This is a genomic window from Streptomyces sp. NPDC087906, from assembly GCF_055584925.1.
On the sequence record NZ_JBVJLC010000001.1, the window covers coordinates 797,256 to 853,981 of the forward strand.

General features: G+C 71.4%; 48 protein-coding genes (2 of these 48 cut by a window edge). 24 read left to right on the forward strand and 24 right to left on the reverse strand.

Going from position 1 to position 56,726, the window contains the following annotated elements; genetic code table 11:
• Together ACZ63I_RS03530 and ACZ63I_RS03535 are read left to right on the forward strand one after the other, a co-directional pair.
• Positions 1-155, forward strand: the final stretch of a protein-coding gene (locus tag ACZ63I_RS03530; protein WP_469334895.1) for an MFS transporter. It extends 1,117 nt beyond the left edge of the window; the window shows 155 of its 1,272 coding nt (coding positions 1,118-1,272); its start codon lies off the left edge, out of view; the stop codon is at positions 153-155.
• Positions 156-253: 98 nt separating this feature from the next.
• Positions 254-1,600, forward strand: coding sequence for an MFS transporter (locus tag ACZ63I_RS03535; RefSeq protein WP_469334897.1), 1,347 nt, complete (start codon positions 254-256; stop codon positions 1,598-1,600).
• 25 nt (positions 1,601-1,625) lie between these two features.
• On the opposite strand, the gene ACZ63I_RS03540 is transcribed toward ACZ63I_RS03535, so the two are convergent.
• The 3 genes from ACZ63I_RS03540 to ACZ63I_RS03550 all read right to left on the reverse strand — a co-directional run bounded on the left by ACZ63I_RS03540 (position 1,626) and on the right by ACZ63I_RS03550 (position 3,961).
• On the reverse strand, positions 1,626-1,901 hold the full coding sequence (locus ACZ63I_RS03540) for a hypothetical protein (protein WP_469334899.1): 276 nt from the start codon (positions 1,899-1,901) through the stop codon (positions 1,626-1,628).
• Between the two features lie 32 nt (positions 1,902-1,933).
• Positions 1,934-2,674 (reverse strand): alpha/beta fold hydrolase, encoded by a 741-nt coding sequence (locus ACZ63I_RS03545; RefSeq protein ID WP_469334901.1) that lies wholly within the window; start codon positions 2,672-2,674, stop codon positions 1,934-1,936.
• A gap of 129 nt (positions 2,675-2,803) precedes the next feature.
• Complete coding sequence (locus ACZ63I_RS03550) at positions 2,804-3,961, reverse strand: flavin-containing monooxygenase (protein ID WP_469334903.1); 1,158 nt, start codon at positions 3,959-3,961, stop codon at positions 2,804-2,806.
• A gap of 134 nt (positions 3,962-4,095) precedes the next feature.
• Here ACZ63I_RS03550 and ACZ63I_RS03555 point away from each other — a divergent pair, with 134 nt between their 5' ends.
• Positions 4,096-4,845: a GNAT family N-acetyltransferase gene (locus tag ACZ63I_RS03555; protein WP_469334905.1), complete on the forward strand. Its 750-nt coding sequence runs from the start codon at positions 4,096-4,098 to the stop codon at positions 4,843-4,845.
• Here ACZ63I_RS03555 and ACZ63I_RS03560 read toward each other — a convergent pair.
• Positions 4,791-5,474, reverse strand: coding sequence for a pyridoxine/pyridoxamine 5'-phosphate oxidase (locus tag ACZ63I_RS03560; RefSeq protein WP_469334907.1), 684 nt, complete (start codon positions 5,472-5,474; stop codon positions 4,791-4,793). The genes ACZ63I_RS03555 and ACZ63I_RS03560 overlap by 55 nt on opposite strands.
• A 185-nt stretch (positions 5,475-5,659) precedes the next feature.
• The gene (locus ACZ63I_RS03565) at positions 5,660-6,307 is read right to left on the reverse strand and encodes a TetR family transcriptional regulator (RefSeq protein ID WP_469334909.1); all 648 of its coding nucleotides are present in this window, start codon (positions 6,305-6,307) and stop codon (positions 5,660-5,662) included.
• Positions 6,308-6,730: 423 nt separating this feature from the next.
• On the opposite strand from ACZ63I_RS03565, the gene afsK reads away from it, so the two are divergent.
• Positions 6,731-9,319: a protein serine/threonine kinase AfsK gene (gene afsK / locus ACZ63I_RS03570; protein ID WP_469334911.1), complete on the forward strand. Its 2,589-nt coding sequence runs from the start codon at positions 6,731-6,733 to the stop codon at positions 9,317-9,319.
• Positions 9,320-9,392: 73 nt separating this feature from the next.
• Here the strand turns inward: afsK and ACZ63I_RS03575 are convergent, their stop codons facing one another.
• Positions 9,393-10,049: a hypothetical protein gene (locus ACZ63I_RS03575; protein ID WP_469334913.1), complete on the reverse strand. Its 657-nt coding sequence runs from the start codon at positions 10,047-10,049 to the stop codon at positions 9,393-9,395.
• 202 nt (positions 10,050-10,251) lie between these two features.
• Between ACZ63I_RS03575 and ACZ63I_RS03580 the strand changes: the two genes are divergently transcribed.
• Positions 10,252-10,818, forward strand: a complete 567-nt coding sequence (locus tag ACZ63I_RS03580; RefSeq protein ID WP_469334915.1) for a hypothetical protein — start codon at positions 10,252-10,254, stop codon at positions 10,816-10,818.
• Between the two features lie 148 nt (positions 10,819-10,966).
• Here the strand turns inward: ACZ63I_RS03580 and ACZ63I_RS03585 are convergent, their stop codons facing one another.
• The 3 genes from ACZ63I_RS03585 to ACZ63I_RS03595 all read right to left on the reverse strand — a co-directional run bounded on the left by ACZ63I_RS03585 (position 10,967) and on the right by ACZ63I_RS03595 (position 15,181).
• The gene (locus ACZ63I_RS03585; protein ID WP_469334917.1) at positions 10,967-11,140 is read right to left on the reverse strand and encodes a sigma-like protein; all 174 of its coding nucleotides are present in this window, start codon (positions 11,138-11,140) and stop codon (positions 10,967-10,969) included.
• 298 nt (positions 11,141-11,438) lie between these two features.
• Positions 11,439-14,387: an SARP-family global regulator AfsR gene (afsR, locus tag ACZ63I_RS03590; protein ID WP_469334918.1), complete on the reverse strand. Its 2,949-nt coding sequence runs from the start codon at positions 14,385-14,387 to the stop codon at positions 11,439-11,441.
• Between the two features lie 221 nt (positions 14,388-14,608).
• Positions 14,609-15,181 carry a TetR/AcrR family transcriptional regulator gene (locus ACZ63I_RS03595; protein WP_469334920.1) on the reverse strand — a complete coding sequence of 191 codons (573 nt, stop codon included), beginning with the start codon at positions 15,179-15,181 and terminating at the stop codon, positions 14,609-14,611.
• Between the two features lie 126 nt (positions 15,182-15,307).
• Here ACZ63I_RS03595 and ACZ63I_RS03600 point away from each other — a divergent pair, with 126 nt between their 5' ends.
• On the forward strand, positions 15,308-16,045 hold the full coding sequence (locus ACZ63I_RS03600; RefSeq protein WP_469334921.1) for an SDR family oxidoreductase: 738 nt from the start codon (positions 15,308-15,310) through the stop codon (positions 16,043-16,045).
• Positions 16,046-17,799: 1,754 nt separating this feature from the next.
• On the opposite strand, the gene ACZ63I_RS03605 is transcribed toward ACZ63I_RS03600, so the two are convergent.
• Entirely contained in the window at positions 17,800-17,970 is a 171-nt protein-coding gene (locus tag ACZ63I_RS03605; RefSeq protein ID WP_469334922.1) for a hypothetical protein, read from the reverse strand.
• Between the two features lie 1,243 nt (positions 17,971-19,213).
• Here ACZ63I_RS03605 and ACZ63I_RS03610 point away from each other — a divergent pair.
• Both ACZ63I_RS03610 and ACZ63I_RS03615 read left to right on the forward strand, forming a co-directional pair.
• Positions 19,214-19,342, forward strand: a complete 129-nt coding sequence (locus ACZ63I_RS03610) for a hypothetical protein (RefSeq protein WP_469334923.1) — start codon at positions 19,214-19,216, stop codon at positions 19,340-19,342.
• Complete coding sequence (locus tag ACZ63I_RS03615) at positions 19,342-19,701, forward strand: VOC family protein (protein ID WP_469334924.1); 360 nt, start codon at positions 19,342-19,344, stop codon at positions 19,699-19,701. Before ACZ63I_RS03610 ends, ACZ63I_RS03615 begins: the two co-directional genes overlap by 1 nt.
• A 36-nt stretch (positions 19,702-19,737) precedes the next feature.
• Here the strand turns inward: ACZ63I_RS03615 and ACZ63I_RS03620 are convergent, their stop codons facing one another.
• The 4 genes from ACZ63I_RS03620 to erm all read right to left on the reverse strand — a co-directional run bounded on the left by ACZ63I_RS03620 (position 19,738) and on the right by erm (position 23,144).
• Positions 19,738-20,400, reverse strand: a complete 663-nt coding sequence (locus ACZ63I_RS03620; protein WP_469334925.1) for an MSMEG_1061 family FMN-dependent PPOX-type flavoprotein — start codon at positions 20,398-20,400, stop codon at positions 19,738-19,740.
• Positions 20,401-20,515: 115 nt separating this feature from the next.
• A complete protein-coding gene (locus ACZ63I_RS03625; protein WP_469334926.1) occupies positions 20,516-21,610 on the reverse strand; it encodes a protein kinase family protein in 1,095 nt (364 codons plus the stop codon).
• Position 21,611: 1 nt separating this feature from the next.
• Positions 21,612-22,256, reverse strand: coding sequence for a CatB-related O-acetyltransferase (locus ACZ63I_RS03630; RefSeq protein ID WP_469334927.1), 645 nt, complete (start codon positions 22,254-22,256; stop codon positions 21,612-21,614).
• A 105-nt stretch (positions 22,257-22,361) separates the two neighbouring features.
• A complete protein-coding gene (gene erm, locus ACZ63I_RS03635) occupies positions 22,362-23,144 on the reverse strand; it encodes a 23S ribosomal RNA methyltransferase Erm (protein ID WP_469334928.1) in 783 nt (260 codons plus the stop codon).
• Between the two features lie 556 nt (positions 23,145-23,700).
• Between erm and ACZ63I_RS03640 the strand changes: the two genes are divergently transcribed.
• A complete protein-coding gene (locus ACZ63I_RS03640) occupies positions 23,701-24,720 on the forward strand; it encodes a glycoside hydrolase family 16 protein (RefSeq protein ID WP_469334929.1) in 1,020 nt (339 codons plus the stop codon).
• Positions 24,721-24,762: 42 nt separating this feature from the next.
• On the opposite strand, the gene ACZ63I_RS03645 is transcribed toward ACZ63I_RS03640, so the two are convergent.
• Complete coding sequence (locus ACZ63I_RS03645; RefSeq protein WP_469334931.1) at positions 24,763-26,127, reverse strand: APC family permease; 1,365 nt, start codon at positions 26,125-26,127, stop codon at positions 24,763-24,765.
• A 71-nt stretch (positions 26,128-26,198) separates the two neighbouring features.
• On the opposite strand from ACZ63I_RS03645, the gene ACZ63I_RS03650 reads away from it, so the two are divergent.
• The gene (locus tag ACZ63I_RS03650) at positions 26,199-27,197 is read left to right on the forward strand and encodes a GlxA family transcriptional regulator (protein WP_469334933.1); all 999 of its coding nucleotides are present in this window, start codon (positions 26,199-26,201) and stop codon (positions 27,195-27,197) included.
• Here the strand turns inward: ACZ63I_RS03650 and ACZ63I_RS03655 are convergent.
• Positions 27,147-28,247, reverse strand: coding sequence for a helix-turn-helix transcriptional regulator (locus tag ACZ63I_RS03655; protein ID WP_469334935.1), 1,101 nt, complete (start codon positions 28,245-28,247; stop codon positions 27,147-27,149). The genes ACZ63I_RS03650 and ACZ63I_RS03655 overlap by 51 nt on opposite strands.
• 144 nt (positions 28,248-28,391) lie before the next feature.
• Between ACZ63I_RS03655 and ACZ63I_RS03660 the strand changes: the two genes are divergently transcribed.
• Positions 28,392-29,120 carry an SDR family oxidoreductase gene (locus ACZ63I_RS03660; RefSeq protein ID WP_469334937.1) on the forward strand — a complete coding sequence of 243 codons (729 nt, stop codon included), beginning with the start codon at positions 28,392-28,394 and terminating at the stop codon, positions 29,118-29,120.
• Positions 29,121-29,157: 37 nt separating this feature from the next.
• Here the strand turns inward: ACZ63I_RS03660 and ACZ63I_RS03665 are convergent, their stop codons facing one another.
• The gene (locus ACZ63I_RS03665; RefSeq protein ID WP_469335545.1) at positions 29,158-30,657 is read right to left on the reverse strand and encodes a CehA/McbA family metallohydrolase; all 1,500 of its coding nucleotides are present in this window, start codon (positions 30,655-30,657) and stop codon (positions 29,158-29,160) included.
• Between the two features lie 348 nt (positions 30,658-31,005).
• Between ACZ63I_RS03665 and ACZ63I_RS03670 the strand changes: the two genes are divergently transcribed.
• Positions 31,006-33,612 carry a bifunctional FO biosynthesis protein CofGH gene (locus ACZ63I_RS03670; protein ID WP_469334938.1) on the forward strand — a complete coding sequence of 869 codons (2,607 nt, stop codon included), beginning with the start codon at positions 31,006-31,008 and terminating at the stop codon, positions 33,610-33,612.
• A gap of 260 nt (positions 33,613-33,872) precedes the next feature.
• On the forward strand, positions 33,873-34,988 hold the full coding sequence (locus tag ACZ63I_RS03675) for an ADP-ribosylglycohydrolase family protein (protein WP_469334940.1): 1,116 nt from the start codon (positions 33,873-33,875) through the stop codon (positions 34,986-34,988).
• Between the two features lie 57 nt (positions 34,989-35,045).
• Here ACZ63I_RS03675 and ACZ63I_RS03680 read toward each other — a convergent pair whose 3' ends face one another.
• The 4 genes from ACZ63I_RS03680 to ACZ63I_RS03695 form a co-directional block, all read right to left on the reverse strand.
• Positions 35,046-36,677: a sodium:solute symporter family protein gene (locus ACZ63I_RS03680; RefSeq protein ID WP_469334942.1), complete on the reverse strand. Its 1,632-nt coding sequence runs from the start codon at positions 36,675-36,677 to the stop codon at positions 35,046-35,048.
• Positions 36,678-37,068: 391 nt separating this feature from the next.
• Complete coding sequence (locus ACZ63I_RS03685) at positions 37,069-37,269, reverse strand: DUF397 domain-containing protein (protein ID WP_041988593.1); 201 nt, start codon at positions 37,267-37,269, stop codon at positions 37,069-37,071.
• Between the two features lie 214 nt (positions 37,270-37,483).
• Positions 37,484-38,341, reverse strand: coding sequence for a helix-turn-helix domain-containing protein (locus ACZ63I_RS03690; protein WP_469334944.1), 858 nt, complete (start codon positions 38,339-38,341; stop codon positions 37,484-37,486).
• Positions 38,342-38,634: 293 nt separating this feature from the next.
• Complete coding sequence (locus ACZ63I_RS03695; RefSeq protein ID WP_041988598.1) at positions 38,635-39,375, reverse strand: GOLPH3/VPS74 family protein; 741 nt, start codon at positions 39,373-39,375, stop codon at positions 38,635-38,637.
• Positions 39,376-39,545: 170 nt separating this feature from the next.
• On the opposite strand from ACZ63I_RS03695, the gene ACZ63I_RS03700 reads away from it, so the two are divergent.
• Together ACZ63I_RS03700 and ACZ63I_RS03705 are read left to right on the forward strand one after the other, a co-directional pair.
• A complete protein-coding gene (locus ACZ63I_RS03700) occupies positions 39,546-42,341 on the forward strand; it encodes a hypothetical protein (protein ID WP_469334946.1) in 2,796 nt (931 codons plus the stop codon).
• Between the two features lie 199 nt (positions 42,342-42,540).
• Entirely contained in the window at positions 42,541-44,367 is a 1,827-nt protein-coding gene (locus tag ACZ63I_RS03705) for an MFS transporter (protein WP_469334948.1), read from the forward strand.
• Between the two features lie 36 nt (positions 44,368-44,403).
• Here ACZ63I_RS03705 and ACZ63I_RS03710 read toward each other — a convergent pair whose 3' ends face one another.
• Positions 44,404-45,051, reverse strand: a complete 648-nt coding sequence (locus ACZ63I_RS03710; protein ID WP_469334950.1) for a TMEM175 family protein — start codon at positions 45,049-45,051, stop codon at positions 44,404-44,406.
• Between the two features lie 242 nt (positions 45,052-45,293).
• Here ACZ63I_RS03710 and ACZ63I_RS03715 point away from each other — a divergent pair, with 242 nt between their 5' ends.
• The 3 genes from ACZ63I_RS03715 to ACZ63I_RS03725 all read left to right on the forward strand — a co-directional run bounded on the left by ACZ63I_RS03715 (position 45,294) and on the right by ACZ63I_RS03725 (position 47,971).
• The gene (locus ACZ63I_RS03715; protein ID WP_469334952.1) at positions 45,294-45,866 is read left to right on the forward strand and encodes a hypothetical protein; all 573 of its coding nucleotides are present in this window, start codon (positions 45,294-45,296) and stop codon (positions 45,864-45,866) included.
• Between the two features lie 130 nt (positions 45,867-45,996).
• Positions 45,997-46,980 (forward strand): NAD-dependent epimerase/dehydratase family protein, encoded by a 984-nt coding sequence (locus ACZ63I_RS03720; protein ID WP_469334954.1) that lies wholly within the window; start codon positions 45,997-45,999, stop codon positions 46,978-46,980.
• A 4-nt stretch (positions 46,981-46,984) separates the two neighbouring features.
• A complete protein-coding gene (locus tag ACZ63I_RS03725) occupies positions 46,985-47,971 on the forward strand; it encodes an RNA polymerase sigma-70 factor (RefSeq protein ID WP_469334956.1) in 987 nt (328 codons plus the stop codon).
• Here ACZ63I_RS03725 and ACZ63I_RS03730 read toward each other — a convergent pair.
• A complete protein-coding gene (locus ACZ63I_RS03730) occupies positions 47,952-48,626 on the reverse strand; it encodes a cysteine hydrolase family protein (RefSeq protein WP_469334958.1) in 675 nt (224 codons plus the stop codon). The two genes, ACZ63I_RS03725 and ACZ63I_RS03730, sit on opposite strands and share 20 nt — an antisense overlap.
• 10 nt (positions 48,627-48,636) lie before the next feature.
• Positions 48,637-49,509, reverse strand: coding sequence for an AraC family transcriptional regulator (locus tag ACZ63I_RS03735; RefSeq protein WP_469334960.1), 873 nt, complete (start codon positions 49,507-49,509; stop codon positions 48,637-48,639).
• 93 nt (positions 49,510-49,602) lie between these two features.
• On the opposite strand from ACZ63I_RS03735, the gene ACZ63I_RS03740 reads away from it, so the two are divergent.
• The 6 genes from ACZ63I_RS03740 to ACZ63I_RS03765 all read left to right on the forward strand — a co-directional run.
• Entirely contained in the window at positions 49,603-50,460 is an 858-nt protein-coding gene (locus ACZ63I_RS03740) for an SDR family oxidoreductase (RefSeq protein WP_469334962.1), read from the forward strand.
• 105 nt (positions 50,461-50,565) lie between these two features.
• Entirely contained in the window at positions 50,566-51,207 is a 642-nt protein-coding gene (locus ACZ63I_RS03745; protein ID WP_469334964.1) for a superoxide dismutase, read from the forward strand.
• 343 nt (positions 51,208-51,550) lie between these two features.
• Positions 51,551-52,348, forward strand: a complete 798-nt coding sequence (locus ACZ63I_RS03750; protein WP_469334966.1) for an HAD family acid phosphatase — start codon at positions 51,551-51,553, stop codon at positions 52,346-52,348.
• 286 nt (positions 52,349-52,634) lie between these two features.
• On the forward strand, positions 52,635-54,167 hold the full coding sequence (locus ACZ63I_RS03755; RefSeq protein WP_469334968.1) for a hypothetical protein: 1,533 nt from the start codon (positions 52,635-52,637) through the stop codon (positions 54,165-54,167).
• Positions 54,168-54,644: 477 nt separating this feature from the next.
• On the forward strand, positions 54,645-56,561 hold the full coding sequence (locus tag ACZ63I_RS03760) for a sensor histidine kinase (RefSeq protein WP_469334970.1): 1,917 nt from the start codon (positions 54,645-54,647) through the stop codon (positions 56,559-56,561).
• 99 nt (positions 56,562-56,660) lie between these two features.
• A protein-coding gene (locus ACZ63I_RS03765; protein ID WP_469334972.1) for a roadblock/LC7 domain-containing protein crosses the window boundary here: on the forward strand, positions 56,661-56,726 show its start. The gene runs 324 nt beyond the window's last position; only the first 66 of its 390 coding nucleotides appear in the window; it begins with the start codon at positions 56,661-56,663; its stop codon lies beyond the right edge, outside the window.

Consider the following 56,726-nt stretch of genomic DNA (forward strand, 5'->3'; position numbering starts at 1 on the left):
TGATCATGCTGGCCGTCGGCCGGGCGCTGGCGGGTCCTGTCGCGGAGGCGGTGGGGGTGCGACGGGTGCTGGTGGTGGGGGCGGTGATCAATGTGGGGGTGTGCGGGGTGCTGTTCGCGGTACGGGCGATCCGGGGCCTGAACCGGACGGCATGACTCCGACGTAACCCTCGCATCCTCCATGGCCTGATCATATCGAAGGGTGTCCCTCGGGCCACTCGTCGGGACTGTGGCGGTCACGGATGCTGATTGACGTGACTCAGACAACCGAACGGGACGCAGAGGGCACGGCGGACGGCCGACCCGGGATGACCGGCCCGCCGCGCCCGCAACGCAAGCCGGGCAGGATCCACCGGGCGTGGTTCGTCGCCGCCGTCGCGTTCGTGACCATCATCGGCGGGGCGGCCTTCGCCTCGATGCCGGGGCTGCTGATCGAGCCGCTGCACGCGGAGTTCGACTGGTCGCGCGGCACGATCGGCTTCGCCGTCTCCGTCAACCTCGCGCTGTACGGCCTGACGGCGCCGTTCGCTGCGGCGCTGATGGACCGGTTCGGCATCCGCCGGGTGGTGGCGATCGCGCTCACCATCATCTCGATCGGCTCGCTGCTCACGGTGTGGATGACGGCGGCCTGGCAACTGATCATGTGCTGGGGCCTGTTGGTCGGCCTGGGCAGCGGCTCGATGGCACTCGCCTTCGCCGCGACCGTCACCAACCGCTGGTTCGTCGCCCGGCGCGGGCTGGTCACCGGCATCCTCACGGCGGCCGGCGCCTCCGGCCAACTGGTCTTCCTGCCGCTGCTGTCCTGGCTGGTGGAACACCACGGCTGGCGCCCCGCCTCGATCACGGTCGCGCTGACGGCGATCGCCGTCGTCCCGTTCGTCTGGCTGCTGCTGCGCGACCACCCGGCGGACGTGGGCCTCCCGGCGTACGGCGCAGCGGAGTTCGCACCCAAGCCGGTCCCGATGCGCGGAGCGGCGGGCCGCGCGGTGAAGGTGCTGTTCAAGGCGGCCCGCACCGGCCCGTTCTGGCTGCTCGCCGGCACCTTCGCGATCTGCGGCGCGTCAACGAACGGCCTGGTCAAGACCCACTTCGTCCCGGCGGCCCACGACCACGGCATGCCGATGACGGCGGCGGCGTCCCTGCTCGCGGTGATCGGCGTCTTCGACGTCGTCGGCACGATCGCCTCGGGCTGGTTCACCGACCGCTTCGAAGCCCGCCGCCTGCTGGCGGTCTACTACGCCCTGCGCGGCGTCTCCCTGATCTTCCTGCCGATGCTGATGGCCCCGACCGTGCACCCGCCGATGGTCTTCTTCATCGTCTTCTACGGCCTCGACTGGGTCGCCACGGTCCCCCCGACGATCGCCCTGTGCCGCGAGTACTACGGCGAGGACAGCGCCATCGTCTTCGGCTGGGTCTTCGCCTCCCACCAGGTAGGCGCGGCCCTCGTCGCCTTCCTCGGCGGCGTGGCCCGCGACACCTTCGGCTCGTACGACGTGGTCTGGTACGCCTCGGGCGCCCTGTGCGCGGCGGCGGCACTCATGGCCCTGGTCATCCGCCGCCGCCCCCAACTCCCCCTGAAGATCGCACCGGCGACGGTCTGACCGGTTTGCCGGCGACCACGCGCGATTACGTCGCGGGGACACCGGTCAGTCGGAGGCTGTCCGGATCATCGCCGTTCTCTGCCTGGACTTGGACGGCCGCGGTGTCGAAGCAAAGGGTGAAACAGGGGTCAGCCTCGATGAGCAGCAACAAGTCTTCGCGGGAATCGCGGTCGAGAGGGGGCGAAATGGTGGCCTCCCATTGCCCCGTGGCGGTCGTCGTCACCCTGACGGAGACTCGAGTCAGGCAGGTCGATTCGTTGGCCCACCACTCCAGATGCGCCATGTTCTCGTCCCGATCCATTGCCTGAGCGTAGGCGCCGACAGGCGCCCGGGTCAGCTCAGGCTGGTGCGGGCCTTTTGGATGACCTCCGTTACCGCGTCCGGTTGGGAGATCATGATGACGTGGGAGCCTCGGATCTCGGTGATGTCCGCTCCCGCGCGCTGGGCCATCTCGCGGACCACGTCGCTGCCTGCCGCCGTGTCTTCCGTGCCTACCGCGGCCCATACGGGGAGGTTCTTCCAGGCGGGCGGGCCGCTCTTTTCGGCGAATGCGGCTGCGGCGATGGGGCGTTGGGAGAGGCCGTACACGTCGGACTGCAGTTGCGGGAGGTCGGCGGTGAAGACCGTGCGGAACTTGGCGGCCTGGATCTGGAGTTCCGTCGCGGTCTCGGAGCCGTTCCCCGTCGGGTACTGGTACTCCTCCAGCGCCGTCGTCAGGATGCTGTCCTTCGAGCGTCCCACGATGTCGCCGAGCAGCTCGTCCTCGTCCGGCGCGAACGCCGCGACGTAGACCAGGCCGACCACGTTGGGCGTCCGGGTCGCGGCGTTGGTGATGACCGCGCCTCCGTACGAGTGGCCGACGGCGAGGACGGGGCCGGGGATCTGGTTGATCATGCCGGCCACGTACGCGGCGTCTGACGCGACCCCGCGCAGCGGGTTGGCGACGGCTCGTACGGGTACGCCCGCGGCCACCAGGCGTTCGGTGACCGCCGCCCAGCTTCCGGCGTCCGCGAACGCGCCGTGCACGAGGACGACGGTGGGGCCGTCCTGGGGACCGGTGGGCTGCTCGCTCATGATGCTCTCCTTCGGACCGTAATCGGTCGGTCGGCATGCGGATGAGCTCCATGTCCGGCGCATCGCCGGTCACGTCAGACCTGGGGCACGGACTGTCCAGTTTGCCCCATAAGGGTGGATCGCGCGCAGTCAGCGGGCCGCTTTGGCCAGCGCCTTCGCTATCCGGTTCGCGTCTATGGACAGTTCGCGGAACATACCGCTGATCGGGTTCGTGAACCCCGTGAAGTACAGGCCCGGGGCCTTCGGCGACGTGCGGGGGCCGTGGACCACCGGGCGGCCTCGGGGGTCCAGGATGTCGAGGGGGCCGACCAGGGGTTCCAGGGCGCGGTGGTAGCCCGTCGCCGCGATCACCACGTCCGGGGTGAGGTGGGAGCCGTCCGCCAGGACGACCTTGGACTCCTCGAAGGACTCCACCGCCGCCACCGGTTCGACCCGGCCCTTGCGTACCGCCTTGAGCAGCCCCACGTCCTGGACCGGGATCGCGCCTTCGCGCACCCGGCTGTAGAGGCCCGTGTCGGGGCGGGGCAGGCCCTTGTCCGACAGGTCGGGGACGGCGACGCGGGCCAGCAGGCGGCCCGCGCGGTCGACCAGGCGGGTCGGCAGGCGGCGGACCAGGATGCCCGTCGACTGGGCCGGCCAGCCCAGGGTCGAGCGGCGCACGATGTGCGGGACCGTGCGGATCGACAGCCGGACCCGGGAAGCCCCGCCCTCCGCCAGGTCAACGGCGATCTCGGCGCCCGTGTTGCCCGCGCCGACGACCAGGACGTCCTTGCCCCGGTACGGCTCGGCGTTGCGGTAGTCGCCCGCATGCAGCAGTTCGCCGGTGAAGGAGTCCGCGCCCGGCCAGGACGGCAGGCGCTTGGTGTGGTTGTAGCCGGTCGCCACGACCACCGCACTGCCCGTCAACTGCCGCCCGCCGGTGGCGTGCAGCAGCCAGCCGGTGTCGTCGGCCGTACGCTCGATCCCCGTCACCTCGACGCCGGTGACGATCTCCAGCCGGTGGTGCTCCGCGTACTTCTCCAGATAGCGCACCACCCGGTCCCTGGGCACCCACCGCCCGAAGGAGCGCGGGATCGGCAGGCCGGGCAGCGAGGACATCCGGCGGGTGGTGTGCAGGCGCAGCCGGTCGTAGTGGCCGCGCCAGGACGCGCCGACGGCTTCGGACTTCTCCAGTACGACGGCACGTATCCCGCGCTCACGCAGGGCGACCGCGACGGCGAGCCCGCCAGGGCCGCCGCCGATGACGTACACGGGGCGGTCGGTGGTGAGGTCGGTATCCGCGCGCATGAAACCTGAGCGTAATGTCGCGCTCATTTGTTGGGTCTCGGTCAAGACCTGAATCGGTTGCGAATCGATCACGCGCGCCCGGCCCGCGCGGAGCCGGAAGCGCCGCTGTGCCCGCAGATGTGTTGAATGGGCTGATGAGCGATCTCACCGACTCCGCCGTACCGCGTCTGCCGCCGCCCGGCGAGATCAGCGGATTCGGCGTACGGCTGCGCCTGTGGCGCGCCGGCGACGAGGCGGCGCTGCTGCGGGGGCTCAGCGACGCCGAGTTCCAGCGCTGGAACACCCCGCTGGTGCGGGTACGTACGGAGGAGGCCGCCGCCGAACTCGTCCGGCGCCGCCGTGACGGCTGGGAGCGCGCCGAGATGGCGCAGTTCTGCGTGGTGGCCGACGGGGACCGGGCCGGGGGCGGCGGGGGTGCGGCTTGTGCGCCCGACGGCGCGATCCTCGGCAGCGTCGGGCTCGGCATGCTCGATCTGCGCCAGCGCAGCGGCCGCGTCGGGTACTGGGTGCTGCCCGAGGCGCGCGGTCACGGCGTGGCCGGGCGCGCGCTGGAGGTCTGCACCCGCTGGGCCTTCGAGCAGGCGGGACTGCACCGGATCGAGCTGGGCCACGCCATCGGCCACGACGCCTCCTGCCGGATCGCCGAGCGCTGCGGGTACCGGTACGAGGGGACGCAGCGCGACGCGATGTTCCAGGAGGGCAGGCTCGACCTGTTCCGGGACGTGCACATGCACGCCAGGATCGCCACGGATCCCGCGCCCGATCCCACCGTGACACCTGCGGAGCAGGGGCGGACCGATCAGGGTCGGGCCGGTCAGGGCCAGACCGGTCAGGGCCAGAGCAGTTCCTTCTCCCACAGGTCCGGTTCGTCGTCGCGCCGGTAGCGCAGCCGGATGTGGCGTCTGCGGGCGTCGCCCTGGAAGAACTCGACCTCGTCCGGGTCGAGGATGTACCCCGCCCACGACGGCACCGGCGCCTCCGGGTCGCGCTCGGCCCGTTCCCATGCGGCCTGACTCGCCTGCGCCAACTCGTCCGTCGAAGGCAGGAGTTCACTCTGCCGGCCGACAAGTGCCGAGGCCAGCGCGCCGGTCGAGCGGGCCCGCAGGTCCGCGTCGCTCTCCGCCTCCGGCGCCGCGAAGACCCGGCCTCTGATCCGTACGGCCCTGCCCTGCGTCGACCAGTAGAAGTTCAGCGCGGCATGGGAGCGTTCGGCCAGTTGGCGGCCCTTGCGGCTGGTCCGGTGCGAGGCGAAGTGCAGCCCCCGCCGGTCCGCGTCATGCAGCATGAGCGTCCGTACGTCGGGACGGCCGTCGGCGTCGGCCGTCGCCAGGGTCATGGTGTGCGGTTCGGGCTGCCCGGCGGCGACCGCCTCGGCGAACCAGCGGCGGAACAGTTCCAGAGGCCGCTCGGGCGTCGTCGCGGGGTCGAAGTCGGGCAGTTCGGTGTCCCAGACCCGCTGGGTGTGCAGAAGGGCGCGGAACGCGTCCTGCTGTTCGTCCTGATCGTCGTCCATGCGTCCATTCAACCGGTCCGACGGTTGTCGCGCCTTGGGACGGAAGCGCCGGCGGGGATCAGTTTGGTTGATCCGCCGCCGGCGTGACAGGACAGGGACCTTCACTCGGTGTCGCGTTGAGCGCTTGGTGCCGCGTAGAGAGGTCGTTGGGGTGGGGCTTCCGTGACGTGACGGGCCCCCTTTCTTTACTTGACGGGCTTCTTTCCCGTGATGCCCAGATGGACCAACAGGGCAAGATTCGGGCGCAGTTCGGCCTGCTTCACACCCCAGGCCTGGAAGCCCTTCTGGTGCGAGGCGACGCCGGCGAGCATGACGACCAGGGAACCGGCCACCGCGGCGGGGACGACGTCCTTGTCGACCTTGCCCTTGGCCTGGAGCTCCTTGACCGATTCCGTAAGGGAGTTGGTGACGGAGTTCATGATCCGCGTACGGATCCGGTTGAACCGCTTGTCCCCTTCGGCCGCACCGAGATCGATGACGCGCAGAATCGCGTCGTGCCGGCGCCAGAAGTCGAGGAATCCCTCGACCAGTTCCTCGGCTGTCTGCCAGCCGGCCTTGCCCGCCCAGGAGCGGCCGGAGACCAGTTCGGTCAACCCGGTGCCTTCCTTGGCCATTTCCTCGGCGAGTTCGAGGACGGCGCCCTCGACATCCGGGAAGTACTGGTAGAAGGTCGCGGGTGAAGTGCCCGCCTTCCGGGCCACATCGATGACTTTGACATCCCGATACGGCGAGGAGCTGAGCATCTCGCCGAGGCAGTCGAGTAGCTTCTGTCGCGTCGCCTGGCCGCGCCGACCAGCCACGCGGCCGTCGACGGTGCGTACTTGTCCTGTCATGCCGTCAGCTTACCGACGGGTGATCGGAGCGCGATTTGGCCGACTGCAAATGGGTTTCGGGCGCCTGGTTCCGGTGCGCGGGTTCCGGTGCGTGGGACCCTCCGATATCCGCACTCATTAATGTTATCAACAGCCTGTGGACAACTTCGGTGGACAAGTTCACGCGGGAACAGGGCGGCAACAGGGATCGGGTGGGGACAATTGGGCAATTGTTCTATTTAAGCGGGAGGAGAGCGGGAGGAGAGCGGGAGCGGGAAGAGAGTGGGGGAGAGCGGGGGAGAGCGGGCAGAGGGCTGATGGGGTGGCGCGATCGGGGCGAGACACCCCGTTCTGCCCCCGGGTTCGCAACCGGTGCCCCGGACAGGAAGAATCAGGGGGCACGGGGCCGTACCTTTGTGGCCCGTACGGGGAGGTGGCAGGCAAGTGGAGCAGCTAACGCAGCACGACCCGAGACGCATCGGCCCTTTCGAGGTGCTGGGACGGCTCGGAGCCGGCGGCATGGGGCTGGTCTACCTCGCGCGCTCGGCGTCCGGACGCCGGGTGGCGATCAAAACCGTACGGACCGAACTGGCCGAGGACCAGCTCTTCCGCGTCCGCTTCACGCGTGAGGTGGAGGCGGCGCGCGCCGTCAGCGGCTTCTACACCGCGGCCGTCGTGGACGCCGACCCCCGGGCCGCCGTGCCCTGGCTGGCCACCGCGTACGTGCCCGCCCCCTCGCTCGAAGAGATCGTCAACGAATGCGGGCCGATGCCGGCCCAGGCCGTGCGCTGGCTGGCCGCGGGGATCGCCGAGGCCCTGCAGTCCATCCACGGCGCCAGCCTCGTGCACCGCGACCTCAAGCCGTCGAACGTGCTGGTGGTGGAGGACGGACCGCGCGTCATCGACTTCGGCATCGCGTCCGGCGTCTCCAACACCCGGCTGACCATGACGAACGTCGCCGTCGGCACCCCCGCGTACATGTCGCCGGAGCAGGCCAGGGACTCCCGCAGCGTGACGGGCGCGAGCGATGTGTTCTCGCTCGGCTCCACGCTGGTCTTCGCCGCCACCGGACACGCCCCCTTCCACGGCGCCAACCCCGTCGAGACCGTCTTCATGCTGCTGCGCGAGGGCCCCGACCTGGCGGGCCTGCCCGCCGAGCTGCGGCCGCTCATCGAGTCGTGCATGCAGATGGACCCGCTGCGCAGACCCTCGCCCGCCGACCTCCAGTCCCAGCTCGCCCCGCACCTGTTCGCCTCCGGCAGTGACGACAGCGGTACGGCGTCGGCCTGGCTGCCCGATCTCGCCACGGCGATGATCGAGCGCCGCCGGGCCGGCGTACGCACCCCGGCGCCCGTCGCCGCCCGCCCCGACCCGGCGCTGGGCCCGCCGCCCCGGCCGCCGCTGCCGCCCCAGCAGGGGCAGCAGGGGCAGTCGCAGGTGCAGCCCCCGCAGGCGGGGCAGCGCCAGGTGGGCGCGGGGCGTACGCCCGACTGGGACGCGGCCTGGCAGCCCGCGGGCGGCGGAAAGCACGGCGGGGGCGGCCGGGACGGTCAGCGCGGCGGCGGTCAGCAGGGTGTCGGTCAGCGCGGCCCAGGTCAGCAGGGTGTCGGTCAGCAGGGCACGGGTCAGCGGGGCGGCCAGCACGCGACGCCCGGGGGCCCCGTCCGGCTCTCCGGCTCACCCGTCCCCATCGGCCCGGGACCCCGCGCCGCGGACGGCGGCCGCGCGGGCGCCGTCGCCGAGGCGGGACCCGCCACCGGCTGGATCAGACCCCCCGCGGGGCTGACCGGCGCGGAGGCGCCCACCAGCGCCGTACCGGCACCGACCGCCCCGCACGGGCCGGGACCCACGCAGCCGGTCGTGCCGCCCCCCGACGTGGCGCAGGCGCCGGGCCACGGCCGCTGGCGGCCCTGGCGGTTCCGGATGTCGAACGACGTCTGGGGCACGCCCGTCGTCGACGGCGATCTGCTGTACGTGACGTCGTTCGAGGTGCACGCCCTGGATGTGGCCAGCGGGCGGCGCCAGTTCAAGACCAGGGACGTGGCCTGGGCGATGGCCGTCGCCCAGGGCCGTATCCACGCCTCCGACGGACCCACGCTGTACGCGCTGGACGGTACGGACGGCAGCGAGCGCTGGCGGCTCCAGACGGACGCCTGGGTGTACTCGCTCAAGGTCGACCGGGGCACGGTCGTCACCGGCACGCGCGGCGGCGGCGTCCAGGCGTGGGAGGCGTCGAGCGGCGAGAAGCTGTGGGAGACGAGCGGCGCGCAGAGCGACTTCGAGACGCCGGAGGCGGGGCCCGCCGTCTTCGACGGCACCGTCTACGTATGGCAGGACGCGCGCCTGCGCGCACTGGACGCGCGCACGGGCGCCGAGCGCTGGTCGTATCCCATCGGCGACGCCGCGTCCTGCGGCGGCGTGCCCCTGCGGATCACCCCCGCGCCGGACGGGTATCTGTACGTCTCGGCCGGGACCCGCGTCCTGTCCGTGGACGTCGCGAGCGGCCGGGTGCGCTGGCACTTCGAGGCGCCCGCCGTCTTCCTCTCCCCGCCCGCCTTCGCGCCGGGGCCCGCCGTGACGGGCGGCGGGGTGTATCTCGCGGACTACCTCGGCACGGTGTACGCGCTCGACGCGACCACCGGCAAGGACCGCTGGCGCATCGCCACGGAGTCCCGCCAGTCGATCGAACCGGTGCTGGTCGCCGACGGCAACGTGCACGTGGGCAGCGGCAGCGCGCTCTACACGCTCGACGCGGTGACCGGCACCCCCAAATGGCGCTTCGCGGCGGGCGGCGAGGTCATCGGCGCCCCGGTAGTCGCCGACGGCCGCCTGCACTTCGGCTCGGCCGACCACGTGCTGTACACCCTGGACGCGAGCGGCGGCCAACTCCGCTGGAAGCTGGCAACGGGCGGCGAGATCACCGGCTCCCCGGTGGCGCAGCGGGGCGTGGTGTACGCGTGCAGCAAGGACCGCTGCGTGTACGCACTGGACGCGGTAAAGGGAACGGCGACGGGACGGAGCGGCAACCGCTAGGCGGCTGGTCGGGTGGCTCGCGGTCTCACGGCCGACGGCCGCGCTGCTCACCGGCCCGCCCGGGGCCCCGCCGTCAGTGGCGCTGCGGGTCCCAGGGCTCCGTCTTGCCCCAGGTTTGGGTGTCGCCGCTCTGTGCCGACGGGGGAGTGGGCCATTCGGGGTCCGAGTGTCCGTCGGGCCGGGTGTCCGGGGTCGGGTGCGGGTCGCCGTACGTCGGGTCCGTCGGTGACCCGTGCGAGCCGTTCACCGCGTGCGCGCCGTTCGATCCGTTCGCGCCCGCCTCGTCGTACGCGGGCTCCCGGCGGCTGCGGGCCGGGTGGCGGCCGCTCATCACCACGGCGCCCAACAGCAGCAGGACACCGCCGGCCGCCGCGCCGGCGACGCCGATGGCGAGGCCCGTGCCGTCGGTGTCGAGCGTGAGGCTGCCGCCGTTGGCCTGGCCCTGGCGGACCGTCCACAGGGCGGTCGCGGCGAGGGAGACAAGACCGGCCAGCGCCACCAGCAGACGTGAGCGCAGTACGAGCCCGACCAGGGTGACCAGCGCGGCGAACGCGAAGGGCAGCACGATCGATTCGACGAGGCTGGGGGTTCCGGCGGAGATGCCGTCGAACAAGTCGCTGACGCGGTAGTCATGGCCCACCCGGTGGTCGTACCAGGGCTTGAACACGCTCGCCACGCCTGCCGCCGCTCCGACGAGGGCGAGCACCGAGCCTATGACGTTCCGAACCATCGTCGGCCTCCTTGACTGGATTGCCGTGCGGACTGTCGTGCCGGTCGCTTGCCGCGTCGCTTCGACGTTACGGCGGGTACCCCGCCAGCGCCGGATCACGCCCGCAACCGCGGCGGAACAACGGCGGAACCACCCGGGCGTCGTTGGACGTGTACATGCTGTTAGGAATGACCAACTGGACCAACGGGGAAGGGACTCGACCTTGCTGCGTCGACGTCTGAAATTCACGGCCGCCGTGGCTGTGGTGATGCTGGGACTGACGGGATTCTCGTCGTCGTCCCACGGCCATGGACACGGTTCGAAGAGCAGCGGTCACTCCAGTGGAGGCGGCTGCTCCAGCTCGAAGACCAAGAACGGCACGTACTCGGACCACGATTACGACGACGATGACGACTACGGCTCGTCGGGCGCCGACACGGCGGCGGACGACACGTACGACGACACCTACACGCAGAGCCCGGCGCCCTCGGCCTCGTCTGCCAATCCGGTGGCGGAGAGCGTCAGTTGCGCGCATGGCGCCAAGGGCAAGAAGAAGGCCGTGACGTACAGCATGATCCGGGTGACGGCACCGGACGGCACGTTCGGCGGGTTGGACACCTACCGGGTCGACGTCGTCTTCCGGGGCGTTTCAGGTACGAGGGTCGACACGGGGAGCGCGCTCGTCACCCTGGACGCCGGGGAGTCCCGGACGGCCCGGGTGACGATGGACCACCCGGGCAGCGTCGCGCGCGTACGGGACTGCGACCCGACTGCCGTGCTGAGCGACTGAGTTCAGCCCCCACGACACCGAGTTCAGCACCCACGACGTGGCCGGCCGCGGCGGCTCCCCCTCCGCGCCGCCGCGGCCGTTCCCCCGTCCCGAGAAGGTCTGTCAGATCGCGCGGACCGCGCGGATCGTGCGGACCGCGCCGACCGTGCTACGGCGCCGGCGGCGCGGGAGTGTGGTTGTCCTGCGTCGTGGCGGTGGACTTCCCCTTCACCGGGGCCACGGGCGTGTGGTTGTCGAGCGGCTTCGGCACGCCGCCGTTCGCGGGCGGTGCGGGCGTGTGGTTGTCCATGGTGGTGAGTTCTTCGTTGCTCTCGGCGGTCATGGCTCGTCTCCCGTGTGTTCGGCGGCGCTGTTGGGGGATCCCTGCGCGGCGACTCCCCCGGGTGTCGCCGCGCAGGGATCCAGGGGGCCTCACTCGAACCGAGGAGTCCCCCCGGCGATCCGTCCGCTGCCCCCCGACGCGACGAATCGACGCACTCATCATGTCTTGTGAGCATAAACAATCGATGAACGCGCCGGTGCGGGGCTTGCGCCGCCTGTGCGCCACGTCACCGAGGTGATACGGCACACGCCGTGCGACCGGTCGCGTCACGCCGCCGCGACCACCGCGACCGGTCGCGTCACGCCGCCGAAAGCGGGCTGAGCAGACTGCGTACGTTCGCCGCCTCCGGGGCGTCGCACTCCTCGTACAGCGCCAGCGCCTCGCGCCAGCAGACCCGCGCGCGGTCGCTCTGGCCGACCGTCTCCAGCGCCCGGCCCAGCACCGTCAGCACGCTCGCGCGGATCCGGTCGCCACCGATGCACCCTATGGCAAGGGCCTGTTCGGCGTGCTGCGCCGCCTTGGCCGGCTGCCGGGCGGTGAGGTACGCCTCGGCCACGCGGAAGTGGGTCGTGCCCTCCCACAGCCGCTGCCGGTTCTTGCCGAACGTCGTCAGGGCCTCGTTGAGCTGCGTCAGGGCCTCTTGGTGGTTCCCCGCCTGGGTGAGCGCGACGCCGAGCGCGTAACGGGCGTTCGCCAGCCGGAGGGTGAGGCCGAGGTGGTCGTAGATGTCGATGCCCTGCTGGGCGAGTTCGATGGCCTTCGCCGTACTGCCCTGGGAGAGGTGTATCCGGGAGAGGTTGCACAGGGCGCTCGCCTCGGCCGGGCGGTTGTTGTCGGCGCGCGAACTCTCGATGGCGCGCAGCAGGAACGACTCGGCGTCGGCGAGCCGCCCTTGGTTGAAGGCGATGATGCCGCGGTCGTTCTCGGCCCAGAAGACGGGCGCCGGGTCGCCGGCGGCGCGGGCCAGCGGCTCGATGTGCCGGGCCTCCTCGTCGGCCTCGGCGTAACGGCCCGCCACCAGATGGACGTTGGTCAGGGTCGTCCTGGCCCGGCCCTCCGCGTGGCTGTCGCCCGTCGCGTGCGCGGTCGCCCGTGCGGACAGGGCGGCCGACTCGTACTGCTTCGAGTTGGCGCCCGACTCGGCGAGGTCCTTCGCCGCCCACAACAGGTCCACGGCCTTGCGGAGTTGCGTGCCGCGCGAGGCGTGATGGGCGCAGGCGAGCAGGCAGTCCGCCTCGGTGTACAGCCAGTCGAGGGCCGTCTGCCGGTCGTCGAACGACAGGCCCTGGTACGCGGTCGGCGCCAGGTGGTCGATCAGCCGGTCACCGGGGCGCTCGATCGCGTAGACCTCTGCCGCCGTCGCGAGATAGAAGTCCAGCAGCCGGGAGAGCGCCGACTCGCAGTGGCTGGAGGGGTCTTCGTCCCGCTGGGCGCATACACGCGCGTAGAGACGGACCAGGTCGTGGTAGCGGTACCGGCCCGGGGCGGCGGATTCGAGGAGCGACGTGTCGACGAGCGACTCCAGCACGTCCTCCGCGTCGTGCAGCGGCAGGTCCAGTACGGCCGCGGCTGCGGCGAGGGACATGTCGGGCCCGTCGGCCAGGCCGAGGAGCCGGAACGCCCGTGCCTGGGCGGGTTCGAGCTGACCGTAACCCAGCTCGAACGTCGCCTTGACGGCGAGATCGCCCGCCTGCAGCTCGTCCAACCGCCGCCGCTCGTCGGCGAGTTTCGCCGCGAAGACGGACACCGTCCAGGTGGGCCGTGCGGCCAGCCGGGACGCGGCGATCCGGATCGCGAGCGGCAGGAACCCGCACGCGGCGACCACGTCCAGCGCCGCCTTGCGCTCCGAACTCACCCGCTCCTCACCCACTATGCGGATGAACAACTGGAGCGCTTCCTCGGGCGACATCACGTCCAGGTCGATGAGATGCGCCCCCGCCAGGTCGACCATCCGGACCCGGCTGGTGACGAGCGCGGCGCACCCGGTGGTGCCGGGCAGCAGCGGACGGATCTGCGCCGCGTCCCGCGCGTTGTCCAGCAGGACGAGGATGCGCCGGCCGTCGAGGGTGGAGCGGTAGAGCGCGGACCGTTCGTCGAGGGTGTCGGGGATCGCCGCGTCGGGCGTGCCGAGCGCGCGCAGGAAGGCGCCCAGGACCGTCTCGGGCTCCGCCGCGCGGGCCCCGGCGCCCATGAGGTCGACGTACAACTGTCCGTCGGGGAAGTGCGGTCGCGCCTCGTGCGCGATGTGCACGGCGAGCGTCGTCTTGCCGACGCCGCCGATGCCGGCGAGCGCGGAGACCGCCATGACGGACCCCTCGGCGGCCGTCAATCGCCGGCCCAGATCCCGTACGAAGGCGGCGCGCCCGGTGAAGTCCGGCACGGTCGCCGGGAGTTGCGCGGGCTTCATGACGGCCTGGATCGGCGCGGGCTCCTCCACGGGCCGGGCCAGCTCGGCGTCGGCCTGGAGGATGCGCTGCTGCAACTGGGCCAGTTCGGGGCGCGGGTCGACGCCCAGCTCGTCGGCGAGCAGCCGGCGCGTGTCCGCGTACACGGCGAGCGCCTCGGCCTGCCGCCCGCTGCGGTAGAGGGCGAGCATCAGCAGCTCGCGCAGCCGCTCGCGGAGCGGCTGTGCGGCGGTGAGGGCGGTCAGTTGGGAGATCGCCTCGGCGTGCGAGCCCAGCTCCAGGTCGAGATCGAGCAGCGCCTCGGTGAGCTGGAGCCGCCACTCTTCGAGGCGGGCGCGCTGCGCCTCGGCGTACGGGCCTGGCACGGAGGCGAGGGGTTCGCCGTCCCAGAGCCCGAGGGACTTGCTGAGCAGCTCACGCGCGGTGGAACGGTCGCCCGCCGACCGGGCCTTCTCGGCGTCGGACACCAACTCCTGGGCCACATTGAGGTCGAGGGCCTCGGGGCTGGTCCGCATCGCGTACCCGCCGGACTCGCTGACGAGCACCCCGGCGGAGAGGACCTTGCGCAGTCGGGAGGCGTACGTACGGACGGCGGCGAGCGCCTGCGACGGCGGCTCGTCGCCCCACAGTGCGTCGATCAACTCGCCGGAGGTGGCGGTACGTCCGTCGCGCAGGAGCAGGGCGGCCAGCAGGGCGCGCTGCTGCGGCGACCCGGAGGGCAGCACTTCACCACCGCGCCAGGCCCGTACGGGGCCGAGCACGCTGAAGCGCAACGCGCCTTCCTGGTCAACTACCGCCGGAGCCCACTGCTCCGGTACTCGCGGCCCGATGTCCCGGTCCATAGCTCCCCCTGCCCTGCACTGCTGGTTTCGCCTTCGACAGTCTGCCTTGTCCAAGGCGGGTGCGTCAGCTACGGGTAGCGGTCTGCACAAGCCCTCGACAGGTGGGGAGGGGGGATTTGGCCGGTTGTGGGGGGTGGGGGAGGCGGCGGACCGGAGTGTCCGACTCCGCGTGGCGCGGACGGGCCGCGGGGTCGGTCGGTCAGGGGGCTGCCGCCCCTCGGCTACGGGCGGGCCGCCAGACCGTCCAGGGTGAGATCGAGCAGGCGCTCGGCCTGCTGGCGCCGCTCGGGGCTCGCGGAGGTGAGGGCGATGCCTTCGAGTGCGGCGCCCAGGTCGGCGGGGCCGATGTCGGTACGGATCGCCCCGGCGGCCGTGCACGCCTCCATCAGGGTGGTGATGGCGGCCTGGATCATGTCCCGGCTGTGGCCGTAGGGATTGGTTCCCGAGGCGGCGATGGCGCGCAGGGCGTCGGCCATGCCGAACTTGGCGGTGACGTAGTCGAGGAAGAGGCGGGTCCAGGCGCGCAGGGCGTCGTACGGCGGCTGCGCGGCGAGCAGCCCGGGGACGGCGTCGCACAGTTGGGCGACCTCGTTGCGGTAGACCGCCTCGATCAGCGCTTCCCGAGTGGGGAAGTTGCGGTACAGGGTCGCGCTCCCGACGCCGGCTTCTTTGGCGATGCCTTCGAGGTGCGCGTCGAGCCCGCGCTCGGCGAAGACGCGCACGGCCGCTTCGAGGATCTTGTCCCGGTTGCGCTGGGCGTCGGCGCGGAGGGGGCGGGGTGGGGTGGCGGCCATGGGGGTGTCCTTCCCTCCGTCTCTGTTTGTCTCTATTTGCTAAGTGGGGGAGTCCCCGCTTAGCCTGGGATAAGCGGGGGAGTCCCCACTTATAGTCTAGGCCGGTTTCCCGGAAGGGTGTTGATCATGTCGGGTGTCGACGGCAAGGTCGTAGCGATCACCGGTGCCAGCAGCGGCATCGGAGCGGCGACGGCGACCTACCTCGCCGAGAGGGGCGCGCGGCTCGTCCTCGGGGCGCGGCGGAAGGACCGGCTCGACGCGGTGGTGGAGCAGATCACGGCGCGGGGCGGCGCCGCTGTCGGTGCCGTCATCGACGTGACGCGCCGCGAGGACCTGCGGCGGCTGACGGACACGGCGGTCGACCGGTTCGGCCGGCTCGACGTCCTGGTCTCCAACGCGGGGACGATGGCGGTGTCCCCCTTCGACGAGCTGCGCCAGGACGACTGGGACGCGATGGTCGCGACGCACATCACCGGCCTGCTGAACGGCATCGGGGCGGCCCTGCCCATCTTCCGGCAGCAGGGCTCGGGGCAGTTCGTCAACGTCGGCTCGACAGCGGCGTACGTCGTGAAGGCGCCGCAGGGCGTCTACGCGGCGACCAAGACGGCGGTGAAGGTGCTGACCGAGGGACTGCGCCAGGAGTCGGGGCCGGACCTGCGCGTCACGTTGGTCTCGCCGGGGTTCACCAACACGGAGGGCGTGGGCAAGGGCGCGAGCCCGGAGGCAGCGGCGGCAGCCACCCGGCAACGCGACGAGATCGCCATCCCGCCGTCGGCCATCGCGTCGGCGATCGGTTACGCGATCGAGCAACCGGCGGACATCGACGTGAGCGAGATCGTGGTGCGCCCGACGGTGCAGGGGTGAGGGGACATGGGCCGGGTGGGCCGGGAGTTGGGGGCGGCCGGGGGGACCACGGGCGGGCTGGGTTCGTGGTGGCGGGTGCTTGGCCGGGTGCGGGTGCCGCGCGGTAGTTGCGTGGGGCGACTCGGGCTGGCCAAGCGTCCACCCCGGTGGGTGGTCGGCTGGGGCGCATGCCCCGCTGGTCGCTGGGGGTTGGTGGGTGCGGGTGAGTGCGCATGGGCCGGGGACTGTGCGGGCCGGGGGGATTAGCCGCCCGTAGGGCCGCCCCCTGAGGTGTGAGTGTCGCGGCTCCGGTCCGGGCGTCAAGGGCGCTCCTACGTCGCGTCGCTTCGCGATGACCTGCGGTCACCCTTGACTCCCGAACCTCCACCGCAAGTACCTCTTTTTTGGGGGGGCGGCCGGGGGGACCACGGGCAGGCTGGGTTCGTGGTGGCGGGTGCTTGTCCGGGTGCGGGTGCCACGCGTTAGTTGCGTGGGGGGACTCGGGCCGTCTCGGCGTCCACCCCCACCGGGTAGTGGTTGAGACTCATGCCCCGCTGGTCACTGCGAGTGGGGGTGGGGCGGGTGTGACTGGGGTGACGGGGGTGGTTCGTGGGGCGGCCGTCGGGCATCTTTTGCGTCCTGTGTTGCGTTAGGCGCGCCCCAGGGCACATCAGGCCGGTGAGACGGCCCCGACCGGGGGTGTTCCGTGCGGGCCGTGGCTCCTGGGGTGGTGACCGGGCGCCTTTTGCGTGGGTGGTTGCGTTAGGCGCGTCGTAGCGCGTATCGAGCCGGTCGGGCGGCGTCCGTACACTCCTCCCACCAGCGCGTAGCGCTGCGAAAGCGGGGGGTTGCGGTGTCGGTCGTGGACATACGGACGGTCTGGAGACCGTCCGTGAGGGATCTCTGGGCGGGGCGCCGTCCTCTGTGGTGGACGGCCGGACCGGCGGGAGAACTTGCCGTCATGTTCGTCCCCCGGAAGTACTTGCGCCGAAGCCGGTACGTCAAAGGCTGGGTCGGCCGGGGAACGGAGGTCCCGTTCGACGGGACGCTCGTGATTCGCCGGCCCGACGGGTCAGTGAGGCGCATTCCGATCAAGGACGTGCCGGTCCGGCCCAGCCACATCGCTCTACTTCCGGCGGACCGACTCCTCATCGCGGCAGGTCGAGCGGGCACGAAGGGCCCGGAAGAGTGGCGGGCCAATGCCGTGGTGTTCTCTCTGACGAGTGGCGGGCAAGAGGACGCCTTCTGTGTCGGCGACGACATCCCCGCTCTGGTCACTGACCGCGAGGGAACTATCTGGACGGCTTACGGGGACGAAGGCATCTACGGCGGACATCCCGAATCCGGAGCCGGGCTTGCCGGGTGGGACGGTGAGGGCCACGCCACCTGGGGCCCGGGGGATCGGCTTCCTGGTCTGCCCTTGCAGGGCCTCACCGCTGCCACGGAGGGCGATCGGGTGTGGCTGGTCTGGTACTCAGGTGCCCGACACGGCGGCACCTTCCTGACGCGGATCACTCCGTCCACAGGTGAGGTGACGAGCTGGCCCAGCCCGGTGGATCGGCCGGACGGATTGGCGGTACGCGGGGACCGGGCAGTCCTGACCGAGCGCGTTCACAATCAGCGGGCGACCGAGGTGATCAGCGCCGAGCTGGTCGGGGACGGCTGGAGCGTGACCGACCGACAGCGGATTCGGGTACCAGGCCGAGTTGTCATGCACTGCGGTCAAGGTCGCGATGGCGCTCTGTGGCTCCGCGCCGGTGACACGTGGCTTCTCATCAGGACCCCGCAACAGGGTGCGTCATGAAGCGGCTCAGCCGGTAGGTGGTCGGCTGCGCCAGGCGGCCGCACAGCGTGTCGATCCGGAGCATCGACTCGTCGATCCGTGCCTCCCGAAGCCCACGCAGGTGCGCGCGCAACTCCGTCTCGTCCTGGGTCTCGAAGATCACCTCCCACCGCCCCCTCTCCGACGCGGTGCGGGCAGCGAGCCGTTGTCTCTCGGCCGTTTGCCGCCGTCGTCTCTTCCCCTGCCCAGGCACCCACCCAGGATCACCCCTCGGCGTCGGCCCATCCGCCCCGGGGTGCGGCTCCGACGGCCGTCTCACCGGCCACTCTCGTCACACCCACCCCATGGCTGGGGTACCTCACCGGCCTGATGTGCCCTGTGGCGCGCCTAACGCAACACGGGACGCAAAAGATGCCCGACGGTCGCCCCACGGACCGTCCCCCGTCACCCCAGTCACACCCATCCCACCGCCGGGGTCGCTCCACTGGCCGGGTGCGCCCTATGGCGCGCTGAACGCAACCACCCACGCAAAAGGCTCCGGGCCACCGCCCCAGGAGCCACCCCCAGTCACCCCAGTCACACCCGCCCCACCGCCGGGGTCGCTCCACTGGCCGGGTGGGCCCTGTGGCGCGCTGAACGCAACCACCCACGCAAAAGGCTCCGGACCGCCGCCCCAGGAGCCGTCCCTCGTCACCCCAGTCACACCCGTACCACCCACCGGCCCGTTGCCCCGGCCCCGCTTCTTCCGCCAGGGCACCCTCCCGGCCTCCACCCACCCCGAGTGACCAGCGGGGCATGAGTTTCAGCCGCTACCCGGTGGGGGTGGACGCCGAGACGGGCCGAGTCGCCCCATGCAACTGCCGCGTGGCACCCGCAGTCGGCCGAGCAGCCGTCACGGCGATCCCAGCTTGCCCGTGGTCCCCCCGGCCGCCCCCCCAAAAAAGAGGTACTTGCGGTGGAGGTTCGGGGGTCAAGGGTGGGCGCAGCCCATCGCGGAGCGACGGGACGTAGGAGCGCCCTTGACGCCCGGACCGGAGCCGCGATACTCAAAGCTCAGGGGGCGGCCCTACGGGCGGCTAATCCCTCCGGTCCGCACAGGACCCGGCCCATGCGCACTCACCCGCACCCGTCGTCCGAGAGTGACCAGCGGGGCATGCGTCCCAGCCGACCACCCGCCGGGGTGGACGCCGAGACGGGCCGAGTCGCCCCATGCAACCACCGCGCGGCACCCGCACCCGGCCAAGCACCCGCCACCACGAACCCAGCTAGCCCGTGGTGCCCCCCGCAGTTTCGGGGTCCTGCGCTTTGACCCGCTGTCGGGGCACAAGGGCGGCGACGCGCGCCTATGCTCTGCTTACGGCCTTTGCCCTCTCTCGCCCGACCGGTCAATCGAAGGAACTCCCGACATGGCCAGCGCAATCGACTTGCCAGATGTGGTGTGGTGCAAGTCCGGCTACAGCGGTAACAACGGCCGTGACTGCGTTGTCGCCGGGGCCCGCTTCGTCGCGTACGCCGGGCTTCAGGAACGACGCTGATGGCCGTTCGCCGCGTCGTACCCAACCTCCCGTCGGACTCGGCATCCGAGACCCCGCAGGAGCGCCGTGACTTCTATGGGCTGCTCGGCTTCGAGGAGGTCATGGACCACGGGTGGATCGTGACGCTCGCCTCTCCGGCCAGCCCGGCGGCGCAGATCAGCTTCATGACCCGTGACAAGACCGCGCCCGTCAACCCCGACCTCAGCATCGAGGTGGACGACGTGGATGCCGCTTATGCCGCCGTCCGGGCGAGCGGGGCTGAGATCGTCCATCCTCTCCAGGGCGAGGAGTGGGGTGTGCGGCGGTTCTTCGTTCGTGACCCCGGCGGACGTGTGATCAACGTGCTCGGCCATCGCTGACCGCCCCGCCCCGCCCCGGCCCGTCACAGCGGCCCGTTACTCGTACCGGTACTTCAGCGACTCCGCCTCCGTCTGCTCGATGTCGGCGATCGTCAGCCCCGGCATCCGCAACTGCGCCAGCGTCACCTCGGCGGAGGTCGGTTGCGCGTCCGCCGGCAGCCACTGGTCCGGCTTCCAGGCCGCGCTGCGCAGCAGTGACTTCGGGCAGTGCGGGTAGACCTCCTCGATCCCCACCACCAGCGCGCTGGCCGGCGGTTTGCCCACGGCGGTCAGTTGCGACAGCAGCTCCGGGCGGGTGGAGACGCAGGCCCGGCCGTTGACCCTGAGCGTCGTCGTGCGCCCCGGGATCAGGAACAGCAGCCCCGCCCGGCCGGTGGCGATCACGTTCTGCAGGGTGTCCAGCCGCTTGTTGCCGGTCGCGTCCGGTATCGCCACCGTCCGTTCGTCCAGGACGGCGACAAACCCGGCGGGGCCGCCGCGCGGGGACACGTCGCAGTTGCCCTCGGCGTCCGCGCTGGCGATCAGGACCAGCGACGAGCAGCCGATCAACCGCCTTGTCTGCTCGGTGAGTTCGGTCATCTGCTTGCGCACGGCGGCGGCGCCGGGCAGTTCGTAGGCCCGGCGCAGGGCGTCCTGGTCGGGTACGGCGTCGAGACGGAGGGAGTCGAAGGCAGTGCTGGCAAGAGAGGGCGGCGTCATGCCATCGACCCTAATGGACCGACATGCGAGGGTTCCCGGAGTGAACTCAGTCCACCAGCTCCGGCGGCATCAGCTCCGGCGCCATCAACCCCGGCGGCCGGTCTCCGGCGCGCCGTCAGCTCCGGCGGCCGATCTCCGCCGCCGGGTACGGCGTCTCCTTGCTCTCGCTCTGCAGCTTGCGGATGAAGTCCGTCACCACCACGGTGAGCGGCGCGTACCGCGTCAGGACGGACGCCACCCCCGCCGGGACTCCCGTGGGGCGCTCGCCCGCCGCGTACGACCGCAGCAGTGCCTGCCGCTCCTCCCCGCGCAGCCCTTTCACCTCGGTGACCAGCCAGTTCGCCAGGTACGAGAGGGCGTACGCGCGGTCGTACGATCGGTGCTGCTCGACGAACTCGGCTTCCGCAGCCGACAGTTCGAAGCGCGGTGATGTCGCCAGGCCGTAGTCCGTGAAGTACAGGCGGTGGCCGTCCGTGAGGATGTTCTGGAAGTGGACGTCCATGTGCAGCAACCCGTGCGCGCTCATGAACGCCGTCCCGGCTGCCAACTCCGCCTCCACCATCGCGCACGCCGAGTCCGCCGCCGCATCCGCCGCCGCGTCGCCCGCCGCCCCCTCGCCCGCCGCCCCCTCGCCCACCGCCCCCGCGCCCATCTGCCGCCCGAGCCACTGGTGCAGGTTCTGCGGGATGTACTCCAGGAACAGCACCACGCTCGCCGAGGACCGCCGGCGCGCCTCGATCTGGTTGCGTACGGCCGATCCGCCGCCCCAGTCAGCGACGACCTTGTCCACGTCGGTCAGTTCGTCCGGCAGGGGGGCCGAGTCCGGCAGTACCCGCCAGTGGTACATCAGCGGGAAGCCCTCGTATTCGCCCGCCAGCACCCAGTTCGTGGTCATCGTGTGCGCGGCCAGTTCCCGCCACGTCCCGAAGCTCGGCCCCGCGAGGTTGTACTGGCAGAAGACCGGCAGCCCGAACAGGTTCGCCGTGGAGTGGACGTTCTCCGGCTGTCGCTCCAGGTCGGTCAGCGGCACCCGCTTCACGAAGACGGGGGCGCCCGCCACCTCCAGCAGCGCCGACCTGCCGCCGATCCCCGTACCGAGCGGTTCGGCCGCGGCCAGCAGCTCAGTCAGCGCGCGGTCGCTGGTCAGGGCCAGGGTGGTGGCGACAGCGCCGTGGAGGGTGAGTCGCGCCTCGTGCGCGAGGGGCGGCATATTACGAGGCTCCCTGTGCGGCGGCTTCCAGCTCCGCGATGCTGCCCGACATGATCGTCCGTACCTGCTCGGTGATGTGCTCCGGCGACCAGTCCCACCATGCCACCGCCCGCAGCCGGGCCACATCTGCCTCGCTGTAGCGGGTGCGGATGAGGCGCGCCGGGTTGCCGCCGACGATCCCGTAGTCCGGCACGTCCGACGTGACCACCGAGCCCGCGCCGATGATCGCGCCGTGCCCGATCCGTACGCCCGGCAGCACCGTCGAGCCGTACCCGAACCAGACGTCGTTGCCGACGACGGTGTCCCCGCGGCTCGGCAGGCCGGTCAGCAGGTCGAAGTGGTCGGACCACGAGCTGCCCACGGTGGGGAAGGGGAAGGTCGACGGGCCGTCCATACGGTGGTTGGCGCCGTTCATGATGAATCGCACGCCCGTGCCCAGCGCGCAGAACTTCCCGATGATCAGCTTCTCCGGACCGTAGTGGTACAGCACATTGCGCGTCTCGAACGCGGTCGCGTCGTCCGGGTCGTCGTAGTACGAGTACGCGCCGACGTCGATCAGCGGTGACGTGACCAGCGGCCTGAGCAGCACCACCCGCGGCTGTCCGGGCATGGGATGGAGCACCGACGGGTCGGCAGGCACGGGCATGGCTGGCGGTTCCTTCCGGGGTTTCGGGCTTCGCGTTCGTGACCCGAGGCCCATGATCGCAGTGCCGTGCCGCCGGGGCGCGGATTTGTCAGGGGCCCCACAGCTCTACCTGAGGCCCCACAGCGACGCCCACTGCCGCGCCGTCAGGTCCTTCGGCAGTGTCCGCCCGGACACCTGGTTGGCCCGCAGCCACTTGCCGAGGTCCCTGCGGTCGAACTGACCCGTCCTGGTCAGGATGTCGGGCAGTCCGCGCCCGCGCCCCGTGAAGACCCGCCCCACGAAGTCCTGGTAGCGCTTGCGGTCGTCGACGAGCGGTCGCGGTCTGCGGTGCACCGTGAGCAGTCCGCCGTCGACCGACGGCATGGGGCGGAAGGCGCGCGCCGGGACGCGTGAGTGCAGCGCGAAGTCGTACCAGGGCCACCAGCTCGCGGTCATCATGGTCGCGCCGCCCACCCCGGCCCGGCGCCGCGCGACCTCCCACTGGACCAGCAGGACCGCCGACTGCCAGTGGTCGGCGGCGAGTACGCGCCGGACGATCGGCGTCGTGAGATGGAACGGCAGGTTCCCGACGAGTACGTACGGGTGCCGCGGCAGCGCGCAGCGCAGGATGTCGTCGCATACGACGGTGACATGGCCGAGGGTACGGCTGTGCAGGCGGCGGGCGCGGCGCGGGTCGATCTCGATCGCCGTCATCGGCTGCCCGAGCCGGCTCAACGGGATGGTCAACGCACCGTCGCCTGCGCCGATTTCGACGATCCGGCTGTTCGTACGACCGGCGGAACCGGTCACGGCACCCGCCACGAGATCCGCGATGGCGGCGACGACGGCACGGTCGGTGAGGAAGTTCTGGCCGAGCTCGTGTCGGCCGCCCTGATAGGGCTGATGCATGGGAGTGCTCCGCGTGGAATCTTCGGAGCCGGGGCGGGGCAGTACGGAACACCGCACCGGCGAGGACTCGTTACGCGGCGGAGCTGAGCGATGGAGAAGAGATCAGACCAGCTCGCCGCATGCGCGGCGCAGCTTTACGAAGAAGGCGCAAGACATAGCGGCGACCCTAGCCCCCGACCACGCCTGCCCGCACGGCATTTTCCGCCGCCGTACATCACTCGATTCGCCCGCATTGCGGGGTTTCGGTGCCACGACCGTACTGACAAGGCTGTACTGCCCAACCGCTTGACGCGATGCGGCGGGGGCACTAGAAAACACATGCTGAGAGAGCGCTCTCAGCTACCTGGACAGAGTCGGACAACTGGACAGAGTCGGACAACTGAACAGAGTTGGACAACTGAACAGAGTTGGAGAGTCACAGAGTTCGATCCGTGCACGCCCCCACCGTGCACACGCCGTCCCCCTGCACACGGTCCCCACCCGGCAGGCGACGGCGGCTTCGATTCCCCCCACATGGGCCCGCACGACGGGGCCCATTCGGAACAGGAGAACTCGCATGTTCAGCGGACACCAGCAGCTCCAGCCAGGGAGCGACGGCCGCCGGCCGCGCCGCTCCCGGGCGCGGATCGTCCTTACCGCGCTGACCGTCGGCGCCCTCAGCGTCGCGGGCCTCGCGGCCGTCGCGCCGAGCGGTGGCGCCGCGACCCCCGCGGAGGCGCCCGTCGTGGCCAAGGCGGCGGCGGCACCGGCCGCCGTACCCGCGCCGCCCGCCGGGTTCACCACCACGTGGAGCGACGAGTTCGACGGCCCGGCCGACACCGGCGTCGACACCGGTACGTGGAAGTACGACACCGGGCCGGGCAGCAACTTCGGTACGGGCGAGATCGAGACGATGACCGACAGCACGGCCAACGTCTTCCACGACGGCAACGGACATCTCGTCCTGCGCGCCCTGCACGACGGCACCGACCCCAACACCGGCTGGACGTCCGGCCGGATCGAGACCCAGGACGACTCGTTCGGCGCGCCTCCCGGCGGCGTCGTCATGATGGAGTCGTCCATCCAGCAGCCGGACGTCACCCCCGAGAACGGCGCTGGCTACTGGCCCGCGTTCTGGATGCTGGGCCAGCCCCTGCGCACCGGCACCACCTGGCCGACCTCAGGCGAGGTGGACATCCTGGAGGACGTCAACGGGCGCAGTTCGGTCTTCGGGACCCTGCACTGCGGCGTCTCGCCGGGCGGCCCCTGCAACGAGTCCAGCGGTATCGGCAGCGGTGAACACGCCTGCCCCGGCTGCCAGTCGGGCTACCACACGTACGCGGTGCAGATCGACCGCTCGACCTCACCCGAGCAGATCCGCTGGTACCTCGACGGTGACAACTACTACACGCTCGACGCCACCGCCGTGGACGCCGACACCTGGGCGAAGGCCGTCGACCACCCGTTCTTCATCATCTACGACCTCGCCATGGGCGGAGGCTTCCCGGGCGCGTTCGGCGGCGGCCCCAACGCCGCCACCATCTCCGGTGGTCAGATGAACATCGACTACGTCGCCGTCTACAACAAGGCGCCGTAGTACGGCAGCAGAGCAGCCAGAAGCGGCGGGGCGGTCCGGACATCACTTCCGGGCCGCCCCGTCCGCTGTCCCGCGCGCCTTTCCGTCCGCTGTCCCGCACGCCTTCCCGTTCGCTGTCCCGCACGCCGGCCGGTTCAGCCGCAGATACAGCAGCGCCCCGCCCGTCACCACCAGCGGCCAGAGCAGATAGACGCCCGACATCACGAGCAGGGCCACCACGGCGACCAGTGCGGCGATCGCCGCCGCCCGGCCCTTGCTGCGCCTCGGCAGCAGCCGTACGGCGGCGGCGACTCCGATCGCGTACACCGCGACGAACGAGCCCGTCGTCAGCAGCACCAGCGGCCGGGGACCGACGCCCGCCAGGCTCACCCCGGCCAACGCGCAGAATCCCAGGGCCGATACGACCCCGAGGCTGCGCCTCGGCACCTCGCCGACCACGCTGCCGCGCGTCAGCCAGCCGGGGAGCGCGCCGTCCCTGCCGAGGGCCGCGCCCAGTTTGGCCGCGCCCGCGTAGTAGGCGTTCATCGCGCCGAGTGTCAGCAGCACGGCTGCCGCCGCCGCGAGGTACCGCGCGTTCCCGCCGATGCCCCGGGCCATCAACTCGCCCAGCGGCGCGTCCGATTGGGCGGCTGACGGGCCGAGTACGGTGACGACGGCGAAGGCGACGCCCAGATACAGCACCCCGACCACCACGACCGCGATTCCGGCCGCCCGTGGCAAGTCCCGCTCCGGGCGGCGGAATTCGGCCGCCAGGTGGGTGATCGCCTCCCAGCCGGCGAAGCTCCAGACCAGCAGCGCCGCCGCAGGTCCGACCGCCGTCCAGCCGTGCGGGGCGAACGGGTGGAGATTGGCCGTGTCGGCGTGCGGCAGCGAGAGCCCGACCGCGAGCAGCAGCAGGACGACGAGCAGGGCGGCCAGGGCGAGTTGGATCCGGCCCGTCACCTGGAGGCCGACGGCGTTGGCCGCCGTGACGACCGTCATCAGCGCCGCCGCCGTGATGACGGTCGTCGTGGTGCCGCCACCGAGCGCCGACGAGACGTACGCGCCGCCGAAGAGCGCGGCGGCGCTCGCACCCGGCGGTACGGCGAGGTAGAAGCACCAGCCGACCGTCGCCGCCGTACGCTCGCCGAAGGCCAGCCGGGCGTACGTCGAGACCCCTCCGGCGTCGGGGTAGCGGGCGCCGAGCGCGGCGAACGTAGCGGCGAGCGGCGCCGACAGCACGACCAGGGCCAGCCAGGCGAGCAGCGAAGCGGGACCCGCCGTCTCGGCGGCGAGCGCGGGCAGGGCGATGACGCCCGTGCCCAGCACGGCTCCCACGTAGAGCGCGGCGCCTTGGAGCGCGCTGAGCCCGCCGACGGCGGAGGTACCGGATGCGGAAGGGACGGGGACGGTTGTCTCGCTGGTCATGAGGCCCAGCTTCACGGCCCCCGCCGCCACCGGCCATCGGCAGAAACGACAGGGTGCGCATAATTACCGCCATGAGCGCCACCAGCCGTGCCGATCGCCCCGGCCGTCCCCACGTCGTCGCCCTCGCCGTCACCGACGCCGCGCCCATCTTCGAACTGGCCATCCCCTGCGAGGTCTTCGGCGTCAACCGCGACGATCTCGTCTCGCCCTGGTACGAGTTGCGCCTGTGCGCCGCCGAGCCGGGGCCGCTGCGCACAGCGGCCGGGCTGCGCATCGACACCCCGTACGGTCTTGACGACCTGGCGGCGGCGGACACCGTGATCGTCGCCGCCTGCGCACGCCGCGTACAACTCGCGCCGCCGCAGGGCCTGCTGGAAGCGGTGCGCGCCGCGCACGGTCTCGGCCGCCGGATGGTGTCGCTGTGCAGCGGCGCCTACGTACTCGGGCAGGCCGGCGTGCTGAAGGGCCGGGCGGCCACGACGCATTGGATGAACACGGGCGACTTCGGGCACCGCTTCCCCGACGTCGACTTCCGGCCTTCCGCGCTCTACACCGAGGACGGCACGGTCCTGACCTCGGCGGGCAGCGGGGCCGCCGTCGACCTGTGCCTGCACCTCGTGCGCAGCGACTTCGGGGCTGCGGTCGCCAACGAGGTGGCGCGGCGGATGGTCGTACCGCCGCACAGGGAGGGTGGGCAGACGCAGTACGTCACCCCGCTGGTGCGGCCGACGGAGGACGCGGGGCTCGAACCCGTACTGCGCTGGGCGCGGGGCAATCTCCACGAGCCGCTGACCGTACGGCGGTTGGCGCGCGAGGCGCGGCTCGGTGAGCGCACCTTCGCCCGCCGCTTCCGCGAGTCGATGGGTACGACGCCGTTGCAGTGGGTGCTCCAGCAGCGGGTGCGGCTCGCGCAGGAGCTGCTGGAGACCACGGACGAGCCGGTGGAGGTCGTCGCGCGGCGTACCGGTTTCGGTTCGGCGACCAACCTGCGCTACCACTTCAGCAGGACGACGACGGTCTCACCGCAGACGTACCGGCACGTGTTCCGGCACCGCGCCGCCGCCGGGTGACGCGGCCCGCCCGTCCGGCTGCCCGTCCGGCTGCTCGTCCGGCTGCCTCCCCGAGGGCAGGGCGGCCGGGAGGGCGGGCGGCAGGGCGGTCGGCGGCGCCGGGAGCAGACGCGCGAGGGCCGCTGCGTCCGGGCTGCCCGGCTCCGCCGTGCCGACGAGCAGGTGCTGGCCTGCCGCGCTCTGCACGTCGAAGGTCTGGTACGTGAGCGTGATCCGGCCGGTCACCGGATGGTTGAACACCTTGGTCTTCCGGCCGAGGCTGCTGACGGTGTGGTCCGCCCACAGCGCGGCGAACTCCTCGCTGTCGGACCGGAGTTCGTCCACCATCGAGATCAGCGCCGCCGTCTCCCCGTCCTCAGGACCGGCGCTCCTGCCGTGTCCCGCCGCCAGCCGCAGCGCCTCGACCGTGTCGCGCGCGACGGTCGGCCAGTCGGCGAAGAGTCCCCTGGCGGCGGGGTCGTGGAAGAGGGACCACACCATGTGGTGCGGGTCGGACAGCGGGGAGAGGAGCGCGGTGGCGAGCGCGTTCGCCGCGAGGACGTCCATGCGGCGGTTGATCACGTACCCGACGGCCGTCGGGAAGGCGTCCATCAACTGGAGCAGCGCGGGATCCACCGGCCCCGTGGGGTCCACCGGCCCCGTGGGGTCCACCGGCCCCGTGGGGTCCACCGGCCCCGTGGGGTCCACCGGCCCCGTGGGGTCCACCGGCCTCGCGGGATCCACCGGCCCCGTGGGGTCGACGGACTTGGCCGGACCGCCGCCGGGCGGCTGTTTCGGGGTGAGCCCCGCCAGCCGGTACGCGTGCCAGTGCGCGTCCGCGTCCAGCCGCAGGGCGCGGGCGATGGCATCCACGACCTGGCCCGAAGGGCTGCGCTCGCGGCCCTGCTCCAGCCGCGCGTAGTAGTCGGCGCTGACCCCGGCCAGCACGGCGACCTCCTCGCGGCGCAGCCCGCTGACCCTGCGTGGGCCTGAGCTGGGGAACCCCACGTCGGCGGGGGTCAGCCGGGCGCGCCGCGCCCGGAGGAAATCACCCAGTTCGTAATAACTCATGCATAAACCCTACGTCCGGGCAGGCCACACCCGGGCGGCCGGTCCTAGGAGTGCCGCACCCAGGAAGTGTCGCCCTCCCTCAGCGGCTCGATCCGGCGCATGCTCGGACCGTCCGCCCGCTCCAGAACGTCCCGAAGGTGCCGTATGTCCCCCATCAGCAAAGTCGTCCTCGTCACCGGCGCCAGCAGCGGCATCGGTGAAGCCACCGCCCGGCGGCTCGCCGCCGCCGGTCACCGCGTCGTCCTCGGCGCCCGGCGCCTCGACCGCATCGCCGCCGTCGCCGAGGACATCCGGGACGGCGGCGGTACCGCCGACCACCACGAGCTGGACGTGACCAGCCCCGACAGCATGCGGTCCTTCGTCGGGGCCGCGCACGACCGGTACGGCCGGGTCGACGTGCTGGTCAACAACGCGGGGGTGATGCCGCTGTCCCCGCTGGACGCCCTCAAGACCGACGAGTGGGACCTGATGATCGACGTCAACATCCGGGGCGTGCTGCACGGTATCGCCGCCGTGCTGCCCCTGATGCGTGCGCAGCGCTCGGGGCACGTCGTGAACATCGCGTCCGTCTCCGGCCTCCGCGTCGACCCCACGGCCGCCGTCTACAGCGCGACCAAGTTCGCGGTGCGCGCGATCTCCGAGGGGCTGCGGCAGGAGAGCCGCGACCTGCGGGTCACCGTCGTCTGCCCGGGGCTCACCAGCAGCGAGCTGACCGACGGCATCAGCGACTCCGGCGTACGGGAGGCCGTCCGCGGCAGCATGGGGATCGCGATTCCCGCGGCGGCGATCGGGGAGGCGGTCAACTACGCCGTCGGACAGCCCCTCGACGTCGACGTCAACGAACTCGTCGTACGGCCCACGGCCCAGGGCTGACCGGGCAGCCCAGGGCTGACGCCGCATGCAGCCAGCGTCACTCGCCCAGGAACACCGGGTTCGTGAACGCCGCCAGCGGGCCCGGCAGCCCCGGGACCGTCGGCGCGTGGCGGACCTCGGCGCGTACGTAACTCGCGTACGCGGCCGTCGTCGTCCACTCGACCGTGCCCGCGCCCGACTCCGGCAGCGGCGCCGTGTAGAGCGTGCCCTGGTCCGTCACGAACTGGGCCGTGCAGCCGGGCGCGCCGGTCACGTCCAGCCGTACCGTCACGCTGTCCTTCTCCTCGACCCGCAGCCGGTCGCCGATCCCCGCGTGCTTGCCGCGACCGCCCGACGCGCCGAAGGTGAGCGACACCTTCGACGATTCGGCGACGTAGCTGTGCCCGGCGCGGATGCCCGCCAGGATCGCCTTGCGCGACAGGTCGTCGGCGAGGACGACGGTCTGCGGGGTGCCGATGGCGTCGGGGTCCCGGTGCGCGTCGCTGTTGCCCATCGCGGGTGTCCAGGCGCGGCCCGAACGGGCCGACGTCACAAGGCTGTTGTCCCAGTCGGCCAGGGAGACCTCGTCGTCCACGGTGTAGGGGCCGTTCCAGACCTCGACGGCGTCCGCGTCGCCGAAGCCGAACTTCCAGTTGCAGCCGATGCAGGTGGAGTGCGGGTGCGCGGGTACGACGAGGCCGCCGGCGCGGCGTACCTCGCGCGCGTAGTGGCCGAAGCGGTTGTCGCGCGCCCGGTAGCGCCAGTCGACGAAGGTGCCCGGGTCGGTGGAGATGGCCAGGACGTGGCCGTTGCGGGTGGTGATCTCCTCGCCGACGAGGATCAGCAGGTCGTCGTCCCACAGCCCGTCCCACGCGCCGTGCGCCGAGTAGGTGTTGTGGTCGCTGCTGTGGATGAAGTCGAGCCCGGCGGCGCGGGCCAGCGTCGCGACCTCGGCGGGGGTGCGCTTGCCGTCGGAGTGCAGGGTGTGCAGATGGCAGTCGCCCCGGTACCAGGCCCTGCCGCGGCCCTTGGCGCGCTCCGGCGGGTAGACCGGCTTCGGGGTGGCGGCCGTGGGGCCGTAGGTGAGGGTGATGGTGATCGAGTACGCGAGGCCCTGCGGCGCCACCGTGTAGGGGCCGAGGGCGATGTGCCAGGTCCCGGCGCGCACCGGCCCCGCGATGTAGCCGGGCGTCGCCTCGTCGGCGCGCAGGAAGAACTCCGTGCGCGCGCCGCCCGACCAGCCGCGGAAGCCGCGCCCGCCGAGGTCGGTGCCGCGCTCGTCGAAGATGCCGATGTCGAGGGCGTTGCCCTGGGTGCCGGCCGGGACGGCGGGCCGCTCGTAGCTGTACGCGACGCGGATCTCGCTGATCCCGCGCGGCACCTCGACGGGCAGATGGACGAAGTCGGGGGAGCCGGGCGGCAGGGTGCCGGTGACGGTCCTGGTCGTGGTCCGACCGGCACCGGCACCGCCGGCGGCACCGGCACCGGCACCTGCTGAGGGTGCGGCGTTCGCGAAGCTCACAGTGGACAACGTAAGCGCGGCGGCGGCTCCCGTCATCACGAGACCTCTCCTGCCGATGGATCCGGTTGACTGTCCTTTGTCGGCCGTCTTGTCCGCTGTCGTGTCTGCTGTGTCGTTCTCGGTCATGCCGGCGACTCCCGGGAGGTCTGGATGCGGTCGGTTGCCACTGTTGTGCCGGGCGGTGAACCCCACCGCAAGGCAAGGAGGTCGGCCGGTTTCCGGCAGGCACACGGCAGACGCACGGCAGACGGACGTCAGACGGACGGCGGGCGGCCGTGCGGGAGAGCCCCCGATACGGGCCCCGACGGTGAGCTGCGTCTCTGACCAGGCTCGTCACCGATCGGAAAGCGGCGCCGTACGTATCCTCGAAGGATGACTACGCGCGTGCCTGAGGATTCCGGGACCGACCAGCCCGCCGGACCCGCCGGACCACCGACCGCCAACTCCATGCGGCGCGCCCTCAAACGGGCCCGGGACGGTGTCGCGCTGGACGTCGCGGAGGCGGCCGTGCTGCTCCAGGCCCGCGGCGACGACCTCGCCGATCTCACCGCCTCCGCCGCCAAGGTCCGGGACGCCGGGCTCGCCGCCGTCGGGCGGCCCGGCGTGATCACGTACTCCCGCAAGGTGTTCATCCCGCTGACGCGGCTGTGCCGCGACAAGTGCCACTACTGCACCTTCGTCACCGTCCCGGGCAAGCTCCGCCGCGCCGGGCACGGCATGTTCCTGTCGCCCGACGAGGTCCTGGACATCGCCCGGCAGGGCGCGGCGATGGGCTGCAAGGAGGCCCTGTTCACGCTCGGCGACCGGCCGGAGGACCGGTGGCCCGAGGCGCGTGAGTGGCTGGAGGCCGAGGGGTACGACGACACGCTCGCGTACGTACGGGCGATGGCGATCCGGGTCCTGGAGGAGACGGGGCTGCTGCCGCACCTCAACCCGGGGGTGATGTCGTGGACCGACCTCCAGCGGCTCAAGCCCGTCGCGCCCTCCATGGGGATGATGCTGGAGACCACGGCGACCCGGCTCTGGTCCGAGCCCGGCGGCCCGCACCACGGTTCGCCGGACAAGGAGCCCGCCGTGCGGCTGCGGGTCATCGAGGACGCGGGCCGCTCCAACGTCCCGTTCACGACCGGGATCCTGATCGGCATCGGGGAGTCGTACGAGGAGCGCGCCGACTCGCTGTTCGAGCTGCGCAGGACGGCGCGCGCCTATCACGGCATCCAGGAAGTCATCGTCCAGAACTTCCGCGCGAAGCCCGACACGGCCATGCGCGGCATGCCGGACGCCGAGTTGGAGGAGCTGGCGGCGGCGGTCGCCGTCGCGCGGCACATCCTCGGCCCCTCGGCCCGTATCCAGGCGCCGCCGAATCTGGTCGACGCCGAGTACGCGCTGCTCATCGGCGCGGGGATCGACGACTGGGGCGGGGTCTCGCCGCTGACCCCGGACCATGTCAACCCGGAGCGGCCCTGGCCGCACATCGACGAACTGGCCGCGCGTACCGCCGAGTCCGGCTTCGAGCTGCGCGAACGGCTCACCATCTACCCGGAGTTCATCCAGCGCGGCGAGCCGTGGCTGGACCCCCGGCTGATGCCGCACGTACGGGCGCTCGCCGACGAGGAGACCGGTCTCGCACGCGAGGGCGTCAACCCGGTGGGGCTGCCCTGGCAGGAGCCCGACGAGGGGTTCACCGCCACCGGCCGTACCGATCTGCACGTCACGATCGACACCGAGGGCCGCACGTCGGACCGCCGCGACGACTTCCAGGACGTGTACGGGGACTGGGACGCGCTGCGCGAGGCAGCCGCGCCAGGGATGGTGCCCTCGCGGATCGACGGGGACGTCAAGCAGGCGCTGGCGCAGGCCGCCGACGACCCGACGAAGCTCACCGACGACGAGGCGCTGGCGCTGCTGCACGCGGACGGGCCCGCGCTGGACGCGCTGACCAGGATCGCGGACGAGCTGCGCCGCGACGTGGTGGGCGACGACGTGACGTACATCGTCACGCGCAACATCAACTTCACCAACGTCTGCTACACCGGCTGCCGGTTCTGCGCGTTCGCGCAGCGCCGTACGGACGCCGACGCGTACACGCTCTCGCTCGACCAGGTCGCTGACCGGGCGGCGCAGGCGTGGGAGGTGGGCGCCGTCGAGGTGTGCATGCAGGGCGGTATCCACCCGGACCTGCCGGGCACCGCGTACTTCGACATCGCGCGCGCGGTGAAGAAGCGCGTGCCCGGGATGCATGTGCACGCGTTCTCCCCGATGGAGGTCGTCAACGGCGCCTCGCGCACGGGCCTTTCGATCCGCGAGTGGCTGACTGCCGCCAAGGAGGCGGGACTCGACTCGATCCCCGGTACGGCGGCGGAGATCCTGGACGACGAGGTGCGCTGGGTCCTCACCAAGGGCAAGCTGCCGACGGCGACCTGGATCGAGGTGATCAAGACCGCCCACGAGCTGGGCATCCGGTCCAGCTCCACGATGATGTACGGCCATGTCGACCAGCCGCGCCACTGGCTGGGCCATCTGCGGACGCTGGCCGGCATCCAGCAGGAGACGGGCGGCTTCACGGAGTTCGTGACGCTGCCCTTCATCCACACCAACGCGCCCGTCTATCTGGCGGGCATCGCGCGGCCGGGTCCCACGGACCGCGACAACCGCGCGGTGATGGCGATGGCGCGGCTGCTGCTGCACCCGCACATCACCAACATCCAGACGAGCTGGGTGAAACTGGGCACGGAGGGCGCGGCCGAGATGCTGCGCTCGGGCGCCAACGACCTGGGCGGCACGCTGATGGAGGAGACCATCTCCCGGATGGCCGGGTCGAGTTACGGCTCGTACCGCTCGGTCAAGGACCTTGTCGCCATCGCGGAGGCGGCGGGCCGGCCGGCGAAGCCCCGGACGACGCTGTACGGGGAGGTGCCGGACGAGCGGGTACGGGCGGCTGCCGCGTCGGACGGGCATCTGCCCGAACTGCTGCCGCTGGTGAGCGACTGACCGAGGGAACGCTCCGTGGCCGCCGGTCCAAGGCCGCCTGCTCTGTGGCCGCCGCTCCGTGGCCGCCGCTCCAAGGCCGCCGCTCCGTGGCCGCCGCTCCAAGGCCGCCGCTCCGTGGCCGCCGATCCGGATGCCGATCCGGGTCGGCGGCCAAGAGGGAGGACGGCTGATCCGCGCCCTCAACCCGGAGTTCCTGTTCGATTACAGTGCTGCGCAGCCGTCATCAGGCTCCGGGGGCACTCGTGGGACAGGAGGGGCGCATGAGCATTCCGTCCGGAGCCGTCTGGGGGCGTGCAGAGCAGCAGGATTTCCGCAGCCGGGTGCGGGGCTGTCTGCTCGGCGGAGCCATCGGTGACGCACTGGGCGCGGGGGTCGCCGCACTCAGCCTCGACGAGATCAGAGCGGTGCACGGAGCGGACGCGGTCGTCGACTTCGTCCCCGTGTACGGGCGCAGGGGCGCCGTCACGGCCGCCACGCAACTCACCCTGTTCACCGTGGACGGACTGATCCGCGCCCAGGTGCGCAGGGACACCGGCGCCTGGCACCCGCCGACCGATGTGCACCGCGCGCATCTGCGCTGGGCGGCGACCCAGCACGACTGGGGACCCGACGTACGCCGCAAGGACAACGGCTGGCTCGCCCAGGAGGAGTGGCTGTACGCGCGCCGCGACCCGACCCGCTCCTGTCTCTCCGGGCTCGGCGACGAGTACATGGGCACCCTGGAGCGGCCCAAGAACCCCGCGGCGCGCGACGCGGGCGCGCTGGTGCGCTCGGCGCCGTTCGGGCTGCTCGTCGGCTGGGAGCCGCAACTGGTCTGCCAACTCGCCCTGGAGTGCGCGGCGCAGACCCACGGCCACCCGACCGCGTACCTCTCGGCCGGTGCCTTCGCCGTGATCGTGCACGGCCTGGCCCGTGGCGAGAGCGTCGACGCGGCCGTACAGCGCACCCTCGGTCTGCTCGCGGCCCGCCCCGGGCACGAACCGGTGACGCAGGCGCTCCAGCAGGCGCTCGGCGCGGTACGCCAGGGGATCCCGGGCCCGGGGCGGATCGCGGCGCTCGGCGACGGGCACGCGCCCGAGCACGCGCTCGCCGTCGCCGTCTACTGCGCGCTCGTCGGCGAGGACATCCGGCACGGGCTGCGGCTCGCGGTGAACCACGACGGCCCTTCGAGCGCCACCGGCACCCTGTGCGGCGCGCTGCTCGGCACCATGCACGGCGAGACGGCGCTGCCGCCCGCCTGGCTGGCGGAGTTGGAGGGGCGCGGGACGCTGCTCGAAATCGCCGACGACTTCGCGATGGAGATGACGCAGGGCCCCGCCCTGCACAGCCCCGGGGTCGCGGCCTCGGGCTGGCTGGCCCGCTACCCGCGCGGCTGAGCGGTACGTACGTCTCTCTCGTACGTACCGCCCAGCCAGGCGGGTGACAGATGGCGCTCAGCTCTCCGTACCGGTGCTTTCCGCGCCGCCCGAGGGCTCCCGCCCGACGCTCTTCGCTTCGGCAGTCGTCGCGTCGGCCGGTCCGGCGGGTGCCGGGACGGTGGCGCCCGCAGCCGCGAGGCCCGAACCGTCGCCGTCCCCTTCGCCGTTGATCCGGGCCAGCAGCACGTCGCGCTCCGGGGTGTCCTCCGGGTGCAGTTGGCCGAGCACGATGTAGAGGACGAGCGAGAGCGCGCACGGCACCGACACCTGGTACTCCAGCGGCACCCCGCCGTCGACGTTCCAGTTGATCGGGTAGTTGACGAGCCAGAAGGCCACGAGCCCGGACGCCCAACTGATGAGCGCCGCCAGCGGTCCCGACTTACGGAACGGCTTGAGCAGACCCAGGATGAACGGTATGGCGATCGGGCCCATCAGACCCGCGACCCACTTGATGACGACGGTGATGATGTCCTTGAACGTCGGCGAGTTGACCTGGGTGGCGACCGCCATCGACAGCGCGAGGAACGAGATCGTGGACAGCCGGGCCGCGATCAGCGCCGCGCGCTGGGTCCAACTGCGGGCCGCCTTCGAGAGGGTGGGCGCGATGTCGCGGGTGAAGACGGCCGAGATCGCGTTGGCGTCGGAGGAGCACATCGCCATCGTGTGGGAGAAGAAGCCGACGACGACCAGCCCCAACAGCCCGTGCGGCAGCAGCTTTTCGGTCATCAGCGCGTACGAGTCGGAGGCGTCCGGCTTCTGTGCGTGGACGATCAGCGGGGCGCACCACATCGGGAAGAACAGCACGGCGGGCCAGACCAGCCACAGGATCGCCGAGAGCCGGGCCGAACGGCCGGCCGCCGCCGCGCTGGTGGTGGCCATGTAGCGCTGGGCCTGGTTCCACATGCCGCCGTTGTACTCGAAGGTCTTGATGAAGAGGAACGCGACGAGGAACGTCACCGTGTAGGGGCCGGCCGTCGGATCGCCGTGCCCTTCGGGCAGCTTGTCCCAGACGGTCCACAGCGAGCTGAAGCCGCCCAGCTCGCCCATGACGGCGACCAGCATCGCGATCCCGGCGAACAACTGGATGACGAACTGGCCGAGTTCGGTGAGCGCGTCGGCCCACAGACCGCCGACCGTGCAGTAGATCGCCGTGATGGCGCCGGTGACGAGGATGCCCTGGGTGAGGGTGAGCCCGGTGAAGACGGAGAGCAGGGTGGCGATGGCGGCCCACTTGGACCCCACGTCCACGATCTTCAGCAGCAGCCCCGACCAGGCCAGCGCCTGCTGGGTCTTGAGGTCGTAGCGGTCCTTCAGATATTCGAGCGGTGAGGCGACATGGAGCCGTGAGCGCAGCCGGTTGAGCCGGGGCGCGAAGAGCTTGATGCCGATGGCGACGCCCACGGCGATCGGGAACGACCACGTGGCGAACGAGGTGAAGCCGTAGGTGTAGGCGATGCCGGCGTAACCGGTGAACATCACCGCGCTGTAGCCGGACATGTGGTGCGAGATGCCCGAGAGCCACCAGGGCATCTTGCCGCCCGCGGTGAAGAAGTCGCCGACCGTGTCGACGCGCTTGTGCGACCAGATACCGATCGCGACCATCACAGCGAAGTATGCGATGAGCACGACCCAGTCGAGGCTGTTCATATGCCCCCTCCAGGGGTCCGCCTTGTGAACGTCCGGTGCTCTTCGTCAGGTACGTCCGGCGTGCGGGGTCCCGTGCGGGAAGGGGGACTTGGGGGATTGAACCGTCTGCCGCAGCAGCGGGTCAAGGGTCTCTGCGGTCACGAGTGTGAACTCAGGTCAGAAAGCAGAACGATTTTACTTGTTCTTGGTAAGTGAGGCGGTTGTCGTGCACGCGACGATCGCTCCACCATGAACGAGCACTTCGTCAGCTTCCAGAGGTATCGAGGTATCCAGGTACGCGAACGACCGCACGGGATGCGGGTCCTGTGCGGTCGAGAGGAAGGTGAGACGTGACAAGGCCCCCTCGGCCAAGACGGCGATCGGTCGAGAGGGCCCGGTCAGCGAAGCCGGACTAAATCACGCCCGAGTTCACATCACGCACGAACGCGTTCCATGACGTCGGGACGAAAGAGATCGAGGGGCCCTCGGGAGCCTTGGAGTCCCGGACCGCGATGGCCTGGACCTCGGGGGACTTGACCTCTACGCACGCGCCATTTCCGCCGGAGTACGAAGACTTCGTCCACGTGTCCGTAGCGCCCTGAATGATTGCCATGTTCACTCCGGTTCAGCAGCGGTATCACATTGCGCCAACTTCTTGCTGGCTTGATCGACGCTACTCGCCTCACTCGTTGTGCGGGGCAGGCGTTCACTCGTTCGAGTGACATATGCCAGGGGAGTCTTATGTGGTGGGGGAGTTGGGGTGTACGGTGCCCAACTTTGCTGGTGTGCGGGCCGGCGGGCGGCCGGCGGGCGGTCGGTGGGGGCGGTCAGCGGGCGTAGTCCTTGGCGATGTCGGCGATGAACGCGCGTGTTTGATCAACGTTCAGGGCCTGGGCGCGCAAATGCTCGTACATCACGCTGTACCGGTGCACGTCGTTCGCCTTTTCCAGATAGAGGTCGCTGGTCACGCCCTCGATGTAGACGACGCTCGAATCCGAGGTGTCCGGGAATTCCAGAATCGCGTAATGCCCGCTGATTCCGGGGTGCGCGCCCATGTCGAAAGGCAGCACCTGCACCGTGACATGCGGCAGTTGTGACTGCTCGATCAGATACTCCAACTGCTCGCGCATCAGTTGCTTGTTGCCGACCACGCGGCGCAGCGCCGCCTCGTCGACCACGGCCCAGAGTCTGAGCGGCTCGTCGGGCGTGTTGACCCGGTCCTGCCGCCGCAGCCGCACCCCGACGCGCTTCTCGACGTCGGCGACGGCCGTCTCGGGCAGCGCGCCGTTGATCAGCGCCTCCGCGTACGGGCGGGTCTGCAGCAGCCCCGGCACGACCTGGGGCTCGAAGACGCGCAGCGAGGCCGCGTCGGTCTCCAGGCCGATGTAGACGCTGTACGGGATGTCGCCGAAGGCGTGCCACCAGCCTTGCTGGCGTGAGTCCTTGGCCATCTGCATCAGCGAGTCCACGATGCGGTGGTCCTCGACCTCGTACACCCCGCACAGGTCGCGCACGTCGCGCTGGCTGATGGAGCGGCGGCCGTTCTCCAGCCGGCTGATCTTCGACTGGGAGACGAGCAGGCGCTCGGCGACCTCCTCGGCCGTCATGCCCTTGAGCTCGCGGAGCCGGCGCAACTCCTGGCCCAATCGGCGTCGCCTGACGGTGGGATTGACACTGGACGCCACGGGAACGGCACCTCCGGCTGCTGATCGCTGTACGTATCTACTGCTCAGCAGACTGCCACCTCAGGTCCCGGCGCCGCTGGGAAATGGCCACAGAGGCGCGGGCCGCGACAGCGGTCACGATCCGGAAACGGCGCGCGGGGCAGCCCTCAAGAGGACTGCCCCGCGCGTCTTTTGCGGCTCCCGAACCGGGTCATTGGGGACTGCGGTACCGGTGTTGGTGGCGCGATGGTGCGGTGGCGCGATGGTGCGGTGTTGCCTGTGCTGCGGTGTTGCTTGTGCTGCGAGGCGATCGGTCAGTGCGCCGCTACGCGAGCCATGGACCCGCCGCGCTGCGGCTGCATCGGCACGCCCCCTGGTCGGCCGCCCGGAGCGACTGGCGCGCTCTGGGTGGGATTACGGCGTGGCTGAGCCGCCACACCGTTCTGGACGTCCATCACGGCATGCGCCACGAGTCCGCCCATGGGGTCGTGTCTGATCAGATCCCGGAGCCGGGAGCGCGACGAGCGGCCCTCGTTGCCGGGATACAGGTGCTTGCCGAGTCCGACCGCGTGGGCCAGCGCCGCAAGCGCCGCGGTCCGCGGGTCCGGCGGTACGCCGGTGCGGATCGCACTGTCCAGCCGGGCCTTGATCTCCCGGCTGATCGCCGTCTCCGTCGCCTGGTAGCGAGTCGTCGGCAGCACTCCGCACATCTGGCCCGCGACGGCATGAACCATGCCGCACCGCTCCAGATGCGAGAGGTACGTCTGGCGCAGCCCCAGTCGGGGCCCGCCAATCCAGTGGACCGCCCGAACCGGGCTGCCGCGTCTGCGCAGCAGTTCCAGTGCGGAGTCCAGAGTCGGATCTCCGGTCGGCCGCGGCATCACCACGGCGATACGATCCCCGTCAGGGGCTATCCGTCCTGCCAGAGCCAGCTCCACTAGCTGAGCTCCGGCCAGGCCGAGGTCGAGCGACTGCGGCTGCGCTGTGGTACCCGTGGCCGGGTCCAGAGCGAGCAACAGGAGCTCCTCCGGAATACTTCTGCGGCTCTTGCCCATCCATGCCTCCCCGCGTGGATGAATGACAGGGTGACCCCTCTCACATTGGTCTGTCGAGGGTGCCTGGGTGCTTTGTACGGGAACCGTTATGTATGTCGTTCTCGTCTAGCACCAGGGCTGCGGTCTCGAACAGGAAACTGAGAGATGGTTCGGACAGCGTGGTACGGCGCATGCGACATGAAGGAGACACGGTGGCGGGCGAGTCCCCCGGCAAGTCGGAGCAGCGGAAGTCGTCGGGGGAGACGACGGCGAGCGAACGGGATCCGCGGCTCGCGGTCTTCCGTGCCGCGGAAGCTGACGATACCCCGAGTGACGGAACGGACACGGACGCGGTGATCCCGCCGCCGGCCGAGGAGGACGCGCGGCTGCGGGAGGCGGTGTCGGCCCGGGTGTCGCCGCCGCCGTCGTCGGCCGGCGATGCGGCTGCCGGCCGCGCCGGTGCCGCCGACTGGGCGGCCTCCGACAAGGCGGCCGCCGACGACGCGGATCCCGGTACGCCCGCCTCGGACGAGGCGGGGTCTGGCGCCGCGAAGCGCGGCGACGAGGCCGGTGAGCCGGCTTCCGACGCGGCGCGCGACGACGAAGCCCCTGCCGGGGCTCCGTCCGGTGGTGCCGCCTCGGGTGGGGCAGTTCCCGCAGGGACTTCCCCGGGCGGGGCAGGCAACGGCGAGGCGGCGTCCGCCGAGGCCGCTACCGGCGGCAAGGCTTCTGCTGGAACTCCCTCCGGGGAGACGGGCAACGCAGAGACGGCCTCCGCAGAGGCCCGCGAGGACGGAGCCCCTGCCGGGGCTTCTCCTGCGGAGTCAGAAATCGGCGATGCGGCTTCCGACGCGGCGGGGTCTGGCGACCCGACCCGCAGCGGCGAGGCTTCTGCCGGAACCCCCTCCGGGGGGACGAGCAACCCGGACGCGGCCTCCACAGAGGCCGCCACCGGCGCGGTGCGCGACGACGAAGCCCCTGGCGGGGCTCCGTCCCGCAGTGCCTCCCCGGGTAGGGCAGTTCCCGCCGGGGCCCCTGCCGGAACCCCCTCCGGGGGGACGAGCGACGCGGACGCGGCCTCCGCAGAGGCCGCCACCGGCGCGGCCCGCGAGGACGAAGCCCCTGCGGGGATCCCGTCCGGGGAGACGGGCCGCGGTGGTGCGGACTCCGCTGAGGCCGCCACCGGCGGCAAGGTCTCCGCCGGGTCGGCCGCCGGCGCGGCACGCGACGACGAAGCGTCTGCCGGGGCTTCCTCCGGGGACGCCGGTCGCGGCGGTGCGGACTCCGCCGACGGCGATGCCACGCCCGACGCGCCGCGGGAGTCTCCCGACACCCTCGTCGTCGGGAACAAGGCCGCTACAGGGGCCCTGGCGGCTTCTGAGGGGGTGTCCGAGGGGGAAGTGGGCTCTCGGGGCTCCGACGCCGACGAAGGCCGTCAGGCGGGCGAGGGGGGCGTTGATCGGTCCACCGCCGTTTTCAAGGCGCTCAAGCAGCCGTCCGACGAGCCGCGCGTCGATCAGCCGACCGCGGTCTTCAAGGCGCTCAAGCAGCCCGAGGCCGAGCCGGCCGTCGATCAGCCCACCACCGCGCTCAAGCTGCCCGCGCGCGGCGACAGCACGTTCGTACCGCTCAAGCGGGACGACCAGCCGGCCGCCGCGGCGAAGCCGCCCGTGCCCGCCGCCGAGCAGACCCGGCAGCAGCCGCTGCCGCCCAAGCCGCCGCTCGATCTGCTCGCCGAGCTGACCAACACGCCGCCCCCGCCGCAGACCCCCGTCCGCACCGCGTTCCGGCGGGTCAAGATCTGGACGCCGCTGGTCGTGCTGCTGCTGATCGTCTTTGCGGTCGTACAGGCCGTACGCCCGCTGCCCGCGCCCACGCTCGAACTGACCGCCCAGCCGACGTTCTCCTTCGGCGGCAAGAAGCCCACGCTGCCCTGGCCGGGCGAGGGGCAGGGCTACATGGTGGCGAACGGGCTCGGCACGATGGACTCGTTCGGTGAGCAGAAAGCCGTGCCCATCGGCAGTGTCGCCAAGGCCATGACCGCTTACCTGGTCCTCAAGGACCACCCGCTGAAGCCCAAGCAGGACGGTCCCTCCGTCCCCGTCGACGCCAAGGCGGAGTCCGACGGGCAGCTCTTCACCGAGGACGAGTCCACGCTCGACACCGTCAAGGCCGGCGACAAGCTGAGCCTGCGCGACTCGCTTTCGGCCCTGATGATTCCGTCCGCGAACAACATCGCCCGGCTGCTGGCCCGCTGGGACGCGGGTTCCGAGAAGGCGTTCGTCACGAAGATGAACGAGACCGCCAAGGAACTCGGCATGACCGACACGACGTACACGGACCCGTCGGGGCTCATCGCCACGACCGTCAGCACGTCGGAGGACCAGGTGAAGCTGGGGCAGAAGCTCGTCGAGATCCCGGCGCTGATGGACATCACCAAGCTGCCGTCCTGGACCGACCCGTCCGGCAAGACCTGGCGCAACTACAACACCCTCGTGCCGTACAACGGCGCGCTCGGCATCAAGACCGGTACGACCACGAAGGCGGGCGGCTGCCTGCTGTTCGCCGCGCACAAGATGGTCGGCGGTACGGACCAGCTCATCGTCGGCGCGGTGCTCGGCCAGCACAAGGCGCCGATCATCGACACCGTCAACACGGTCAGCAAGACGGCGATGATCGGCGCCCAGGACGAGTTGGAGAGCAAGAAGATCGTCCGCAAGGGCCAGGTCGTCGGGAACGTGGACGACGGCATGGGCGGTTCCGTGCCCGTCGTCGCCACGAAGGACGTCGACGCCGTCGGCTGGTCGGGGCTGACCGTCAAGCTGGACCTCGCGGCGAGCGGCACCCTGCCGCACGCGGCGGCGGCCGGCACCCACGTCGGCACGCTGTCCGTCGGCGAGGGCGCCAGCCAGGTGAAGGTCGCCGTCGCACTCAAGAGCGACCTCGTGGAGCCCGGCTTCGGCTCCAAGCTCACCCGGTTGGGCTGACCGGGAGCGGTTACGGATCGGCCGGGCGAGACCCTGCGGACGGGCCGCCGCGCGAGATATTCGGGCGGCGGCCCGCCGGGGCCACGTGCTAGCGTCCCGAGACGGACAGTTTGCGCAAGCAGGGCAACTGCCGGACGCGTGGGCGGCGTCCTTCCGAACGGCGGATGAGCGCCAGTCGAACGACACGTGGAGAGCCGCAGTGACCACCGCTGAGCCGACGCGCACGGACGGCAGTACCGTCCCCGCCACCGGGGCGCGAATACGGCCGTCCGCGCCGCCACGCCCCGCGGAGCCGGGCGCGGGTCTGCGGGCGCGGCTGCGCAGGCACCCCGTCCTGCTGACCGCCCTGGTCGCGGCCGTGGTGCATCTGGTGTGGTTCTTCTTCCTCGCGAACAGCGGCGGCGACATCGCGGCCCAGGACGCCTGGGCCGAGTTCGTCGGCCGCCACCCCGACTCCGCGTACAACCTCGCCTGGTACGGCGGCATGCACCCCGTCTCGTACAGCGTGGTCTCGCCGTATCTGATGTCGGTGCTCGGCGTCCGTACGACGATGATGGTCGTCGGTACGGTCTCGGCGGCGCTGACCGCGCTGATCCTGGTCCGGGTCCCGGCCGTCCGCAACCCCGTGTGGTGCTCGTTCGCCGGGGTCTTCGCCTTCCTGTGCAACGCGCTCTCCGGCCGGGTCACCTTCGGCCTCGGCGTGATGTTCGCGCTGGGCGCCGTCGCCGCCGTCTTCTGCTGGCCGCACCGCTGGCGTACGAAACGGTGGGCCAAGGCCGCGGCCGCAGCGCCGCTGGCCGGGCTCGCGACGGCGGCGAGCCCGGTGGCCGGGCTGTTCCTCGGCGTGGTGGCCGCCGCTCTGTTCCTCAACAAGCGCCGCCCGGGGGCGTACGCGCTCGGGCTCGCGCCGGTCGTCGTCGTGGCGGTCTCGGCCTGGCTGTTCCCGTTCTCCGGGACCCAGCCGCTGTCGCTCGGGTCGGCCTCGCTGCCGTTCGTCTTCGCCGTGCTGGTCTTCGTCCTCGTACCGGTCAACTGGCGCACGGTGCGTACGGCGGCCGCCGTCTACGGCATCGGTACGGTGCTGACCTTCCTGATCAGCTCGCAGATCGGGTCGAACGTGTCCCGGCTCGCGATGATCATCGGGGGCGTCGTGCTGCTGGCGGCGCTGCCGTACGCGGTGCCGCGCTCCCGCCGCTGGTACGCGGTGCTGATCGCCTTCGCCGGGCTCAACGCCTGGATCGGCTTCAAGGGCATCGACGACATGGTCATCACCGCGCCCACCGCCTCGTGGACCCGCGAGCTGGCGCCGCTGGTGCACCAGTTGCAGCAGAAGGGCGCGGAGAAGGGCCGGGTCGAGGTCGTCCCCGCCAGGAGCCACCGCGAGGCGTCCGCCCTCGCCCCATACGTGAACCTGGCGCGCGGCTGGAACCGCCAGGCGGACATGGAACGCAACCCGATCTTCTACGACGACACGCTCACCAGCGACAACTACCGGGGCTGGCTGGACCGCTGGGCCGTGCACTACGTCGTACTGCCGAAGGGCGACCCGGACACCGGGGCGGCCATCGAGACGACGCTGGTGAAGCAGGGCCAGCCGTATCTGAAGCGGCTGTGGGGCGACGCGAACTGGCAGCTCTACGCCGTCGAGGACCCGATGCCGCTGGCCGACCCGCCGGCCACGGTCGACCGGGCGGGCGCCGGTGAGCTGACCATCCATGTGAAGGCGCCGGGCCGGGTGCTGATCCGCATCCCGTACTCGCCGTGGCTGGGGCTCGTGGACGAGGAGGGCAAGAGCGTCCTGCCGCCGCAGGAGACCGAGAAGTCGAAGGCGGACGACAACGACGACCACCCGAAGGTCTTCACCAACCCCAACGGCTGCCTGATGAAGGCCGAGAAGGACGAGGAGGGCGACGAGTGGACGGAACTGCTCGCCCCCCGGCCCGGGGTCTACCGGCTGGCCGCCCCGTACCAGCTTCCGCGCGGCACGGGCTGCCCGGAGGAGCTGCGCCCGGAGGAACTGCGCTGACGGGGGCGGGCGCCCGCACGGGGCCGGCGCCGACCGTTACTTCGACGCCGACGCCGACGCGTCCGCGTGCTCGGCGGGTACGGGTTCCGCCTTGACGCGACGCACCAGCGCCTGGAGCGGCCCTGCCACGATCCACCAGTACTTGGCCGCGCTCGGGGAGAGCAGGGCGATCGGGACGGACGTGAGGAAGACGGAGACGATCACGACCGACTGCCATACCGACAGCTCGATCTTGCGGCGCGACACGTCCGGCTTGCGCATCCCGGGCCGCAGCAGACGCAGCGCCATCGCGCCCAGCAGGAGGCTGGCGAGGGCGATGCTCGCCGCGTAGACGGAGGTGGCGACGGCGGTGCTCCCGTAGTCGCTGAGGAGTTTCGTCGGGAACGGCAGCCCGGCGACGACGGCCAGCAGGGCCATGTCGAGGTAGAGCAATGTGCGGTCCAGCTCAGCCGCCATACCGAGCAGCCCGTGGTACGAGATCCACAGAATGCCGATGACGAGGAAGCTGAGCAGGAAGCCGCCGACGGAGCCGAGCGCTTCGTGGATGGCGTCGCCGACCTCGTCGTCCGACAGCCCTTCGGGGACCTTCATGTCCAGGGCGAGCAGGGTGATGGCGATCGCGAAAACCGCGTCTCCGAACGCCCGCAGGCGCTCCACATCCAGCCCGAGGTCCGGTCGGCTCATCGTGCGCTCCGCATCGTCATCGTCTCGATCACCGGGGGAGTGTACGCGCAGCGAACGGCCAACTGGCTCATGCCGTTTGAGGGTTCAAGTAATACGGATGGCGGGGCCATCTTGTTCAGTCGGAGGGCTGCGGGATTACTCACGTTGACGCTTACTTAGGTATGCCTAACCTAAGTCGTGTTGATCCCGTCCTGTCCCGTCCCCGCCGCTCCCCACCCCTCTGCTGAGAACGGATGCCTCCCGTGTCATCTCGGACCATCACCCCGACCGCCCCCACCACCACCTCGTCCCCCGCGCTGCGACGGCTGCACGGCGCCGCCGTCGTACGGATCGGCTTCGGCGTCCTGTGGGCCGTCGACGCCACCTTCAAGTGGCTGCCCGGCTTCATCCACGGCCGGACGCTCGGCGACGAGCTGGGGAAGGCCGCCGAAGTGCAGACCCCCGTCATCCACCAGTGGCTGTCGATGTGGCACTCGATCGGCACGGCGAGCCCCACCGCCTTCGCCGTCGGCACCGCCGTCGTGGAGACGCTCATCGCCCTCGGCCTGATCTTCGGGGCCTTCAGCAACCTGGTCTTCGTCGGCAGCGCGCTCTTCTCCTTCGGCATCTGGTCGTCGGCCGAGGGCTTCCACCTGCCGTGGAAGTCGGGCATGACGGATCTCGGCCCTTCGGTCGGCTACATCTTCGCCTCGCTGGCGCTCGCCTACGCCTTCGCCGGTGCGACCTGGAGCGTCGACACCAAGCTCCGCCCGAAGCTCGGCAAGTACGGTCGGCTGAGCAGCCGCAGCCCCGCGGAGATCCCCACCGCCGGCTGAACACCTCTCAGCCGGGCCTGCGCCCCTGTGACGCCGCTCATAGCGGTCACTGTCACAGGGGCGCGGGCCCGCCCGTCCTGTTGTCGAAGCCGCCCGGACCACGCCGGGCGGCCCGGCGGCAGGAGGGGACATGCGCGTACTGGTAGCAGGCGCCACCGGCGTCATCGGCAGCCGACTGGTGCCACTGCTCGGCTCGGTGGGGCACGACGTGATCGCCCTCGTCAGGGCCGAGGGCGGCAGGACGGCCGCGCTGCGCTCGGCCGGGGCGACGACCGTCACGGCGGACGCGCTCGACGGCTCCGCCACCGCCCGCGCCGTACGGAAGGCCCGGCCCGACGCGATCGTCAACATGCTCACCGCCATCCCGGCCCAGCTCGACCCCAAGCACCTCGCACGGGACTTCGAGCGGACCAACCTGCTGCGGACCGTCGGCACCGCCCACCTGCTGGACGCGGGCCGCGCCGCCGGGGTGACGCGCGTGATCGCGCAGGGCCTGGCCTACGCGTACGACCCCGACGGCGGCCAGGAAGGCGGTCCCGACGACGCCGGCGGCCCCGCGACCGAGTCGGCGCCGCTGTGGCGCAGACCGCCCAAGCAGCTCGTGCCCGTACTGGCCGCGCTGACCGAGCTGGAGCGGCGCACCCGCGAGGCGGACGGCCTGGTGCTGCGGTTCGGCCACCTCTACGGCCCCGGTTCCAGCTACGCGGCCGACGGCTCGTTCACCGCGCAGGTCAGGGCGGGCAAGGTGCCGCTGGTCGGCGGCGGCACCGCCACCTTCTCCTTCACGCACGCGCACGACGCGGCCACCGCGATCGTGGCGGCGCTCGACAAGGACGTCACGGGCGCGCTGAACATCGTGGACGACGAACCCGCCAGGATGAGCGCCTGGCTGCCCGTCTTCGCCGAGCTGCTCGGCGCCAAACGCCCCAAGTCCGTACCGGCGGCCGTCGCCCGGCTCGCCGTCGGCGGCTGCGGCGTCGCCTTCATGACCCGGCTGCGCGGCGCCGACAACGCACGGGCCAAAGGGACACTCGACTGGCGTCCCCGGTACGCGTCGTGGCGTACCGGCTTCGCGAGCGAACTGACCGACAGGGCCGACACGGAGAGCAGGTAGCGGGATGGGCCAGGGACACGACCCGGCGGGGGACGAGGTCCGGGACGAGGTGCGGGGCGAGGTGCGGGACGAGGTCCGGGGCGAGGCCAGGGACGAGGCCAGGGACGAGGTGCGGGACGAGGAACGCGAGCGGGCGACCGAGGAGTTCGAGCGGTACCGGCCGCTGCTGCTGGGGCTCGCCTACCGGCTCCTCGGCAGCATGTGGGACGCCGAGGACATCGTCCAGGACGCCTATCTGCGCTGGACGCGGACGGACACGACCGCCGTACGCGAGCCGCGCGCCTTCCTCGTGACCGTCGTGTCGCGGCTCGCGCTCGACGAGTTGAGGTCCGCCCGGGTCACCAGGGAGGCGTATCCGGGCCCTTGGCTGCCCGAGCCCGTACCGACCGACGACCTCGGCCCGCTGGAGACGGCGGCGCTGCGCGACACCGTCTCGTACGCGACCGTCCATCTGCTGGAGCGGCTCACCCCGCCCGAGCGCGCGGTGTTCGTGCTGCGGGAGGCCTTCGACCTGCCGTACGACGCCATCGCCACGACCATCGGCGCCAGCCAGGCCAACTGCCGGCAGATGTACCACCGGGCGCGCGGCCATCTCACCGAGGACCGCGAGCGGTTCAGGCCCTCGCGGGAGGAGCACGCCAACCTCCTCAACCGGTTCCTGGCGGCGGCGGGCAGCGGCGACCTGGCTGAGCTGACCGCGCTGCTCAGCGAGGACGTCGTCTCCTGGAACGACGGCGGAGGCAAGGTCAGGGCCGCGCTGCGGCCGGTGGCGGGACGCGACAACGTCATCGCCTTCCTCGGCGGGCTGGTGCGCCGCTACGCCCTGGGCGAGCTGCGGATCGTCGAGGTCAACGGCGAGCCCGCGCTGCTCACGAGCCTGGACGGCAGGCACCAGTACGTGGGGATCGAGATCGCCGACGGGCGGATCCGGACGATCTACGCGGTGCTCAACCCGGACAAGCTCACCCGCCTCACGGCGTCGGTGCGCTGACCCCGGTCACCACCTCGGCTGTGGTGCACACACCGACCCCGAGGCCGCTGAGTTCGGCGGGTGCGTCGGCGGTCCAGCGGGACAGCGCGTCGCAGACGGCGACGGTGCGCAGATCGCGTTCCGTCGCGTCGACGAGCGTGGCGCGCGGGCAGTTCGGATAGTTGCATCCGGCGACGACCACGGTGCTCACATCGAGATCGCGGAGGGTGGTCAGCAGTGAGGTGTCGTAGAAGGCGCTCCAACGCGGTTTGTACAGCGCGTACTCGTAGGGCCCGCCGTCCGGGCGGGCCCCGCCGTCCGACAGCGGCTGGGCGGCGCCGGACAGCAGCAGCTCAGGGTCCAACTCCGGTGCGCCGGACGGCGCGAGCCCTTCGGCGAGCTGCGATCCCGCCGAGTGGGGCGCCACGATCCGGGCACCGGAGGCGAGCAGGGATCTGCGGTTCAGGTCGGCGTTGCTGCCGTCGGGCAGATAGAGCCGTACGGCGTGTACGACGGGACGGCCCGCCGCGCGGAAGGCCGCCGCGAGCCGGCCGACGGCGGGCAGGATCTCGCTGGTGCCGGGGACGGCGTGCGGTCCTTCGGAGAGGAAGTCACGCTGGAGGTCGACGGTCAGCAACGCGCTGCGGTGCCACTCGGGGCGGGTGTGGAGGTCCATGCCGGGGAGGCTAGGGCCGGTCGGCGCCGCCGGCTTGTACGTCGTTGCGCGGGCGGGCGAACCGGCCGGGCGGCGAGCCGAACGTACGGCGGAAGTGCCGGTGCAGATGCGCCTGGTCGTAGAAGCCGCTGTCCGTGGCCGCGCGGCTGACCGTGTGCCCGGCCGTCAGCAACTGCTGCGCCAGCCGCAGCCGTTGCTGGACGAGATAGCCGTGCGGGGTGAGGCCCGTGGCGGCGCGGAAGGCGCGCAGCAGCCGGAAGCGCGGCAGCCCGGCCGCGTCGGCGAGTTCGTCGAGCGTCGGGGTGTACTGGAGGTCGTCGGTCAGCCGCCGCTGGACCCTGGCGACCGCACCATCGGGGAGGCCGGGGGGACCGGCCGCTTCGGATGGCGGTGACGGGCCGCCGCCGGACGCGTGCGCGTGCAGCACCGTCGCCAGCGTCTCCAACAATGCCTCGCGCGCCCGCAGTTCCGAGGTCTCCGGGCGGTGCAGCAGCCGGTGCAGCCGTACCAACCGGGCTGCCAGGCGCGGATCGTACGGGGTGGCCACCCCGAACCTCGGCCGGTGCCCGGCGACTTCGGCGAGCAGGCCGGGCGGCACGTAGAACACCCGGTAGTCCCAGCCTTCCGCGACGGCTGGCCGTCCCGCGTGCAGGGTCTCGGCGTCCAGCAGGAGCAGGCTCCCGGCGGGCGCCCGCTCGGTGGCGCCCCGGTACCGCACGGCCTCGACACCGCGCTCGACGGCGGCGATCGCGTACTCGCTGTGCGCGTGCGGGGTGAACCGGTGCGACCGGAACGAGGCCGTCACGAGCCGGACGTCGGCGGCACCCGGCGCGTACCGGTGGCGCACCCGGTCGGCATCCGGCCGTGTCGCTGCGCGCTCCATGGGGACGACATTACGCCGGTTGACTTCAACCTCTGTTCAACTTCTAGCGTGGTGATGACAAGCCGTACAAAACCTCCGGGAAAGGACAGCGCCATGCCGTCAGCGAAGAGCACGCTCGTCATCGGAGCGACCGGCAAGGTAGGCCGGGCCGTGACCGCCCTTCTCGCCTCCGGCCGCTCGCCGGTACGGGCATTCGTCCGCGACCCGGAGAAGGCGAGACTGCCCCGGGGTGTCGAAGCCGTACCGGGCGACCTCACCGCGCCCGACACCCTGCGGGCGGCGCTCGAAGGCGTGGACACGGTCTTCCTGGTCTGGCCGCTGATGGGTCGGCCGGTGGCGCCGGTCATCGACCTGATCGCCGGGAGTGCGCGCCGGCTCGTCCATCTCTCGTCGGAGGGGGTGCCGGACGATGGCACCGAGCCCGGCGACCCCATCACGGAATTCCACACCGAGATCGAACGCCGGATCCGGGCCACCTCGCTGGAGTGGACCTTCGTGCGCTCCGGCGGCATGGCGGACAACGCGCTCGGCTGGGCGCCGCAGATCCGGCAGGGGGACGTGGTGCGCTGGCCGTACGGCGCTGCGGGGCGCGCCCTCGTCCACGAGGCTGACCTGGCCGACATCGCCGTACGCGCCCTGACCACGGATGAGTTGCTCGGCGCCGCCCCGGTGGTGACCGGGCCCGCCGTGCTGACGCAGATCGAGCAGGTGGAGGCCATCGGCGCCGTGCTCGGCCGCCCGCTGCGCTGGTCGGAGCAGCCCAGGGGCGAGGCCAGGGACGCGCTGGTCGGCCTCGGCTGGCCCGGAGCGGCGGCCGACGGCGCGCTCGACGCGTGGGCGGCGATGGTCGACACGCCCGAGCGGGTGAGCCCGGTGTACGAGCGGCTGACGGGGCGGCCGGGGCGCACGTTCCGGCAGTGGGCCGACGACCACGCGGCCGACTTCCGCTGAACCCGCCGTACGGCCGGCTCCCGACGGCCCGCACCGGCGTGGCCCTCTGTTGCTGCTAGCGTGCACTTGCATAAGATGTGCAATAAGCAGTCGGAGGGCTTCCGCATGGCCACATACACGCTTCCTGAACTTCCGTACGACTACGCGGCGCTCGAACCGGTCATCAATCCGCAGATCGTCGAGCTGCACCACGACAAGCACCACGCGGCCTATGTGAAGGGCGCCAACGACACGCTCGACCAGTTGGCCGAGGCGCGCGACACGGAGGCGTGGGGAGCGATCAACGGGCTGGAGAAGAGCCTGGCGTTCCATCTCTCCGGCCACATCCTGCACTCGATCTACTGGCACAACATGACCGGCGACGGCGGCGGTGAGCCGCTGGCCGCCGACGGCGTCGGCGAGCTGGCCGAAGCGATCGCCGAGTCGTTCGGGTCCTTCGCCGGTTTCAAGGCCCAGTTGACCAAGGCGGCGGCGACGACCCAGGGCTCCGGGTGGGGCGTCCTCGCGTACGAGCCGGTCAGCGGCCGGCTGATCGTCGAGCAGATCTACGACCACCAGGGCAACGTCGGCCAGGGCTCGGTGCCCGTGCTGGTCTTCGACGCCTGGGAGCACGCCTTCTATCTGCAGTACAAGAACCAGAAGGTGGATTTCGTCGAGGCGATGTGGAAGGTCGTCAACTGGCAGGACGTCGCGAAGCGGTACACCGCCGCCAAGCAGCGCGCCAACAATTTGCTGCTCGCGCCGTAGCGGCGTTCCGCGCGGGCGGAGAGCGTCCTGCTCGTGATCGTCTTCTCACCTTTCACGTGCGGGCGGAAGGACGGAGCGCCCCGGCGAGGACATGACTCGCCGGGGCGCTTCTGTCGGCGCGCTCCTGCCGACACGCCCTTGCCGACGCGCGCCTGCCGACCGCGACCGTCCGCCCGGTCGTTCGCCGCAGATTTGGCGGCAGTTCACCCGCCGTTCAGATACAGCTCAGACACGGAACGGATATCGATCGGTCAAAGGTCTCGCGCCGCCTCATGTGATGCGCGTAGACAGACGACGGCCCGGCACGTCAGTCGCGGCACGTCGACCCGAAAGGCATCCCCCCATGCGCAAGTCCCTCCAGGCGGCGGGCGTCCTCGCCTCCGTCGCCGTCGCAGGCGCCGTGCTGTACGGAACGGGCGCCGCGAGCGCCGACGGCCACGCCGCCGACCGGCACAGCGCAGAGCCCGAGAACATCGGCCTGCTCGTCGGCGAGATAGACAACTACTACGGCGCGACCCAGAGCGCCGACGGCACCTGGCAGGCGTCGGCGCACAGCCCGTACGCCAAGGACCTCGCCCGCGTCGAGGCGCGCGCCGAGAAGGACATCAGGAACGCGACCGCCACCCCCCGCCGCCACGCGAAGAAGCCGGCGATCGTCCTGGACGTGGACGACACGTCGCTGCTGAGCTTCGACTACGAGCGCGCCACCAACTACGTCTACAACGACGCCACCTGGAACGCGTACGTGGCCAAGGCGAACCGTCCCGCCGTCTTCGGCATGCCCGAACTGGTCGCCTACGCCAAGCAGCGGGGTGTCGAGGTCTTCTTCCTGACCGGGCTGAGCGAGCCGCTGCGCGCCCCCGCCGTACAGAACCTGACGAAGGCCGGATACCACACCGCGCTGGACACGGCGCACCTGTTCACCAAGGACAAGGCCAACCCGCCGGCGTATCTGAGCGACTGCGCCACGGCCGCCGCCTGGAACTGCACCACCGTCCAGTTCAAGGAGGGCACCCGCAAGCACCTGGAGTCTGCCGGCTACGACATCATCGGCAACTTCGGCGACCAGCAGTCGGACCTGACGGGCGGTCACGCCGACAAGGCGTACAAGCTGCCCAACCCGACGTACTACGTCGAGTAGACAGCTCCCCTCCCCGGCCGCCTCCCGGTTTTTCCCCGGCCTCCCCCGGCCTCTCCTTGGTCCTGCGCGGTCCTTCGCGGCCCTTCGGACGGGTCGTCATGTCGGCGGGGCCGCTGATCTGTGGAGATCCCTGGACTCCCGCGTGTGAGCCTTGACGAAGCTGAAGCAGGCGTTCCGGACGGGGCTTCCGCTGCCTTGCGGACAGGGGTACGGTTCTGCGCAGTGATCATGGTCCTGCCCTGGACCTCACGACCGACGCCCATGGCTGTGAGGATGAGTCTGCCGCGTGACGACCGATCAGAGCACGACAGCCGACACCGAACAGCGGCCCCCTACGCTGCTCCGGGTCCTGCTGGAGCGGCTCAACTGGGCCAAGTTCGCCGTCTTCGACGTGCAGTTCAACCTCGCGGCGCGCAGGGCGGCCAAGGAGTACGAGAACAGCCGCCTCGGCAGCGTCTCGGTGTCCAGGATCACCTTCAAGCGCTGGCTGGCCGGCACCCAGTCGCCGCAGGGCGACGCGGCGACGGTGCTGGCCTTCATGCTCGGCGTCGAGGTGGACCTGCTGCTCCAGCGCGTGCCCAGCCGCGAGGTGGTGCCGGCCCGGCTGCCGCACGGCGCCTCGCTCACGGCCGCGCGCACCCTGGACGCCCTGTGGTCCACCTCGTCCCTGTCGCCCACCGAGTCGGCGCCCGGCACCGGCGGGCTCTGGTACCTGGACGGGCTCGGCATCTTCGACGGCACGGCCGTGCCGGTCCAGATGTACGAGGCGTCCCCGCACGACGACTGCGTGCTGATCGAGATGGCCGACAACCCCCATCTGCGCGCCTTCGTCCAGCCGGCCAGACGCGCCCTGCTGCTGGCCTCGCTCGGCGGGCACGGCGGCGAAGGGCTGTTCGTGCTCGACTCGGGCCGCGCGCGGAGCCAGCTCAACAGCGACCCGCGCGAGATGCTGCCCGTCCCTGAGCCCTACCGGCTGGACGACCTGACCTTCGGCATCCTCTGGGCGACGCTCAACCTGGAGGACAGCCTCCTCGCCGACGACCATGTCCTGGACTACGAGATGCGGGAGCTGTCGCACCACCACGCGCGGCCCCGCTCGGCGGTGGCCAGGTCGGCGGTGCCCGAGCTGTCGGGGGTGGGCGCCGCCTGGCTCGGCTCCGCCTTCTGCTCCCTGCACATCGACCGCCATCTCGAAGAGGCCACCGAGCCACCGCTGTTCTGGTCGCGCGAGCAGACGGGCGAGGAGGCGGCCGGCTGGCTGTTCTTCCGGCACAAGCACCTGTATCTCGCCCAGGCGACCGACCGGTTCGCCGGGACCCGGGACCAACTCGGGCACGCCTTCTGCGTGCCGGAGATGGCCGTCAAGAACAGCGAGCGCTACGAGCGGATCCTGCTCTTCCTCGCCGTCGCGATGATGGAGATGTACGGCTTATCGGTGTGGGTCTGCACGGAGGAGGAGTACTCCCAGATCGACGGATTCGTCCTGGCGCCGTCCCACCGGGCGATCATCGCCAACTGGCTCCGCTCGGACGGCATCTGGCAGGTCGACATCACGGAACAGCGCTCCCAGGTGCGCACGTACACCGAAGCGCTCCAGCATGCCCGTACGCACAGCGTCATGGCGGGCCCGACCCCGGCGTACCGGCTGCGGGCGCTCGCCGCGTACCTGGATATCGACTGGGGCTGGCTGGTGCGCCGGTGCGCCGAGATGGGCGCGTACGGCAGCAGCGGCATGCTCAGACCGCGCAGCCGGCTGCTGAGCATGGAGAAGCTCGACGGCGTGCTGCGGTTCGTCGGTGAGCTGGGTGTGATGGCTTGAACGGGCGCTGTCCCGGGCAAGAACGCTTTGGGAGGTTTCTCCTTCACAGCCGCCACACGCGCTCCACAGCGGCCCCACACCGAGCGGTCGTTACGGTCGCCGTTTTTGCCCGTACGGGTCGTTCGGCGATCGTTTCGGCGTCGCCTCGGGTCGCCGAAGGGGTGACGTTCCGGGGGCGGCGTCGCATTTGTCGGCTTCGGAGTACGGGAGTTGACGGCGGGGTCCGCCGGATCCGGCGCGAAACGACCGTAAAACGATCCCGCTCGGCCGTGGCGACGATCACGGATAACCAGCAGGCTAGGTCCTGCTACCGGAAGCGGACGACGCCGGACCTCCGCGCGCTCGAACCGGCTGCGCGTGCCGACAACGGAATCCGGCTGTCCGTCCCTCTGTGAAGGCTGCCCTGTCTTAACGCCGGCTCGGCGGTGGTCCCGCGTGGCCCCGCACCCGCCGGTCCCTGTCGTACCGAGGACACAGATGCCTGAACTCTCCCCGCACGCCCCGCAGGCCGACCGCCGCGAGGGCGGCAGGCGGCGCGGAAAAGCGCCCGCCCGGAATCTGGCGACGGAGAGCGGTCTGCGCTCCCGGATCAGACGGATACTCCTGGTGCCCGCTGTCGCCGTCGTCGTGGGCGCCGCCGCCGTCTGGGGCGCGACGCGCTACTCCCACGACACCCAGGTGAAATGGGCCGTCGCCGCACTGGCGGCGGCCCTGTGCGCGGTGAGCTTGGTCCTGGCCGGCCGGCAGGCGGCGCGGGTCGCCTCCGCCGTGCACAAGCAGCGGGTGGAGAACGCCACCGTCGCCCGGCAGTGGGTCGAGCGCTTCGAAGCCGTCTCCGTCGAGGGCCAGAAGAACGTGGCCCGGCTGCTGGAGCAGGTCAGCCGCGGCGAGCGGCCGCAACTGCCCGTCGAGTCGGCGGAGTCGGTGCCCGGCGGCAACCCGTTCGCCGACTTCGAGCACACGCTGCGCACCGGCCAGCACGAAGCCCTGGAGGCCGTCGCCCAGGCCGCGGCCCGCCAGCAGGTCGACGTCTTCGTCAACATCGCGCAGCGGCTGCACGCCCTGGTCAACCGGGCGCTGGCCCGGCTGGACGAGCTGGAGAGCGAGGTCGAGGACCCGGACCTGCTCGGCGGTCTGTTCGGCGTCGACCACCTCGTCACCCAGTTCCGCCGCCAGGTGGAAAGCCTCGCCGTCATGGGCGGCGCCGTGCCCCGCCGGATCAACAAGCCCGTCCCGCTGCCGACCGTGCTGCGCCAGGGCGTCGCCGAGATCGAGCAGTACGCGCGCGTACGCGTGATCCAGCCGCCCGAGGGCACGCTGCCCGGGTTCGCGGCGGCCGAGGTCATCCATCTGCTCGCCGAACTGGTCGAGAACGCGGCCCGGTTCTCCTCGCCGGACACCCAAGTGACGCTGCGCGCCGAGCGGGTGCCCGCGGGGCTCGCCATCGAGATCGACGACCGGGGTCTGCCGATGCCGGCCGACAAGCTGGTACGGATGAACGAACTGCTCGCCAAGCCGGACCACTTCGACATCCGCGCGCAACTGGAGGACGGCCGGATCGGGCTGTTCGTGGTCGCGCAGATAGCCCGCCGCCACAACATCGAGGTCGCGCTGCGGCGCAACATCTACGGTGGCAACCAGGCCGTTGTCGTCCTGCCGAACACCCTGATCAACGCGCTGCCCGACGAGGCCGGTCCGGCAGTGGTGGCCAACGCGGCGGCGGCGCCCGCCCCCGTACAGGCCCAGTCCCCGGCCCAGTCCCAGGCGCACTCCCAGGCCCAGTCCCAGGCCCAGGGCGCGGGCGCGGGGCACGCGCAGCAGGGGCACGCGCCCGTGGCGACCGCCGCCCGGCCCGCCGCCTCCGTACCGGCGCAGCGCCGGGGCGACACCTCGCGGCCGCTGCCCGCCGAGTCGGCGTCCGGTTCGGTCCACAGCATCGGCTCGCAGTCGCAGTCACGGCAGTCCAACTCGCCGAGGCACGGCCAGTCGCGCGGCCAGGGACCGGGCCAGTCGCAGCCGCGCGGACCGGTGCCCGCGCAGGTGTCGGCGCAGCCGTCCCGGGTCCCCGCCTCCTCCTCGTCTTCCGGCTCCGGCTCCGGCTCCGACTTCGCAGGTTCGCCGTCCGCGCCGCTGCCCCAGCGGCGTACCGCGCCATCGGCTCCCGCGGCCGAGGAAGCGCCGGCCGCCGACGGCAGACCGCTGCTGCCCAAGCGCAGCGAGATGTTCCGGCCGCCGGAGCTGCCGAGCCTGACCGAGGACCGCGACCGCGAAGTCGTCGCCCCCAACCCGCAGCTCATGGCCCGCTTCGCCTCCGGTATCCGGCTCGCCACGGCGGACGACAGCGCAACAGGACCGACGGAACCCGACAGCGACCACAGCGACCGCACCCGCTGACCACGCGCGACCGGGACTTCCGGGTCCGACCAACCATTTACGGAGTCACTCATGCCGAACGACGTTTTTCCTGCGCCACAGTCAGACCTTGACTGGCTGATGGCCGACTTCATCAGGCGCGTCCCCGGTACGGAAGGCGCCGTCCTGGCGTCCAGCGACGGTGTG

Bases quoted from the DNA above. Each gene is read 5' to 3' on its own strand.
- ACZ63I_RS03540 (WP_469334899.1), bottom strand. From the start codon at position 1,901: ATGGATCGGGACGAGAACATGGCGCATCTGGAGTGGTGGGCCAACGAA.
- ACZ63I_RS03545 (WP_469334901.1), bottom strand. From the start codon at position 2,674: ATGAGCGAGCAGCCCACCGGTCCCCAGGACGGCCCCACCGTCGTCCTC.
- ACZ63I_RS03550 (WP_469334903.1), bottom strand. From the start codon at position 3,961: ATGCGCGCGGATACCGACCTCACCACCGACCGCCCCGTGTACGTCATC.
- ACZ63I_RS03555 (WP_469334905.1), top strand. From the start codon at position 4,096: ATGAGCGATCTCACCGACTCCGCCGTACCGCGTCTGCCGCCGCCCGGC.
- ACZ63I_RS03560 (WP_469334907.1), bottom strand. From the start codon at position 5,474: ATGGACGACGATCAGGACGAACAGCAGGACGCGTTCCGCGCCCTTCTG.
- ACZ63I_RS03565 (WP_469334909.1), bottom strand. From the start codon at position 6,307: ATGACAGGACAAGTACGCACCGTCGACGGCCGCGTGGCTGGTCGGCGC.
- ACZ63I_RS03575 (WP_469334913.1), bottom strand. From the start codon at position 10,049: ATGGTTCGGAACGTCATAGGCTCGGTGCTCGCCCTCGTCGGAGCGGCG.
- ACZ63I_RS03585 (WP_469334917.1), bottom strand. From the start codon at position 11,140: ATGACCGCCGAGAGCAACGAAGAACTCACCACCATGGACAACCACACG.
- afsR (WP_469334918.1), bottom strand. From the start codon at position 14,387: ATGGACCGGGACATCGGGCCGCGAGTACCGGAGCAGTGGGCTCCGGCG.
- ACZ63I_RS03595 (WP_469334920.1), bottom strand. From the start codon at position 15,181: ATGGCCGCCACCCCACCCCGCCCCCTCCGCGCCGACGCCCAGCGCAAC.
- ACZ63I_RS03600 (WP_469334921.1), top strand. From the start codon at position 15,308: ATGTCGGGTGTCGACGGCAAGGTCGTAGCGATCACCGGTGCCAGCAGC.
- ACZ63I_RS03610 (WP_469334923.1), top strand. From the start codon at position 19,214: ATGGCCAGCGCAATCGACTTGCCAGATGTGGTGTGGTGCAAGTCCGGC.
- ACZ63I_RS03615 (WP_469334924.1), top strand. From the start codon at position 19,342: ATGGCCGTTCGCCGCGTCGTACCCAACCTCCCGTCGGACTCGGCATCC.
- ACZ63I_RS03620 (WP_469334925.1), bottom strand. From the start codon at position 20,400: ATGACGCCGCCCTCTCTTGCCAGCACTGCCTTCGACTCCCTCCGTCTC.
- ACZ63I_RS03625 (WP_469334926.1), bottom strand. From the start codon at position 21,610: ATGCCGCCCCTCGCGCACGAGGCGCGACTCACCCTCCACGGCGCTGTC.
- ACZ63I_RS03630 (WP_469334927.1), bottom strand. From the start codon at position 22,256: ATGCCCGTGCCTGCCGACCCGTCGGTGCTCCATCCCATGCCCGGACAG.
- erm (WP_469334928.1), bottom strand. From the start codon at position 23,144: ATGCATCAGCCCTATCAGGGCGGCCGACACGAGCTCGGCCAGAACTTC.
- ACZ63I_RS03640 (WP_469334929.1), top strand. From the start codon at position 23,701: ATGTTCAGCGGACACCAGCAGCTCCAGCCAGGGAGCGACGGCCGCCGG.
- ACZ63I_RS03645 (WP_469334931.1), bottom strand. From the start codon at position 26,127: ATGACCAGCGAGACAACCGTCCCCGTCCCTTCCGCATCCGGTACCTCC.
- ACZ63I_RS03650 (WP_469334933.1), top strand. From the start codon at position 26,199: ATGAGCGCCACCAGCCGTGCCGATCGCCCCGGCCGTCCCCACGTCGTC.
- ACZ63I_RS03655 (WP_469334935.1), bottom strand. From the start codon at position 28,247: ATGAGTTATTACGAACTGGGTGATTTCCTCCGGGCGCGGCGCGCCCGG.
- ACZ63I_RS03660 (WP_469334937.1), top strand. From the start codon at position 28,392: ATGTCCCCCATCAGCAAAGTCGTCCTCGTCACCGGCGCCAGCAGCGGC.
- ACZ63I_RS03665 (WP_469335545.1), bottom strand. From the start codon at position 30,657: ATGACGGGAGCCGCCGCCGCGCTTACGTTGTCCACTGTGAGCTTCGCG.
- ACZ63I_RS03675 (WP_469334940.1), top strand. From the start codon at position 33,873: ATGAGCATTCCGTCCGGAGCCGTCTGGGGGCGTGCAGAGCAGCAGGAT.
- ACZ63I_RS03680 (WP_469334942.1), bottom strand. From the start codon at position 36,677: ATGAACAGCCTCGACTGGGTCGTGCTCATCGCATACTTCGCTGTGATG.
- ACZ63I_RS03685 (WP_041988593.1), bottom strand. From the start codon at position 37,269: ATGGCAATCATTCAGGGCGCTACGGACACGTGGACGAAGTCTTCGTAC.
- ACZ63I_RS03695 (WP_041988598.1), bottom strand. From the start codon at position 39,375: ATGGGCAAGAGCCGCAGAAGTATTCCGGAGGAGCTCCTGTTGCTCGCT.
- ACZ63I_RS03700 (WP_469334946.1), top strand. From the start codon at position 39,546: ATGCGACATGAAGGAGACACGGTGGCGGGCGAGTCCCCCGGCAAGTCG.
- ACZ63I_RS03710 (WP_469334950.1), bottom strand. From the start codon at position 45,051: ATGAGCCGACCGGACCTCGGGCTGGATGTGGAGCGCCTGCGGGCGTTC.
- ACZ63I_RS03720 (WP_469334954.1), top strand. From the start codon at position 45,997: ATGCGCGTACTGGTAGCAGGCGCCACCGGCGTCATCGGCAGCCGACTG.
- ACZ63I_RS03725 (WP_469334956.1), top strand. From the start codon at position 46,985: ATGGGCCAGGGACACGACCCGGCGGGGGACGAGGTCCGGGACGAGGTG.
- ACZ63I_RS03730 (WP_469334958.1), bottom strand. From the start codon at position 48,626: ATGGACCTCCACACCCGCCCCGAGTGGCACCGCAGCGCGTTGCTGACC.
- ACZ63I_RS03735 (WP_469334960.1), bottom strand. From the start codon at position 49,509: ATGGAGCGCGCAGCGACACGGCCGGATGCCGACCGGGTGCGCCACCGG.
- ACZ63I_RS03740 (WP_469334962.1), top strand. From the start codon at position 49,603: ATGCCGTCAGCGAAGAGCACGCTCGTCATCGGAGCGACCGGCAAGGTA.
- ACZ63I_RS03745 (WP_469334964.1), top strand. From the start codon at position 50,566: ATGGCCACATACACGCTTCCTGAACTTCCGTACGACTACGCGGCGCTC.
- ACZ63I_RS03750 (WP_469334966.1), top strand. From the start codon at position 51,551: ATGCGCAAGTCCCTCCAGGCGGCGGGCGTCCTCGCCTCCGTCGCCGTC.
- ACZ63I_RS03760 (WP_469334970.1), top strand. From the start codon at position 54,645: ATGCCTGAACTCTCCCCGCACGCCCCGCAGGCCGACCGCCGCGAGGGC.